The 56,498-nt window shown below is 60.6% G+C and carries 52 protein-coding genes, 3 tRNA genes and 1 pseudogene (1 of these 56 running past the window's edge); 26 read left to right on the top strand and 30 right to left on the bottom strand.

The annotated features are described in order from the left end of the window. The first annotated feature begins 266 nt into the window (after positions 1-266). The 4 genes from GR303_RS17700 (at position 267) to GR303_RS17715 (ending at position 5,326) form a co-directional block, all read left to right on the top strand. Positions 267-2,426 (top strand): TonB-dependent siderophore receptor, encoded by a 2,160-nt coding sequence (locus tag GR303_RS17700; protein ID WP_161724821.1) that lies wholly within the window; start codon positions 267-269, stop codon positions 2,424-2,426. 24 nt (positions 2,427-2,450) lie between these two features. Beyond that, complete coding sequence (locus tag GR303_RS17705; RefSeq protein ID WP_161724818.1) at positions 2,451-3,260, top strand: ATP-binding cassette domain-containing protein; 810 nt, start codon at positions 2,451-2,453, stop codon at positions 3,258-3,260. Positions 3,261-4,357: 1,097 nt separating this feature from the next. After that, positions 4,358-5,008 (top strand): hypothetical protein, encoded by a 651-nt coding sequence (locus tag GR303_RS17710; RefSeq protein WP_161724815.1) that lies wholly within the window; start codon positions 4,358-4,360, stop codon positions 5,006-5,008. Positions 5,009-5,185: 177 nt separating this feature from the next. Further along, positions 5,186-5,326, top strand: coding sequence for a hypothetical protein (locus GR303_RS17715; RefSeq protein WP_161724813.1), 141 nt, complete (start codon positions 5,186-5,188; stop codon positions 5,324-5,326). Positions 5,327-5,338: 12 nt separating this feature from the next. On the opposite strand, the gene GR303_RS17720 is transcribed toward GR303_RS17715, so the two are convergent. The 3 genes from GR303_RS17720 to GR303_RS17730 all read right to left on the bottom strand — a co-directional run bounded on the left by GR303_RS17720 (position 5,339) and on the right by GR303_RS17730 (position 7,216). Next, positions 5,339-5,539: a hypothetical protein gene (locus GR303_RS17720; RefSeq protein WP_161724811.1), complete on the bottom strand. Its 201-nt coding sequence runs from the start codon at positions 5,537-5,539 to the stop codon at positions 5,339-5,341. Positions 5,540-5,568: 29 nt separating this feature from the next. Then, positions 5,569-6,225 carry a hypothetical protein gene (locus GR303_RS17725; RefSeq protein WP_201752122.1) on the bottom strand — a complete coding sequence of 219 codons (657 nt, stop codon included), beginning with the start codon at positions 6,223-6,225 and terminating at the stop codon, positions 5,569-5,571. 445 nt (positions 6,226-6,670) lie between these two features. Continuing rightward, complete coding sequence (locus GR303_RS17730; RefSeq protein WP_161724808.1) at positions 6,671-7,216, bottom strand: recombinase family protein; 546 nt, start codon at positions 7,214-7,216, stop codon at positions 6,671-6,673. Between the two features lie 307 nt (positions 7,217-7,523). Here GR303_RS17730 and GR303_RS17735 point away from each other — a divergent pair, with 307 nt between their 5' ends. Both GR303_RS17735 and GR303_RS17740 read left to right on the top strand, forming a co-directional pair. Further along, a complete protein-coding gene (locus GR303_RS17735) occupies positions 7,524-8,876 on the top strand; it encodes an AAA family ATPase (protein WP_161724805.1) in 1,353 nt (450 codons plus the stop codon). After that, complete coding sequence (locus GR303_RS17740; RefSeq protein WP_161724803.1) at positions 8,876-9,772, top strand: hypothetical protein; 897 nt, start codon at positions 8,876-8,878, stop codon at positions 9,770-9,772. The genes GR303_RS17735 and GR303_RS17740 overlap by 1 nt, the downstream gene beginning before the upstream one ends. Positions 9,773-9,816: 44 nt before the next feature. On the opposite strand, the gene GR303_RS17745 is transcribed toward GR303_RS17740, so the two are convergent. Both GR303_RS17745 and GR303_RS17750 read right to left on the bottom strand, forming a co-directional pair. Then, positions 9,817-11,346, bottom strand: coding sequence for a tyrosine-type recombinase/integrase (locus tag GR303_RS17745; protein WP_161724800.1), 1,530 nt, complete (start codon positions 11,344-11,346; stop codon positions 9,817-9,819). Positions 11,347-11,426: 80 nt separating this feature from the next. Then, positions 11,427-11,501 (bottom strand) — tRNA-Thr (locus GR303_RS17750). Between the two features lie 361 nt (positions 11,502-11,862). On the opposite strand from GR303_RS17750, the gene GR303_RS17755 reads away from it, so the two are divergent. Genes GR303_RS17755 through GR303_RS17770 form a run of 4 tightly spaced genes read left to right on the top strand, consistent with a single transcriptional unit; the run spans position 11,863 to position 18,687 of the window. Beyond that, entirely contained in the window at positions 11,863-13,698 is a 1,836-nt protein-coding gene (locus tag GR303_RS17755) for an N-6 DNA methylase (protein WP_161724797.1), read from the top strand. After that, positions 13,695-15,038, top strand: a complete 1,344-nt coding sequence (locus GR303_RS17760) for a restriction endonuclease subunit S (protein ID WP_161724794.1) — start codon at positions 13,695-13,697, stop codon at positions 15,036-15,038. The genes GR303_RS17755 and GR303_RS17760 overlap by 4 nt, the downstream gene beginning before the upstream one ends. Continuing rightward, positions 15,035-15,574 carry a hypothetical protein gene (locus GR303_RS17765; RefSeq protein ID WP_161724791.1) on the top strand — a complete coding sequence of 180 codons (540 nt, stop codon included), beginning with the start codon at positions 15,035-15,037 and terminating at the stop codon, positions 15,572-15,574. Before GR303_RS17760 ends, GR303_RS17765 begins: the two co-directional genes overlap by 4 nt. Next, positions 15,571-18,687, top strand: coding sequence for a type I restriction endonuclease subunit R (locus GR303_RS17770; RefSeq protein ID WP_161724789.1), 3,117 nt, complete (start codon positions 15,571-15,573; stop codon positions 18,685-18,687). The genes GR303_RS17765 and GR303_RS17770 overlap by 4 nt, the downstream gene beginning before the upstream one ends. 92 nt (positions 18,688-18,779) lie before the next feature. On the opposite strand, the gene GR303_RS17775 is transcribed toward GR303_RS17770, so the two are convergent. Beyond that, positions 18,780-20,330, bottom strand: a complete 1,551-nt coding sequence (locus GR303_RS17775; RefSeq protein WP_161747590.1) for a hypothetical protein — start codon at positions 20,328-20,330, stop codon at positions 18,780-18,782. Between the two features lie 810 nt (positions 20,331-21,140). On the opposite strand from GR303_RS17775, the gene GR303_RS17780 reads away from it, so the two are divergent. Then, positions 21,141-21,872 (top strand): TIGR02391 family protein, encoded by a 732-nt coding sequence (locus GR303_RS17780; protein WP_201752123.1) that lies wholly within the window; start codon positions 21,141-21,143, stop codon positions 21,870-21,872. Between the two features lie 110 nt (positions 21,873-21,982). Here the strand turns inward: GR303_RS17780 and GR303_RS17785 are convergent, their stop codons facing one another. The 4 genes from GR303_RS17785 to hemA form a co-directional block, all read right to left on the bottom strand. Beyond that, entirely contained in the window at positions 21,983-22,687 is a 705-nt protein-coding gene (locus tag GR303_RS17785; RefSeq protein ID WP_161724784.1) for a hypothetical protein, read from the bottom strand. Positions 22,688-22,812: 125 nt separating this feature from the next. Beyond that, positions 22,813-23,805, bottom strand: a complete 993-nt coding sequence (locus GR303_RS17790; protein ID WP_161724782.1) for a tyrosine-type recombinase/integrase — start codon at positions 23,803-23,805, stop codon at positions 22,813-22,815. 104 nt (positions 23,806-23,909) lie between these two features. Next, positions 23,910-23,984, bottom strand: a tRNA-Thr gene (locus GR303_RS17795). Between the two features lie 64 nt (positions 23,985-24,048). Further along, positions 24,049-25,275 (bottom strand): 5-aminolevulinate synthase, encoded by a 1,227-nt coding sequence (gene hemA / locus GR303_RS17800; protein WP_161724830.1) that lies wholly within the window; start codon positions 25,273-25,275, stop codon positions 24,049-24,051. A gap of 153 nt (positions 25,276-25,428) precedes the next feature. On the opposite strand from hemA, the gene GR303_RS24375 reads away from it, so the two are divergent. The 6 genes from GR303_RS24375 (at position 25,429) to GR303_RS17825 (ending at position 29,814) form a co-directional block, all read left to right on the top strand. Next, positions 25,429-25,596, top strand: coding sequence for a hypothetical protein (locus GR303_RS24375; protein WP_201752124.1), 168 nt, complete (start codon positions 25,429-25,431; stop codon positions 25,594-25,596). Positions 25,597-25,658: 62 nt separating this feature from the next. Then, positions 25,659-26,948, top strand: coding sequence for a UDP-N-acetylglucosamine 1-carboxyvinyltransferase (murA, locus tag GR303_RS17805; protein WP_161724780.1), 1,290 nt, complete (start codon positions 25,659-25,661; stop codon positions 26,946-26,948). Positions 26,949-27,079: 131 nt separating this feature from the next. Beyond that, entirely contained in the window at positions 27,080-27,520 is a 441-nt protein-coding gene (locus GR303_RS17810) for a DUF2948 family protein (RefSeq protein ID WP_161724777.1), read from the top strand. Next, positions 27,521-28,813: a histidinol dehydrogenase gene (gene hisD / locus GR303_RS17815; RefSeq protein WP_161724775.1), complete on the top strand. Its 1,293-nt coding sequence runs from the start codon at positions 27,521-27,523 to the stop codon at positions 28,811-28,813. Positions 28,814-28,830: 17 nt separating this feature from the next. Further along, complete coding sequence (locus GR303_RS17820; protein WP_161724772.1) at positions 28,831-29,316, top strand: UPF0262 family protein; 486 nt, start codon at positions 28,831-28,833, stop codon at positions 29,314-29,316. 15 nt (positions 29,317-29,331) lie between these two features. Continuing rightward, on the top strand, positions 29,332-29,814 hold the full coding sequence (locus GR303_RS17825; protein WP_161724769.1) for an arsenate-mycothiol transferase ArsC: 483 nt from the start codon (positions 29,332-29,334) through the stop codon (positions 29,812-29,814). On the opposite strand, the gene GR303_RS17830 is transcribed toward GR303_RS17825, so the two are convergent. The 3 genes from GR303_RS17830 to GR303_RS17840 all read right to left on the bottom strand — a co-directional run bounded on the left by GR303_RS17830 (position 29,779) and on the right by GR303_RS17840 (position 31,534). Continuing rightward, complete coding sequence (locus GR303_RS17830) at positions 29,779-30,102, bottom strand: AzlD family protein (protein ID WP_161724768.1); 324 nt, start codon at positions 30,100-30,102, stop codon at positions 29,779-29,781. The genes GR303_RS17825 and GR303_RS17830 overlap by 36 nt on opposite strands. Next, positions 30,099-30,800: an AzlC family ABC transporter permease gene (locus GR303_RS17835; protein ID WP_161724828.1), complete on the bottom strand. Its 702-nt coding sequence runs from the start codon at positions 30,798-30,800 to the stop codon at positions 30,099-30,101. Before GR303_RS17835 ends, GR303_RS17830 begins: the two co-directional genes overlap by 4 nt. Before the next feature lie 62 nt (positions 30,801-30,862). Continuing rightward, complete coding sequence (locus GR303_RS17840; RefSeq protein ID WP_161724766.1) at positions 30,863-31,534, bottom strand: TerC family protein; 672 nt, start codon at positions 31,532-31,534, stop codon at positions 30,863-30,865. 431 nt (positions 31,535-31,965) lie between these two features. On the opposite strand from GR303_RS17840, the gene GR303_RS17845 reads away from it, so the two are divergent. From GR303_RS17845 to rarD, 5 genes are all read left to right on the top strand, one after another. Further along, positions 31,966-32,634, top strand: coding sequence for a tripartite tricarboxylate transporter TctB family protein (locus GR303_RS17845; RefSeq protein WP_161724763.1), 669 nt, complete (start codon positions 31,966-31,968; stop codon positions 32,632-32,634). Beyond that, positions 32,634-34,250, top strand: a complete 1,617-nt coding sequence (locus tag GR303_RS17850; RefSeq protein WP_246205689.1) for a tripartite tricarboxylate transporter permease — start codon at positions 32,634-32,636, stop codon at positions 34,248-34,250. The genes GR303_RS17845 and GR303_RS17850 overlap by 1 nt, the downstream gene beginning before the upstream one ends. A gap of 62 nt (positions 34,251-34,312) precedes the next feature. Beyond that, a complete protein-coding gene (locus GR303_RS17855) occupies positions 34,313-35,287 on the top strand; it encodes a tripartite tricarboxylate transporter substrate-binding protein (protein WP_161724760.1) in 975 nt (324 codons plus the stop codon). A 121-nt stretch (positions 35,288-35,408) separates the two neighbouring features. After that, positions 35,409-35,485 (top strand) — tRNA-His (locus GR303_RS17860). Positions 35,486-35,766: 281 nt separating this feature from the next. Then, a complete protein-coding gene (gene rarD, locus GR303_RS17865; RefSeq protein ID WP_201752125.1) occupies positions 35,767-36,690 on the top strand; it encodes an EamA family transporter RarD in 924 nt (307 codons plus the stop codon). A 40-nt stretch (positions 36,691-36,730) separates the two neighbouring features. Here rarD and GR303_RS25210 read toward each other — a convergent pair whose 3' ends face one another. The 6 genes from GR303_RS25210 to GR303_RS17895 form a co-directional block, all read right to left on the bottom strand. Continuing rightward, entirely contained in the window at positions 36,731-38,311 is a 1,581-nt protein-coding gene (locus GR303_RS25210) for a polysaccharide lyase family 7 protein (protein ID WP_161724758.1), read from the bottom strand. Positions 38,312-39,102: 791 nt separating this feature from the next. After that, entirely contained in the window at positions 39,103-39,336 is a 234-nt protein-coding gene (locus GR303_RS17875) for a hypothetical protein (RefSeq protein WP_161724755.1), read from the bottom strand. A 158-nt stretch (positions 39,337-39,494) separates the two neighbouring features. Then, entirely contained in the window at positions 39,495-40,298 is an 804-nt protein-coding gene (locus GR303_RS17880; RefSeq protein WP_161724753.1) for a hemerythrin domain-containing protein, read from the bottom strand. Positions 40,299-40,641: 343 nt separating this feature from the next. Continuing rightward, positions 40,642-40,953 carry a hypothetical protein gene (locus GR303_RS17885; RefSeq protein ID WP_161724750.1) on the bottom strand — a complete coding sequence of 104 codons (312 nt, stop codon included), beginning with the start codon at positions 40,951-40,953 and terminating at the stop codon, positions 40,642-40,644. A gap of 178 nt (positions 40,954-41,131) precedes the next feature. Then, complete coding sequence (locus GR303_RS17890) at positions 41,132-41,305, bottom strand: hypothetical protein (RefSeq protein WP_161724747.1); 174 nt, start codon at positions 41,303-41,305, stop codon at positions 41,132-41,134. 3 nt (positions 41,306-41,308) lie between these two features. Beyond that, entirely contained in the window at positions 41,309-41,527 is a 219-nt protein-coding gene (locus GR303_RS17895; RefSeq protein ID WP_161724745.1) for a hypothetical protein, read from the bottom strand. Positions 41,528-41,653: 126 nt separating this feature from the next. Here GR303_RS17895 and GR303_RS17900 point away from each other — a divergent pair, with 126 nt between their 5' ends. Then, positions 41,654-41,881, top strand: coding sequence for a hypothetical protein (locus GR303_RS17900; RefSeq protein WP_161724742.1), 228 nt, complete (start codon positions 41,654-41,656; stop codon positions 41,879-41,881). A gap of 59 nt (positions 41,882-41,940) precedes the next feature. On the opposite strand, the gene GR303_RS17905 is transcribed toward GR303_RS17900, so the two are convergent. From GR303_RS17905 to GR303_RS17920, 4 genes and pseudogenes are all read right to left on the bottom strand, one after another. After that, entirely contained in the window at positions 41,941-42,648 is a 708-nt protein-coding gene (locus tag GR303_RS17905; protein WP_161724740.1) for an outer membrane protein, read from the bottom strand. Between the two features lie 296 nt (positions 42,649-42,944). Next, positions 42,945-43,367 (bottom strand): NUDIX hydrolase, encoded by a 423-nt coding sequence (locus tag GR303_RS17910; RefSeq protein ID WP_161724737.1) that lies wholly within the window; start codon positions 43,365-43,367, stop codon positions 42,945-42,947. Between the two features lie 60 nt (positions 43,368-43,427). Beyond that, complete coding sequence (locus GR303_RS17915; RefSeq protein ID WP_161724735.1) at positions 43,428-43,919, bottom strand: hypothetical protein; 492 nt, start codon at positions 43,917-43,919, stop codon at positions 43,428-43,430. 55 nt (positions 43,920-43,974) lie between these two features. Beyond that, positions 43,975-44,337, bottom strand: a pseudogene (locus GR303_RS17920) (phasin); the annotation flags it as partial. Between the two features lie 201 nt (positions 44,338-44,538). Between GR303_RS17920 and GR303_RS17925 the strand changes: the two are divergent. Continuing rightward, on the top strand, positions 44,539-47,187 hold the full coding sequence (locus tag GR303_RS17925; protein WP_161724730.1) for a PAS domain-containing sensor histidine kinase: 2,649 nt from the start codon (positions 44,539-44,541) through the stop codon (positions 47,185-47,187). A gap of 163 nt (positions 47,188-47,350) precedes the next feature. Then, a complete protein-coding gene (locus tag GR303_RS17930) occupies positions 47,351-50,074 on the top strand; it encodes a bifunctional acetate--CoA ligase family protein/GNAT family N-acetyltransferase (protein ID WP_161724728.1) in 2,724 nt (907 codons plus the stop codon). Positions 50,075-50,243: 169 nt separating this feature from the next. On the opposite strand, the gene bfr is transcribed toward GR303_RS17930, so the two are convergent. The 7 genes from bfr to GR303_RS17965 form a co-directional block, all read right to left on the bottom strand. Then, positions 50,244-50,729 (bottom strand): bacterioferritin, encoded by a 486-nt coding sequence (gene bfr, locus GR303_RS17935; protein WP_161724725.1) that lies wholly within the window; start codon positions 50,727-50,729, stop codon positions 50,244-50,246. Positions 50,730-50,811: 82 nt separating this feature from the next. After that, on the bottom strand, positions 50,812-51,069 hold the full coding sequence (locus GR303_RS17940) for a (2Fe-2S)-binding protein (protein WP_161724722.1): 258 nt from the start codon (positions 51,067-51,069) through the stop codon (positions 50,812-50,814). A gap of 118 nt (positions 51,070-51,187) precedes the next feature. Next, positions 51,188-51,757, bottom strand: coding sequence for a putative glycolipid-binding domain-containing protein (locus GR303_RS17945; protein WP_161724719.1), 570 nt, complete (start codon positions 51,755-51,757; stop codon positions 51,188-51,190). Positions 51,758-51,833: 76 nt separating this feature from the next. Next, positions 51,834-52,505, bottom strand: coding sequence for a LutC/YkgG family protein (locus GR303_RS17950; protein ID WP_161724718.1), 672 nt, complete (start codon positions 52,503-52,505; stop codon positions 51,834-51,836). Beyond that, positions 52,502-53,935: a LutB/LldF family L-lactate oxidation iron-sulfur protein gene (locus tag GR303_RS17955; protein WP_161724716.1), complete on the bottom strand. Its 1,434-nt coding sequence runs from the start codon at positions 53,933-53,935 to the stop codon at positions 52,502-52,504. The genes GR303_RS17950 and GR303_RS17955 overlap by 4 nt, the downstream gene beginning before the upstream one ends. A gap of 9 nt (positions 53,936-53,944) precedes the next feature. Continuing rightward, a complete protein-coding gene (locus GR303_RS17960; protein ID WP_161724713.1) occupies positions 53,945-54,724 on the bottom strand; it encodes a heterodisulfide reductase-related iron-sulfur binding cluster in 780 nt (259 codons plus the stop codon). A 148-nt stretch (positions 54,725-54,872) separates the two neighbouring features. Further along, positions 54,873-55,259: a c-type cytochrome gene (locus GR303_RS17965; protein ID WP_161724710.1), complete on the bottom strand. Its 387-nt coding sequence runs from the start codon at positions 55,257-55,259 to the stop codon at positions 54,873-54,875. Between the two features lie 135 nt (positions 55,260-55,394). On the opposite strand from GR303_RS17965, the gene GR303_RS17970 reads away from it, so the two are divergent. Next, positions 55,395-56,498, top strand: the 5' portion of a protein-coding gene (locus tag GR303_RS17970) for an FAD-linked oxidase C-terminal domain-containing protein (RefSeq protein ID WP_161724707.1). 330 nt of this gene lie beyond the right edge of the window; 1,104 of the gene's 1,434 nt are visible here — the first part of the coding sequence; it begins with the start codon at positions 55,395-55,397; the stop codon falls past the right edge of the window.

Raw genomic sequence — 56,498 nt, forward strand, 5'->3', positions numbered from 1 at the left:
CGTCCTACACGGACATTCTCGACCACTGTTGCGCGGCTTGGAACAAGCTCGTAGACCAACCCTGGACCATCATGTCCATCGGCTTGCGCGACTGGGCCCACAAATGATGATCAACGGGACTTGGTATTAGAGTAGTTTTAAAACATAGATCTTGCTTTGATTATGGGAAGTTAATAGTCAGGGTTCGAACCAGCACATTGGTGTTCTAAGCGACCGGTTGGGCTCCATCAGAGCCGCACGGGCGCCTGTAGCGTTTCGAGGCCCGAATGAACTATCGTCATCTGTTGAGCATCGGAGTGAGCGTCATCTCCCTTGCTGTCGCGGTCACATCCAGCAATCCGTCCTGGGCGCAGACGCAGCAGGCGTCCGGCGAGATCCAACTCGAGACGGTGACAGTGGAAGGGCAGGCTGGAACCGCAACCGGTCCGGTGAGCGGTTATGTTCCCAATCGCACGGCAACGGGCTCGAAGACCAGCACGCCCATCGAGGAAATCCCTCAGTCGATTTCGGTGATCGGCCGTGAAGAGCTCGAGGACCGTCAGGTGCAGAAGGTCGACGAGGCCCTGCGCTATACGGCCGGAGTTTTTGCGCAGCCCTTCGGGCTGGACTCGGACACGGATTGGTTCTTCATTCGCGGCTTCTATGCCGGCCAGACCGGCGTCTTCCTGAACAACCTGCCGCTCTATCAATACGGGTTTGGCGGGTTTTACATCGACCCTTTCATTCTTGAGCGGATCGAGGTGCTCAAGGGGCCGGCTGCGGCTCTGTATGGCGGCTCGTCAATCGGCGGCATCGTCAATCTCGTCAGCAAGCGTCCGACGACGGAGCAGCTTCGCTACATCGAGACGGGCATCAACTCCTGGGGCAATGGCTATGCCGCCTTCGATTTCGGCGGTGTGCTCGACAAGGACAAGATCTGGTCCTACCGCCTCACCGGCAAGGTGTCCGGCGGCGGCTGGGAAACGGAAATCGCCGAAGATTTCCGGGGCGTCATTGCGCCGGCCTTCACATTCCGACCCAATGCGGGCACGGAATTGACCGTTCTTGCGTCCTACCAGCATATGGATCTCATGCATACGGGCGGGTTCCTGCCTTATGTCGGGACGGCCGTGCCCGCACCTTATGGCCGCATCCCCCGTCGGTTCTACTACAACGAGCCCGATGTCGATCTCTATCGCCGCGACCAGGCCATGATCGGCTATGAGTTCGAGCATGCCGTCAACGATGTTTGGATCCTGCGGCAGAATTTCCGCTATGCCCATACGGATTCAGAGGAGCGCGGTCCTTATCCGTTCGGATACCAGGGCGGAGCTCCAGTCGGGCCTGATTTCCCCCTCTTCCGTGTCGGCTTCAACCACCACACCATTGTGAACACGCTCTCCCTCGACAATCAGGCGGAGGCGAAGTTCGGTACGGGACCGCTGGATCACACGCTGCTTCTCGGTCTGGATTACAAGTACTACAACATCGATCATATCCAGGCAGCCGGCGGCGGCACGCCGATCAGTCCGGTCAACCCGATCTACGGCGCTCCACAAGGGCCTACGATTCCCTATCTCGATCAGGACCTGACCATGAACCAGGTCGGGTTTTATGCTCAGGATCAAATCCGCTACGGCGGCTGGATTGCGACCCTGAACGGGCGCTACGACCACGTCTCCACCAAGAGCACCGATAAGGTCAGTGCAGCCAATTTCAGCGACGAAGCCGGTGAGTTCAGCGGCCGCCTGGGATTGGGCTATGAGTTCGCCAACGGGATGACGCCCTACGTCGCCGTATCACGTACCTTCAATCCAGTGATCGGTTCCGACTTCTTCGGCCAGTCATTCGCGCCCGAAACCGGCCAGCAATATGAAGTCGGCCTCAAGTACAGGCCGGCCTTTGTCGATGCCCTGATCACGGTGTCCCTTTTCGATCTCACGCGTCAAAACGTGAACACGTCCGATCCGGAGCACTCATTCTTCGAGGTCCAGCTGGGAGAGGTACGCTCGCGTGGAGTTGAGGTCGAGGCGCAGGCCAACATCACGGCGGGCCTCAAGGCAATTGCCGCTTTCACAGCTTACGACATCGAAATCACTGCAGATTCCAACCCAGCCTTGATCGGAAATCGCCCCAACGTCGTGCCTGAAGTTCTTGCCTCGGGCTGGCTCGACTACACGGTCCAGGACGGATTGTTCAAAGGGCTTGGATTCGGCGCAGGCATCCGCTATGTCGGCTTCTCCTATGCCGACAACGAGAATACCCTGAAGGTGCCTGCCGCCACCGTCTTCGATGCCGGTATCCGCTACACGCGCGACAACTTCACGGTAGCGCTCAACGTCAACAATCTCTTCGACAACGAATATGTCTCGGCCTGCGATACGCAGTACACCTGCAACTACGGCGCCGGTCGCGTGGCGACCCTGAAGGCGAGCTACAAGTGGTAGTGGCCACGGCGGTTCTCGAAGCTCATGTCCACTGCTCCATGCGACGGCCCCGGCACCGAGCCGCCATTGTTCGAGCTGTCTGACGCCAGTTTCTCGGTTTCCGAGCGAACTCTGCTTCAGCCACTAACTCTTGCACTGGGCGGGCGGCGCGTGATCGGGCTCGTCGGCCACAACGGTTCGGGAAAGTCGACCCTCCTCAAGCTTCTGGCCCGACAGCAGCCTGTTTCAGAAGGCCTCGTTTCCTTCGGCGGCAGAGCCTTGTCGGAGTGGAGCGAACGGGCCTTCGCACGGAAGGTTGCTTATCTGCCGCAACAGATCGCGCCGGCGCCTGGCATGCTCGTCAGGGAGCTCGTGGCTTTCGGGCGCTACCCTTGGCATGGGGTGCTTGGGCGCTTCGGCGCAACAGACCGGCAGAAGGTCGAAGAGGCCATGGCACTTGCCGGGGTGGAGCCGTTCGCCGATCGCTTCGTGGATACTTTGTCTGGCGGCGAGCGGCAAAGGGTCTGGCTGGCGATGCTGATAGCGCAGGATACGGAATGTCTCCTGCTCGACGAGCCGATCTCGGCGTTGGATGTGGTCCACCAAGTCGAAGTCCTGGCACTCGTCCGACGGCTCGCGTGGGAGCGGGGCCTTTGCGTCCTGGCCGTGCTCCACGACGTCAACATGGCGGCGCGCTTCTGCGATGAGATCCTGGCTTTGAAGGCCGGCCGCCTGATCGCCCGTGGTACGCCTCACGACATCATGACGCCAGCGTGCCTTCAGTCGATCTATGGCATTGCTATGGAAGTCGTGGCTCACCCGGTCACGGGCCAGCCTGTCAGCTTCGTGCGGTGACGGTCCTTTGCGTCTTGCTTGATCGGAGAGCAGGATCTCGCACTCTCGACACGGGTCGTTCCGAGGCCGCCCTGCATCACTCGGGCAGCGACAACGGACTGGAAGTCCAGCACGGGCCGAATCCGCCTTTCAATAGCGGAATGGTCGTGTTCGGTCCGATTGTTCAAGGAGCGGCTCTGGCGAATCCGGATCGGCTTCAGCTGGAGCGTGGTCAGGTTCTCTAGCCTTGAGGGAGCGCTTCACCTCGCGCTTGCCGACGAAAGGACGCACCCGGTCAGGGATGACTTGCCGAACCCGCAGATGCCGGTTCTGGGATGCCTGCGGGAGGTGTCATCGCGAGGACCATGTGGACCACCCTTGTGTACAAAAAAGGGGCCGGAAACCTGAAGTCCTGCTTAAACTTGGCGCAAACCTCGGGAGAGGGATGGTGCTGCCAGAGAGGATCGAACTCTCTTTGGGCCTCCACCACCCCATTGAAATGTAAGCACTTTGTAGCGTCCGTCCAACGCAATGTGTGAAAGGGCGGTGTGTAAGTCAAGGATGCAACGAAGGCCCGCAGGGTACAGACGGACGCCAAAATCATTTCCGGGCGCGGTCAGGCGTCTGTTGCTCCTTCGCTAAGCGGTCGTGACCTTGCGCCGTAGCCTCCCAAGCAAGGCCAATCATTCCTCGAACATCGGATACAAGAAGCTTGCAATCGAGAAGCAGAAGCGTTCGAGTAACAAGACGATTGACATACAAAATCATTTTGACGGGCAAACGAACCGTTCAGTATAAATGTATATTATTACATACTGAACAATTTTATGAGAAACATCGAAGTTAGAGAAAGATTTACAGCAGCATATAATGAGCTTGTCTACGATGCGTGGACTTTGAGCCGGAATTATGGGAGCCCAACTTACGACGATAAGGTTCGTGAGCGAGGCAAATACGGATCTTGCGGGCAAACCCTGTACGTGCCGCGCCTTGGGCGTGAGGTACGCCACTTCTGCCGCCGTCCAGCCTGTCCATCCTGCTCGACGTTCTGGGGGCGTGCGCTCGGTCGAAAATTAGTTTCCCGATATCCAAACGGTACTCCGAGTGGCGATTTTCGAATGATCACGATGATCCAGTGCGTGACCAGCGACCTGGACGATGCATTCGGGCGGTTCAAATCGTCTCGCAAAGCGTTGAGCAATGCAGTCGGATACCAGTGTAGTCGTGGTCTTGATCGAGCGGGATGGCGGGATTTTGGCCTCGCAGGAGCCCTTGAGATCGACCATTTTCTAGCGGACGATTTCAGCGAGATCGGTTCCCAGAAACAGCAGCAATATCGAGATCTCGGCTACGATCCCAACACGGCGAGGGGATCACAATGGGTCGTTACCGTCCATGGGGTTGTACACCTTGGGAAGCTTGGAGAGGACACCATCAGGACAAGTCTTCGGTCTGTCGCCCCAATCATTCATTTCGAAAACTTATTCGGTTGGCAGGCGCTCGATGAAGCCGCCGAAAGCATTGTTGGATATGCCGGGAAGGTTGCCATCGAAACTTCGTTGATCGACGGCCAGAGCCGCGAATGGCCGATGGAGGCGCTCAAGGAATATCTCTTGGCCGTCAAACGTAATTCGCATGGAAGGCAAGGCTTTCGCGTGTTGGTAAATCCGAAGTCGGACACAAGCTCAAAGAAGAAATCGGCATATTCTCGCGTAATCAAGCATAGCAATGGAAATGATGACGATGCGATGCCAGTAGTAATTCTGTAATGCGGCATGATGCTCCGCATCATGCCACCTGTTATGGCCGTAACGCTTGCTCGCGGGCTCACGCTTATACGGCCATAACAATTTCAGTAAGTAAGTATAATTCTATACTAATAATAGTGAGTTCGAGTTTTTAATATGAGTTATTTTCAAATTACTAAAATCGTTTTGACTCAGGATATGCAAAAGTTCGTTCTGGCCCTGAACCAGAACACCAAGGGTCACATCAAGAAGGCCCAACCCATTGGCCGGGATGTGTGGCTGCTTTACGTGCGCACCATCGACCGCAACGAGGCCGATTACATCCGGCAGGATCTCTAAAACAATTTTAGGTCAGGCCTTCCGTGCGAGCTTAGCACGGAGGCCCTGAACCTTCTGACTGGATTGAGCCTGCTCGTCTCGGATCTCCTGATTGATCCCGGCTTTCCGCTCAGCCTCACGGCGGCTCTTCTCAGGGGACATAGGAGACAAGGGCTTGGTAATACCAGTCTTTGGCTGTGTCGGCTTCCCCTCTACGAGTTCGTAGTAGCGCATGTCATTCCTCGTCGTGCGTAACGAGGTATTTAGCTCGCCTTCTTGGCTGCCTTTTCCGGCTTTGGCTTGATCTTCAATCCCTTGCTTGAGCGGTCGGTATCCTTGGATTCGTCTGTGTCGTCTGCATTGTCATCGTCGAGATCAATATCATCATCGTCTTCGTCATCGAGATCTTCATCATCTTCGATGTCCGTGGCTTTGATTTCAATCATTCTGGCCATGAGTGCATTGTACGACTTGGAATCGACATTGCCCTTTTCGTATTGCTCTTTCACAACCTTGTATGGGTTCAAAATCAGCACATAGCTGATGGGACCGCTCGGCCCATCCTTGATGTCGATGAAGCCGAGGTCATGGAGGATTTTCATGCGGCTGGCCCAGGTGCGCTCGGCCCTCTCCCCAGAGAACCCCGAAAAGAAAGACATCTCGCGCGGTTTCGCGACGACAAACGCATCGTTGAAGGTTCGGCACCAAAGGTCGAGATAGGTTGCTGAAACAGGTTTGCCCTTCGACATGTTGTCCATGATCCGGAGGATGAGGGGCAGGGCGCGTGGAATGTTCAACCAGCCTTCTGAGTTACCATAGCCCCAAAGGCGGCTCTCATTCAGCTTCGGCCAAAGCGAATCCCGCAATGCCGCTTTCTGCCGTGCAACCTTCGAGCGCTGTTTCTTGGACATGGGAGCCATGGTACATTCCATCTCTAAAGCGAAACGGCCCGAGGTTTGGACGCTCGGGCCTACAGATGGCGTGCGCTCCCTTGCCCGGTCGCCGTTGCTCCCGCTTCTTGAGGCATGGATTTCTCAAGGGCGGGAGCCGTCATCTGATGTTCGGAAAGTAGGGCAACTTTTCGTGCCAAGCCAGGAAATAAGTCGCACTGGATGGTACGAGAAAAGGCCATTTTTGGCTTACTCGACGATCAGGTTTGACACATATGTTGTCAACTCGCCGGAAAATCGGAAATGGCTGTTTTGGGGAAAGCTAAGCAATATAAGGCTTTCTTGGCTGTTCGCCTGTGATCGCAGGTCATCTGTTATCCAGTGATCCTTGGGTCATCCCGTGTCATCCGGGGGATAGACAAGGGGGATGAGCCCCTCCCTTTACTTTGAAAAAATGTTCGGACGGCCAGTGGTCTCATGCACTGAGTGCCCGGTGAACCGAGCCCTTGCCGATGCCGAGGCGCTTGGCGATCTCGCCCATCGACAGGCCCTGCACATGGAGCGCCTTGATTTCATCCGTCTTGGCGCGAGCGGTAGGCTTCCGGCCCTTGTATTTGCCTGCGCTCTTGGCCTTGGCGATCCCCTCGCGCTGCCGCTCCAACATCATCTCGCGTTCAAATTGTGCGACGCTCGCCAGCACATTCAGCATGAGCTTGCCGGTGGGCGTGCTGGTATCGACACCCATGGCGACGATACGAAGGGCGACACCCTTCGCGTTGAGCCGATCCAGGATCTCGCCCATGTGATGGACCGAACGGGCTAGACGACAGAGTTTCGTGACCACCAGGGTGTCTCCTTCACGTGCGAACTCTATCGCCGCTTCGAGAGCCTCGCGGGGTCCGATTGAGGAGGTCTGCTCTTCAAATAGTTTTTCGCAGCCCAGTGCTCGGAGATCTCGAAGCTGAGCTTCGAGTCCAGCTTCTTGTTCCAGTGTCGAGGTCCGTGCGTATCCGATCAGCATGGCAGAGGCCGTTTCGTTCCAATGAAGTCTAAGATGTTATAAGCTTTTCCGTTCCATATGTCAAAGACAACTTTATTGGAACGACCAAGCCAACATCGTGGAACGGTCCAGACGGGCAAGGTCTATCGGAACACACATAGATGGAGGCTGGAGCCTTGGAGGATCGTCGCTGTCTCAAGGAGGCGTTAGAGTTGAGGGTGAAGCTGGCTTAGCTATACTCTTTTGCTCCGAAGATCTCTGATGTAGGGTGCCGCCGCCGATTTACCTACACTCATTTCAAAAAGGTATCGGGTTACGGAAGGGGCATATGGAAATCGCGTCTGGCCAATCCACAAGGCAATCGTACCTCCGTTCGATTCAAATCAAACGGCTGTGGGGCTACCGAGACATAAAAGTTCAGTTTAGGCCCGACGTAAACATATTGGTGGGGCGGAATGGATCTGGGAAAACTACCGTTCTCAACATAATTGCCGACATCCTATTGTTGGATTTCGATGCGCTTGCCAAAATTCCATTCGAGAGCATTCGCTTAGTGTTTCGAGATGAAGCGGCAAAGCGTAGCCCTTACTTGCTTGTCACGAGATTGAAGAGTGCCACTGAGAACGTTGATCGTGGGCTAGAAATCAGAGCGTACAACGATATCAAGCTCAAGAAGGCGGTTGCGGAGCAAGTACTCTCATATCAATATAAAACTGCACCTTCTCGTAGAGGGGGATTGTCTGGTATTCTTGGTCTGGCCACTCAGACATTAGAGCCTCTACAGCCACCACTAGCTGCATTTATCAACAATCTTGCCGCAGTTACGTGGATTTCTGTTCATCGGAAGCTGGCCACCCCGTCAAATCAGCTTCAAGCCGCATTCGACAGCGCAGTTGATGAGCGCCTTGAGCAAATCAATATTCGCTTTACTGAATTTGTGAACTCCATTGATAGCGAGCAAGCTCAGCAGACGGCTTCTTTCCAGAAGCAGCTTCTTACGTCTTTGATGCTCACGCTGCCAAGTCCGGACTTAACTCCAAAGAAGCTGAGTAAAATAAACATTACCCGCCTTCGTGGGACAATTGAGCGTGTGTTGAATGACCTCGAACTCACCGCACAGGAAGAGAAGGTGGCGGATGTCTTTGATCGAGCCGCCGCATCCCTGGCTCGTATCAAATCTAATGAAGGTGTCGAACTGAATGATCTTCTTATCGCTTCGTACCTTCTCCAGATGGAAAAAATAGCAGGATCTTGGTCAGAGTATAGTAGAGGAGTAATTGCGCTTCACAGGAAGAAATATGCGATCTCTGCGACATTGGACGAGTTCTTTGATGACAAGGAGTCGTTTATTAGTTCAACTGGAAGGATCTATTTTTTCCGGGGCGAGGATTACGATAACGTTATTACTCCTGATAAGCTGTCATCAGGTGAGAAGCAATTATACATCCTATTAATGGAGACGCTTCTCGCAGCCGGTAAGCCGTCAATTTTCATTGCGGATGAGCCGGAACTCTCATTGCATGTTCTATGGCAAGAAAAGCTCATTGATGCGATGCGAGGGCTCAATAGTGACGCGCAACTGCTTTTTGCTACGCACTCGCCTGACCTTGTTGGAGGCTTCTCAGACTCCGTACAGGATATGGATGTTCAGAGCGAAGAAGCCAGTGTCGAGGCGCGTTGATGCCTGTCTTCACTCGAACCCTAAGCGGCTTCCGAAACTATAAGCTGTTTACAAAGAAAGATGTCACTGCCTTTTGCGAAGGAGGCAGTTCAAGCATCGCACCGGCTGATGCGTTGGCTGGCCGCTCGAATGCTGGCGCGGAGGATATTACATTCTGGGATATCATCACCAGCGTATGTGTTCCTGGTCAGACGTTTCATCTGAAGGCAGTTGGGGACTGCAATGCTGTACATGCGATTGCAGATTGGCTCATTGCGAACAACGTAAAGGCTGCATGCGCCTTTATTGATCGTGATTGGCGTGATTTCGACGGCACTATGAGAGTCGATAATCGGGCTATTTATACGCCTGATTATGCGTGGGAAAACACGGTTGTAAGGCCGGAAGTGATTGCCGAGACAATTCTATCCCTTGGTCACTTACCTCGCTCACACAAAAGGCCCGCAGTGGCCTTCTCAACGAATTATCTTAGGGATCTTCAGCACGCATTGCGCTGGCCGATCTACATGGACATTTCCGGAATTGGCTCGGGAGCATCGTTCGTGGACAAAACGGAACGTTGCGGGGGAGCTATTGACTTGTCCAGTGGGGGCGATCTGAGGGTCGATAGAGCCCAGCTACGTGCGAGATTCAAGCGCCAACGTCATCAGTATCAGCGAAACATAAAGGTCACTATAGGGCAAACCTCATCTCCTCGGCTGATCCCAGGTCACGTGTTGATGGGAGCCGCGATCTGCATCGTGCAAAGCTATTTGAAGAAAGCTGGCGTGAAGGGGCATAGTGGTCCCTCTATCCGGGCTGCATTGCTCCAGCAGTTCAGGCAATCGTTTGGAACCGGACCCTGGCGGCATGAGCGAACTTATTTTCGGCGGGCTCTTGGCCGGATCCCGACTTGATGGGCAACATTTAGGCGAGACGGCTGGATAGGAAAAGCGAGCACCTAACTTGCGACATCATCGTTGCATGGGGTCGCCCTGTAACGCGGAAATCGCTCCAAGGCCTTTGCCATCATCCGGATTGTCGGTGCCTCATATTTGCGAGCGACGCTGCTCGGAGCATGGCCCACTATAGCATCGCTAATGCGCTCCTTAATCCCGGCGTCCAACGCTCGGTTTTTGAAGGTGTGACGCCAGCCGTGATTTGGGTCCACCTTTGGATCTAGGCCGACAGACTTCCGGAGCCACTTCGCCAGCTTCTGGGCACGCTGCTCGGACCCGCCAAAGATCGCATCAGGACTATGGCGTTTTGGGTCGTAGAAGAGGGGACCAGTGCCTACCGCTCGTACCACGTCCAAGAAGCCCTGTTCGATAAGATGCTCGTGGAGAGGGACGGTCCGAGCATTGCCGCTCTTGGTCTGCCCAAAGTGCATCACCCAGGATCCCTGCTCCTGTCGAATGTCTTCCACTTGTAGAGCGGTGATCTCAGAAACCCGCGCCCCTGAGTAGGCGCAGAGCCACGGACACCAGCGCTTCGCACGAGCGAAGGACGGATTTCGTTCGTTGAAGGTTTCTGCGTTCGCAAGGTCAAGGATTGCTTGTACCTCCGCTTCGCGGAAGTGGCGCTCTCTCGACGCGACCTCACGTATCTCATCGAGCCGGATTTTCTCCGCTGGATTCAGCGCGATGAGCTTCTTGCCTTGATGAGTAGTCGCCCACCTAAAAATTGATTTCACCGCCGCCAGATCGTTCCGATTGATGACTTTCGGCTTGATCCCATCTACATCACGGCGATGCTCAGCCCAGGCGTAGATTTGATCGCCTGTGATTGCCTGAATACTCCGTGCGCCACAATAGGTTGCCAGCGAGTTGAAGATTGGCTTGTAGCGCCGGATTGTCGAAGGGGCTCGCTTATCGACTTGGTATGCGCTCCAGCGCTTCCAGAGTTCGTGGACTGTAACCTGAAGCTGCGCTTCAACGCGCGGCTTCGAGTGCAGGGCTGGTTCCGGGCTGGGACTGCTCTGAGATGAGGAGCGAGGTCCGGTGATACCCTGGCCAAGGCCTGGGGAGAGCCTTGCTGCAACCTCATCCATAAGACTCGCAACCCCAGATACAATCCGCGACCGGTTTGCATCTGTGTCCGCTATCCCAAGGTCAGTTAATGCCGCGCTTGCTGATGGCTGGAAGCGGTCTACGGCTACGTTCCATTCCATGGTTAGATTCGGGGCAGGAGCCGCAGGCACTTCCGGCCAGTTTTCGGCTACGAGAGGGGCTGTTTCTGCTCTCTTTTGCTTCCAGAACTCCTTCAGCGCGGCATCCGCTGCTGCATGGCGTTCCTTTGCGATTGGAGGTTCCTTCGTTCGCAATGAGATCTGAATGAACTCGCCGATTCGGACGGACTTCGAACCTTCACCGACCGGAAGCGTCACCATTGTTCCCTTTAGGCGGGCAACAAGGTCTTCTGGTGTGCGCTGGCGAAGGTAAAAGACACCCGTATCGGGGTGCTTCCAAGGTGCGGCCATTCTGAGGATCATGTATGCGTCCCATGTGTGAAAGCGGGACGCTCCTAAGTGCTTACTCTACCTCAACTTCCTGCAATGCAGGGGAGGGGCGATGGTGCTGCCAGAGAGGATCGAACTCTCGACCTCTCCCTTACCAAGGGAGTGCTCTACCACTGAGCTACGGCAGCGTCGCTGATGTTGAGCCGGTTCAGTGCTCAAATGGCAGAGCCCAGAAAACCTTTCAGACCAAGCTGTTACGCGCCTTCTATACTGCTCCGGCGCCGAATGGGCAAGGCCCCAGATTGGGGCGAGGATTTCCGTTGAGAAGGCAGGAGGAGCCCCTCAGTGTGACAGATTGTGACAAGCCGGGGGTGGGTACGGGGGGAAACTGGTTGAGCCCTGTCTAAGAAATGGGCTCTCGGAATTTTTCAGAATTTTTGAACCGGGATCGGCAATCCCTCGGCTGGGACTCTTGGCTTAGCCGCCTCAGGTTGGGTACAAACAAGCTAAGCTTGATTTGATAACGTGACCTGCCGGGGGCTAATCAACGTGAACCACCAGACGCTTTCGTCTTTTATCTGGTCTGTCGCTGACCTTCTGAGGGGTGACTATAAGCAGTCGGAGTACGGCAGGGTGATCCTGCCCTTCACGGTCCTGCGCCGTCTCGATTGTGTCCTAGAGCCGACCAAGGCGGCAGTTCTGGCTGAGTTTGAGGAAAAGTCGAAGTTGGGGCTCAACCCGGAGCCATTCCTCCTCAGGAAGTCGGGTCAGAGCTTCTACAATACCTCCCCCTTAGATATGGCCAAGCTCATGGGGGACCAGGACCATATCCGGGAGAACCTCTTTGCCTACATCCAGGCGTTCTCCCCGGCTGTCCGGGACATTTTTGAGCGGTTCCAGTTCTACACCCAGGTCGAACGGCTGGCTAAAGCCGGGTTACTCTATCAGGTTACCGAGAAGTTTGCTCGGATCGACCTTCACCCGGATCGGGTCAGCAACAGTCAGATGGGCCTCGCCTTTGAGGAGCTGATCCGAAAGTTTGCTGAACTTTCAAACGAGACCGCCGGTGAACACTTCACCCCCCGAGAAGTGATCCGCCTCATGGTCAACCTCCTGTTCGTGGAGGATGACGAGGTGCTGACGAAGCCTGGTGTCGTCCGGACGATTTACGACCCGACTGCCGGGACAGGCGGTATGCTGTCGGTTGCGGGGGAGCATCTGGAAGCTCTCAATCCCCAGGCTCGTCTCACCATGTATGGCCAGGAGTTGAACGATGAGTCCTATGCCATCTGTAAGGCTGACATGCTCATTAAAGGCCAAGACGTAGCCAATATCGTTCCTGGGAACACTCTTTCTGAGGATGGCCATGTCGGCCGCAAGTTCGACTATATGCTCTCTAATCCTCCGTTCGGTGTCGAATGGAAGAAGGTCGAGAAAGAAGTCCGCAAGGAGCATGAGACCCAGGGCTTCAACGGCAGGTTTGGTCCTGGGCTTCCAAGGATTTCGGATGGTTCCCTCCTGTTCCTCATGCATCTCCTATCCAAGATGCGTCCTGCCTCCGAGGGTGGCTGCCGGTTTGGCATCGTCTTGAACGGTTCGCCACTGTTTACGGGCGGGGCTGGAAGTGGTGAGAGCGAAATCCGCCGCTACCTGCTGGAAAACGATCTTGTAGAAGCAATCATCGGCCTTCCGACCGATATGTTCTACAATACTGGGATCGCCACCTATGTTTGGATTGTCTCGAATAGGAAGCCGTCAGAGCGAAAAGGCTATGTTCAGCTTATCGACGCCAGTTCCTTCTGGCAGAAGATGCGGAAGAGTCTAGGCTCTAAGCGTCGGGAGATGAGCGATGACCACATTGCCACCATAACTCGACTCTTCGGCGGTTTTGTCGAAGCTCGCCTTGCAACAATGTTTGATTCGGCCGGGGACGAGGTTGGGCGACATATCCTTGTAGAGGGCGAGCCGGTGCCAACATCCCCAGAGGGGGGAAAGGTAAAAGTTGTACCACTGTCACGCATCTTTCCGAATGAGGCCTTCGGCTTTCGCACCATTACTGTCGAGCGCCCCTTGCGAGACGAGGCAGGTAAGCTAATCCTAGGGCAGAAGGGCAAGCTGAAAGGCAAGCCACAGCCAGACCCAGATCTGCGGGACACTGAGAATGTACCTCTTGCGGACGATCTAGAGGCCTACTTTAAACGTGAAGTGCTGCCTCACGTACCAGATGCGTGGATTGACTACGATAAGACGAAGGTTGGCTACGAGATTCCCTTCAACCGTCACTTCTATGTGTTTGACCCATCGCGCCCTCTTGAGGAAATAGACCGCGACCTGAAGGAAGTTGCCAGCCGCATCAAGGTGATGATTGAGGAGCTAGCTGCATGAGTTTTCCTCAATATAGCACTTATCGTAGTAGTAGACTCGAGTGGTTAGGAAAGGTACCGAGTCATTGGGGAGAAGCTCATCTGAAATGGTTAGCAAGACGGTATGCTGGTGGCACTCCAGATAAGACACGATCCAATTTCTGGACTGACGGCACAATTCCGTGGCTCAATTCTGGCTCTGTCAATCAGGGTGTAATTACGGAGCCGTCTGCTTACATAACCGAGGAGGCTTTGGAAAAGAGCAGCGCTCGTTGGGTCCCCTCCGGTGCACTTGTCATGGCGTTGGCTGGCCAGGGGAAAACCAAAGGCATGGTCGCACAAATGGCCATAACTGCAACCTGCAACCAGTCTATGGCGGCAATCGTGCCCACTCCCGAGATTGCAGCACGATACCTCTTTTGGTGGCTCACAAATAACTATCAAAATATTAGAAACTTGGCTGGTGGGGATCTTCGGGATGGTCTCAACCTTGAGCTACTCGGCGAAATACCCTGCCCAATTCCGAGTCTGGATGAGCAAACCTGCATCGCTACCTTCCTCGACCGAGAAACTGCAAAGATCGACGTGCTAATTGAGGAGCAGCAACAGCTGATCGAGTTGCTTAAAGAGAAGCAGCAAGCCGTCATCTCTCACGCGGTCACTCAAGGTCTCAACCGAGGGGTGCCTACTAAAACTACCGGATTAGAGTGGCCTGATACGATTCCAAAACACTGGGAAATATTGCCGCTAACGCGTTTGGTGCGCCAGTTTGTTGATTACCGTGGGGCTACACCTACAAAGGTTGAGGACGGTGTGCCACTCATTACCGCAACTCAGATCAAAGATGGTCGCATAGACCATTCTCTCGATCCTGTTTTCATTTCCGAAGCGGAGTATCTTAGTCGAATGACACGTGGCTTTCCGGAGCGAGGTGACGTGCTACTCACGACTGAGGCTCCGCTTGGCGAGGTCGCCCAGATTGAGAATGAGCGAGTTGCGCCAGGGCAACGAATGATCTTGATGAAGGTTGAGAGTCGCAAGATTACCAACACGTTCTTGTACACGCACTTTAGATCACTGTTTGGGAAAATGCAGTTGTGGGCTCGGGCAAGTGGCTCCACAGCTAGCGGCATCCGCTCTGATCGCCTGAGAGCGAGCTTGGTCTTGGTTCCGCCAATCGAAGAGCAAGAAGAAATTGTCTCTCATATTGCTAAAGAGACAGCTGGGTTCGGCCAGATTGAAAAAGAAGCGGAAGCAGCTATCGCACTCCTGCGAGAACGTCGCAATGCGCTGATTTCAGCCGCTGTCACAGGCAAAATTGACGTGCGTGGTCTTGCTCCCGCCAAAGCGGAGGCTGCATGAGTATTGACCAACTAATCGCTAAGATCCCGTCGATGTCGGACGCCGAGCGTCGTTCCATGCGTGACAACGCCTCTCGAAAGATAGAGAGCAGCAATGCCGAGCAGAGGAGCCAAGCTCAGCATCTGCTCGACGCCCTGTCTGCACATGAGGCGCAGGAAGCCTTAGAGTTGATGGATTACGCCCTGGGCCTCTCAAAGTCTCAGCGTATTGTTGAGGCGTTTCGCGCCCGTCCAATGACTGACACTGACCGGCAAGTTATTCAGACGCTTCTCGATAATCCCGGAGCAACGTCGAAGACACTCAGCGAGGCTCTACGCTGGGGAGGACAAAGCTGGCATCTGCACTTTGGTAAGATGTGCGAAGCTAGAAAGGAATATCTCTGGCCTGCACCATATGCAGAACACCGGGACGCAAATTTCTACTCGGGTATCCTTGCGGACTACAATGAGGAAACCAGCGGCTTTACGATGAAGGCCGAGGCTATTGAAGCCTTTTCAGGGATGGGTCTGCGCCCAAAAAGGACCAGCCAATCATGAACCTCCACAAGGAGATTAGCTTTGAGAGCGAAATCTGCGCTCATCTCGCGGCGAATGGCTGGCTCCACGCTGCGGATGACGCGGCTCTCTACGACCGTGCCCGAGCCCTCTACCCGTCAGACCTTATCTCCTGGGTCCAGACTACTCAGCTAAAGGCATGGGACGCCCTTGTTAAAAACCACGGAGCAGCTGCCGAGGGTGTTCTCCTCGACCGTCTCAGAAAGCAGCTGGACGACCGAGGCACCTTAGACGTTCTTCGGCATGGGCTCGAGCTTCTCGGGCTGCGTCAGCCTCTCTCGCTTGCCCAGTTTAAGCCAGCGATGACGATGAACCCGGAGATTATCGCTCGCTACCAGGCCAATAGGCTCCGGGTGGTTAGGCAGGTTCGCTATTCTCAACACAATGAGAACTCCATCGACTTGGTGTTGTTTCTCAATGGCATCCCCGTGGCTACGGCGGAGTTGAAAACGGATTTCACCCAGAGTGTCGCTGACGCCATAGACCAGTATCGGTTTGATCGTGACCCTAAGCCCAAAGGGAAGCCTGCTGAGCCACTTCTGAAATTCCCAGGTGGAGCCCTGGTCCATTTCGCTGTGAGCAATAGCGAAGTCCATATGACCACCCGGCTTGTGAGCTCAAAGACCACCTTCCTCCCATTCAACAAGGGGGACAATGGAGGAAAGGGCAATCCCCCCAATCCCAATGGTCACCGTACCAGCTATCTCTGGGAAGAGGTATGGCAGCGGGAAAGCTGGCTGGAAATCCTCGGGAGATACCTTGTCGCTCGCAAGGATTCCAAGAAGCAGATTACCAGCTTCATTTTCCCCCGGTATCACCAGCTCGATGCTACCCGGAAGCTCGTCGCCCAGGTGCTGAAGGAGGGGGCAGGGGGCAAGTTTCTTATCCAGCACTCGGCAGGATCGGGGAAAACCAACTCGATTGCATGGTCCGCTCACTTCCTGGCGGACCTTCATGATGCTGCGGACCAAAAGCTATTTTCGACTGTCATCGTGGTCTCCGACCGGAACGTGATCGACACTCAGCTCCAAGAGGCACTATTCGACTTCCAGCGGACAACGGGCGTTGTCGCGACAATCAAGAACGAGGGATCGAGCAAGAGCGGTCAACTCGCCCAAGCCCTGAGTGAGGGCAAGAAGATCATCGTTTGCACGATCCAGACCTTCCCATTCGCCTTGGAAGCCGTGAGAGAGCAAGCCGCCACTCAAGGCAAGCGGTTTGCCGTCATTGCTGACGAAGCCCATAGCTCGCAGACCGGTGAAGCTGCCGCCAAACTGAAGCAGGTTCTCTCCCCGGAGGAGCTGGCTGAACTTAACGAAGGGGGGGAAGTCAGCACTGAGGACATTCTCGCCGCTCAGATGGCTGCAAGGGCGAATGAGAAGGGGATCACCTACGTCGCCTTTACAGCCACTCCTAAGGGTAAGACGCTTCAGCTCTTTGGGCGGCTTCCAAAGCCGAATGAGCCCGTTGGTTCCGACAATTTCCCTGGCCCGTTCCACGTCTACTCGATGCGGCAGGCAATCGAGGAAGGCTTCATTCTCGATGTGCTGAAGAACTACACGCCCTACCGACTGGCGTTCCGTCTCGCCAATGGAGGGCATGAGTGGGACGAGAAGGAGGTTGAGCGCGATGTCGCCCTCAAGGGTATCATGCAGTGGGTCCGTCTCCACCCGTACAACATCAGCCAAAAGGTCCAGATCGTCGTCGAGCATTTCCGTGAGAACGTAGCTCCTCTGCTCGATGGCAAGGCGAAGGCGATGATAGTGCTTGCGAGCCGCAAGGAGGCTGTCCGATGGAAGCTCGCTATCGACAAGTACATTCGGGACAGGAACTATAAGCTCGGGACTCTGGTGGCCTTCTCGGGAGAAGTGAACGATCCCGAGTCAGGGGAGGAGCCCTTCAGCGAGAGTAGCAAGGTGCTGAACCCCAATCTCAAGGGACGAGATATTCGTGAGGCCTTTGCTGGGGAGGAGTATCAGCTCCTGCTGGTCGCGAACAAGTTTCAGACCGGGTTCGACCAGCCGCTACTCTGCGGAATGTACGTGGACCGGAGGCTTGCCGGAATACAGGCAGTGCAGACTTTATCCCGGCTTAACCGGGCCTATCCCGGCAAGGACACCACCTACGTCCTCGACTTCGTGAACAGCTCCGAGGAGATTCTTGAGGCATTTAGGACGTACTACGACACAGCAGAGCTTCAGGCCGTTACAGACCCCAATCTCGTCTACGATCTTCGCTCAAAGCTCGATGCTTCGGGTTACTACGACAGCTTTGAGGTGGATCGGGTGGTCGAGGTCGAGTTGGACGACAAAGCCAAGCAGGGAGACCTGATCGCGGCCTTAGAGCCTGTCGCTGATCGACTTCTGAAGCAGTTTAAAGAGGCACAGAGGCGGCTTGCAGCCGCTAGAGCAAAAGGAGACGATAAGACTGCAAAGGATGCTCAAGACACGATCAATGCTCTGATCCTGTTTAAAAGCGATATGGGAGCTTTTCAGCGGCTCTACAGCTTCCTCTCCCAGATATTCGATTACGGCAATACCGACATAGAGAAGCGGCTTATCTTCTTCAGGCGGCTTGTTCCGCTTTTGGATTTCGGACGAGAGAGGGAAGGCGTGGACGTTTCCAAGCTCGTCCTGACGCACCATAGCCTCAAGAGTCAGGGCAAGAGAGACCTGCCCGTTGAGGACGGAGACAAGCCGAAGATTGCTCCCCCTACCGAGACGGGATCGGGCTCAGTTCAGGAGAAGGAGAAAGCTCGCCTCAACGAGATTATTGCGAAGGTCAACGACCTGTTTGAGGGAGACCTAACCGAGGACGACAAGCTGGTCTACGTGAACAATGTGCTGAAGGGAAAGCTGCTTGAGTCCGAGGAGCTGATGGTTCAGGCGAGCAATAACACAAAGGCTCAGTTCGCTAGCTCTCCAACGCTGTCTAAGGAAATCCTTAACGCCGTGATGGACGCCCTTTCGGCCCATACAGCTATGAGCAAGCAAGCCCTGGACTCGGATCGGGTCAGAGAGGGTCTTAAGGATGTGCTGTTGGGACCAGGACAGCTGTACGAAGCTTTGAGAGAGCGAGCGGCTGAGCAGGTTTAATAACTTGATTTAAGACTCCTAAAAATACCTGGACAAACAGACGGAGCCCCTCTCGATTGCTGCACTTGAGCGACCGAGAGGGGCAATGGCTATTAGGCTTCCTGCCGTTCCAATTGTTTGATTGCCTCTACAAACGAAACCCTTTTGGGAGGTAGGGTAGTGGCTGGAGAAAGCCCTTGCGGTCTCATTGGAAGGGTGGCCTCACCACTGCTGAAAACGTCCCGAAGAGAGAGCCCACGAATCTTAGCTCCGGGCACCGTCAGTACACTTGGCTGAGACGCTGACTGAACCTCCTGGCTGTCCTCCTGCGAAGCCTGTGTAAGGCTCTGGCTTTCAGTCTCTGGGTGACGTTCAGAGGAGAACCCCCCCTTGTTTGGCCAGCTCTTCAAAGGCGCTGACATCGCTCTGGCATAGCCATGCTCTGCCTTGCGTTCGATCATCTCCGCCACACTTGAGCTATCCAGCCACTCCAAGAAGAGACCACGCATACGTGCCGAAGGAATGAAAACGGTGATTGGCTTCCAGTCTCTTATCTGGCTTCGCCAAATCCACTGGATCATTTCGGACAGAGCGTAGAGTTCCTCGTTGACGGTGATTCCGCGGTCCTCAAAGTAACCCTTGATCATCGGATGGTAGAAGACATTGCAGAGGTAGGCGAGAGACTTCTTGTGCCTGAAGTCGTTAGTGGCTTTAGCATTGTTCGGTATCCAGCACTCCTTCTTAGAGTACCGTGTGCCTTTGAGTGCCTTCCCTGCCTTCTTGAACGTGGTCCAGGCGTTGTCGTTCGCCGGGGTCCGGGCATGTTTCTTGAACCAATTTTCTGTCGCAGCTTTGAGCTTGGCCAAATCCTCAGATTTGCGCTTATCAAACCAGCTTGATGAGAGTGGGTTCTCTCGACCCTTCGGCTGCCCCAACTGGTTAGCTGACCCATTATAGACCGTGATCAACTCCTTCAGTTTTTGCTTAGTCTCGGTCTCATCTGAGTTCTCAGCCCAGGAGACAAGCTTTCCATCAACGAGTGTCTTCATATCAAAATCTACACTCTCAGCTCTGAGATACGCAGACATCGGTGATCCGTGGAACATGTAGGTCAGGACATAGACCTGATCGAAACACTTGAGGAACTCGATTGGAAACTCCCAGATCAGAGCCTTCCCCCGGTAGAGGACGAGATTGCCGTTGTCACAAAGATCCCTGATGTTATCGAACTCTCCTTTGTAGACACCATGCTCACGATGGTTCCACCGTAACCGGTTCGTTCCAGGCTCCAGATAGACCAGACGCTCATTGAAGAGCAGTTCGCGATCGCAGTTCGACAGGCCGTCAAACATGCTCACGCAGTCCAGCACCTCATCGATGATAAGGGCGTATTTCTGCCTCCTGAGTTTCTCGTAAATCTCTCGGTTTAGCAGCGAGAACAGAGCATGTGTGGTGCAGATATTGGCTCCCTCGTCCAGCAAGGTGGACAGGTGATGGAGTTTTCTTCCTTCGACTGGTTGAGGGTTCCTGAAGTTCAAATCGGGACAGGCTTTGGTGATCCGATCAACCTCAGACAGAAGGGGAGCAACATAGAGAAACCGAGATGGCTCATGAGACGGATCAGTAAAGGACTGACCTAGAGACTCAGCATGACGCTGGTTCATGTGCTGAATCATGTACGAGGTTTTGCCTGATCCCATGATGGAGTCGATGATAGTAATCGTCATTGGTCACCTAATAAGAAGATTAAGCTTCTGTTTGACACAAGCTTAATGGAGACCGGCCACTCCGAGTGATCGGTCTGTTGGTTGGTTTGGGTTAGTGGTTGAGAGGGGTGGTTGAAGAGGGCGTTAAACCTTCTCTTCTACCCTCTTCCTTATAAGAGTGGGCCAAAAAACCCTTGTGGCAACAATGGCTTATTTGCCCTTGGTCCAAGTTTTGTGGAGGTGAAACTGGACCAGTAACCCACCATGAGACTGAACCTCAATCTGGTGGGGAAGATTGCGTCAGAAGGCTACGATTGACGGAGCCTGGACTGATGCAGTCTCTGTGTAATGGTGTACGTTTTGTCCCAAGAGCTTTGGGGGCTTCCGTAGCACCTTCGACGCAAGGTCAGCTTCTCAGTGAAAAGCGTCCGTTGGTCTCTCGGCGAGCCTCTGCTTATGGGAGGTGTTTTTGACCGACTGGGCGCTCTGCTAATGGGAGTGGTTTTTATTCGACCAAGCGCTCTTCTAATGGGGCCCTTTTTTGGGGTCTTTCGGTCTTTCTAATGGGCAACGTTTTTGGTCCTCCACTATTTGCTAATGGGGAGGGTTTTTAAACTGGGTCGAAGTGGGGCTCCTGAGTTCCGCCTAAAGCTCAGGATCGCATCTACAGGGCTCAGAACGGGCTCCGCTTGATAAAGCTACTTCCACTTACAGAGCACCATATGTGCAAAATGGCTGTGCTGTTGTGGGTAATCGGAGTGAATTGGGGTGAGAGAACTGGATCAGATACCGACTGAGGTATTGTTGGCCCTTGAGCCTGAAGAACTCGGCGCGAAAATCTTATTCAATCTCCGGTCGCGCTTTGGGCACAACATGTTTCACTCGAACAATCTCGCAAGTGAGTTGCCTACAGAGTATCAGGCACCAGAGGTACAACTCGCAATCTCTGAGGCATGGGCTTGGCTGACTGCACAGGGCTTTGTTGTTCCGGAGCCTGGAACGAACGGTCAACGTGGTTGGTCACGACTGAGCCGACGTGCAAAGAAATTTGAGGATGAGGCAGCGGTTCAAAGCTACGGCGTCGCAACGCAAGTGGCGAAAGCGAATCTGCACCCGGCTATCTCAAAGAAAGTGTGGATGGCTTTTATTCGGGGAGAGTTGGATGTGGCTGTGTTCCAAGCCATGAAGGCTGTTGAGGTTGCTGTGCGCGAGGCTTCCGGGCTTTCAGGGAAGCAGGTCGGTGTAGCCCTTATGAGAGAGGCATTTCATCCAGAGCGTGGTCCGCTGACGGATGATAGCGTGGAGTTCGCGGAGCGAGAAGCGAGGATGAGTTTGTTTGCTGGAGCAATCGGGTCTTACAAGAACCCTCACTCACATAGGAACGTGCCGCTAGACGATCCCAACGAAGCTTTCGATATAATCATGCTCGCCAACCATCTCCTAAGGATTGTGGAATACCGCCGGAAATTGTCAGCAACGATGAAGGACAGCTCAGAGTAGGCTAATGAGGAGGGTAAACCGCTGATCCTCACCCTAGCAACATCGGAACCTTTACCCCAGCTATCCTTTGAATAGAGTCTAACGCTCGACGCTAATGTCCTGGTGTCGAGTTACAGCTTCATCCCATTCTGGATGCAGCGCTGGAGTATCGCGAAAGCCTCTCGCGTCCCTTTAATGAAAAAATCAGCAAGTGTTTTCCCGTCTTCCGCGTTCAGTACCTCAAGGTGATTTGCATCGAAAAGTCGGCTAATAACTTGCGTGTTGATTGCGGTGCTTTTCCTCCATCTCTCCACAAAGGCTTCAAGGTCTGTTCTGGAGGACGGATTTGAGAACCATTCTACGTCATGTTTATAGTACGGCGTTAGAAAGATATTCTCCGACGTGACTTCTTTCTCGAAGGTAAGTTCATAGGACTTACCATCTGCCTTTAGGATGAGACGATTGCCATAGCCGTTGTTAAGCTTGGACCAAGAGTATTTCCCGAAGATGGCATCTAAGTATCCTCGCCTCTTCCTTAGGGTGAGATGCATAAATGGTTCTTCATTCACCAGTTCCGCACTGATGATCAGTCCATAATCATCTTTCCAGTTTTCCATTTTGCAGGAGGCTGGATTCTCAATCCTTCCTGCGCCGTACATGGCATAGGGGATGCTGCTGGCTATGTTGTTGCGAACAGTCCAATCATTGATTTTGTATGTGTCCGCAAATGCTGTGCCTGAGATGATAGTGAACAGTGCTGAGAGGATGATCGAACGCATGACGACGAGATAGGACCCGATTGCGAAGAATGGGTTGATGGACGAATATTCCCACATGGTGGCGTTAGATCCGTTACGAGGTTTGTCCCGGTGTTTCGATTTTCCCCGCGACAGATGGGATGGAATGGCTTGGATTAGTCTGAGAGACTGAGTTCCAATCCCTCAGACGTTGCTTCTCGTTCTTAGATTACAGCTCTGGCCAGCTTCTCGGCGACCTTCTCTGGCCTCAAGTGGGTATAGCGGCTCAACATCCGTGGATCGCGGTGACCGCTAATCAGAGCCACCTCAGGGACGGTCAGCCCATATTCAAAGAACCGGGACACAGCCTCATGGCGAAGGTCATGCAGCCGCAAGTCCTCTAGGCCAGCCCTCTTCCTCAGCCTTCCCCATGCAAGGCGCACCGCATTGGGCGTGAGAGGGAAGACCCGCTCATCCTTCCTATTCAATGAAGCTAGTATCTCTACCGCTTTGGGCGTGAGCGGTATTGTCCGAGGATGACCGTTCTTGGTTTTGAGGATGCGGATGGTAGAAGCACTCAGATCCACATCCTTCCATCGGATTGACAGAAGCTCACCCCGGCGCATCCCTGTCTCAATAGCGAGCGCAATCAATGGGCGGAGGTATGAGGCCGAGGGTGTTGTCATGGCTTTAAGCAACTCCTCGCCTTCGTCCTCCTGTAATCGGCGATCACGTGCCTTAGAGTCGGGCGGCAGCTTGATGCTTTTCAATGGATTGTCTCTGAGCGGGATACTCCATTCGCCCTTGGCAATCTCAAAACAGTGCCGAAGGATGACAAACTCCCGCCTGACGGTTGCGCCCTTCACAACCGAAAGCCGCTCGTCACGGTAGGCAGTGAAGTGGGCTGATGTGAGCTTGGCCAAAGATACTTGGGCGAGGTTATGCCGAAGGAAAGCCCTAAGGACGGCAGCTTCATTCTTGGCGCTGCGTTTGCGTGGCACAACCTCATCAAGATAGCGGCGAATAAGATCACCCACCGTGGATTGGGTTAGCACGCTCGCCTTAGGGACAAGATCGCCTCGATCAGCCTGTAGTTCGATTTGCCGTGCCCAGGCTTGGGCGTCTGCCTTGTGAAGGAAGGAGCGGCTTAGGGGAGGACTGCCCTTGCGCCTGACTTGAACCTGCCATTTGGTGCCGCGTTTGCGGATCGTTGCCATCGCTCGTGACCTTTGCTGTGACCAAATCGTGACAGCAGTGGTCTGAGGAGGTTTTCAGGAGGTTCGGCATATTAGCTAAGACATTGAAGTCAAAGCTAAATCGATGGTGCTGCCAGAGAGGATCGAACTCTCGACCTCTCCCTTACCAAGGGAGTGCTCTACCACTGAGCTACGGCAGCGTGCCAACGGGGAGGGCCGCTTACTGCCACAGGGCAGCCCTCCATGCAAGCTCGAAAATGATCTTTATTCGGCGGCCTGAACTTTCGGCTCCAGGGGGAGCCGGAGCGCGGTCCAGACCTCCACCAGGGCGGCGGCCAGGGCGTCGATATGGGCGTTCGAGTGGAACGGGCCGGGGGTGATGCGCAGGCGCTCCGTGCCGCGGGGCACGGTGGGGTAGTTGATCGGCTGGATGTAGATGCCGTGCTTCTCCAAGAGCCGGTCCGAGGCCGCCTTGCAAGCTTCCGCATCGCCCACCATCACCGGAACGATGTGGGTAGGCGTGTCGAGGACCGGCAGGCCGGCCGAGGTCAGGACGGCCTTGGTTCGAGCCACCTGGCGTTGCTGCTGCTGGCGCTCGGTGGAGGAGGCCTTGAGGTGCCGGATCGAGGCGGTGGCGGCCGCCGCGACCGCCGGTGGCAGGGCGGTGGTGAAGATGAAGCCCGGCGCATAGCTACGGATGGAGTCCATCACGGCCTTCGTGCCGGTGAGATAGCCACCCATCACCCCGAAGGCCTTGGCCAGAGTGCCCTCGATCACGTCGATCCGGTGCATGGCGCCCTCGCGCTCGGCGATGCCGGCGCCGCGGGGACCGTACATGCCCACCGCATGGACCTCGTCGATATAGGTCATGGCGCCGTAGCGCTCGGCAAGGTCGCAGATGGCGTGGATCGGCGCGATGTCGCCGTCCATGGAATAGACGCTCTCGAACACGATCAGCTTGGGCCGGTCGCCGGCGGCCCGGAGCAGCTCCTCCAGGTGCTCGAGGTCGTTGTGGCGGAAGATCGCCTTCTCGCAGCCCGACTGGCGGACGCCCTCGATCATGGAGTTGTGGTTGAGGGCGTCCGAGAGGATCAGGCAGTTCGGGATCAGCTTGGCAAGGGTCGAGATGCCGGTCTGATTCGAGACGTATCCGGAGGTGAAGACGAGCGCCGCCTCCTTCCCGTGCAGGTCGGCGAGCTCCGCCTCCAGGGCCACGATGGGGTTGCTGTTGCCCGAGATGTTGCGGGTGCCCCCGGCGCCGGTGCCGAGGCGCCAGGCGGTCTCCACCATGGCGCGGGTCACGTCCCGGTTCTGGCCCATGCCGAGATAATCGTTCGAGCACCAGACGGTGATGGGGCGCGGGCCTTCCGGGGAGTGCCAAATCGCCTGGGGATAACGGCCGGCCAGCCGCTCGATATCGGCGAAGACGCGGTAGCGGCGCTCCGCCTGGAGGCGGTCGAGGGCAGACGTGAAGAAGCTCTGATAATCCATCATCTCACCGGGTGGGCAATGCAATGCCCGGGGATAGTGAACCCATTATGCCAGATCACATTGATCCGGGTCAAAGTCCGGGCTGTCATATTGCGGTTGAGAGCCGCCTGCGAAGCCTTTATTGAAGGAAGGCGACGATGGGTCGCGTGAACCATGGCTGACGTGAAATCGCAGGACAAGGCCGACCGGCTCAAGGCGGCCCTGAAGGAGAACCTGAAGCGGCGCAAGGCCCAGGCACGGGGACGGCAGGCTTTGAAGCCGTCGGGAACCGAAAGCGGGAGCTTGAGCGTTTCGGCAGAGCGCGACAAGGCGTCCGACTAGCCTGAAGAGCCGGACGCGCGCATAGCGCATGGTTCAGACAGACAAGCAGCAAGGGAATTTCGATGGATCGCATTCGCATCCGGGGCGGGGCGCCTCTCAACGGTCTGATTCCGATCTCGGGCGCCAAGAATGCGGCCCTGCCTCTGATGATCGCGAGCCTCCTGACGGAGGAGACGCTGGAGCTTGGCAACGTGCCGCGGCTCGCCGACATCTCCTCCCTCCTGCGGATCATGAGCAATTTCGGGGTGGATCACTCCATCGCCGGCCGCCGACCGGGCCAGACCACCGAGACCGGGCAGACGATCCGCCTCACGGCCAAGAACGTCATCGATACCACGGCCCCCTATGAGCTGGTCTCGACCATGCGGGCGAGCTTCTGGGTCATCGCTCCCCTGGTCGCCCGCTTCGGCCACGCCCGGGTCTCGATGCCGGGGGGCTGCGCCATCGGCACCCGGCCGGTGGACCTGCTCATCATGGCCCTCGCCAAGCTCGGCGCCGCCATCGAGATCGAGGCCGGCTATGTGGTCGCGACAGCACCCAAGGGCCTGCGGGGCGCCGAGATCGACTTCCCAAAGGTGACGGTGGGCGGCACCCACGTGGCTCTCATGGCGGCGACCCTTGCCGAAGGAACCACCGTGATCCGCAACGCCGCCCGGGAGCCCGAGGTGGTGGATCTGGCCCAATGCCTCGTCAAGATGGGCGCCAGGATCCAGGGCGCCGGCACCTCCGAGATCGTGGTCGAGGGCGTCTCCCGCCTCCACGGCACCTCCCATGACGTGATGCCCGACCGCATCGAGACCGGCACCTACGCCATGGCGGTGGCCATGACCGGGGGCGACCTCGTGCTCGACAACACGAAGCCCGAATATCTCCAGGCCGCTCTCGACGTGCTGGGCCAGGCGGGAGCCGAGGTGACCTCAACCATTGGGGGCATCCGCATCCGCCGCAACGGCAACGGCATCCAGCCGGTGGACATCACCACGGATCCCTTCCCGGGCTTCCCCACCGATCTTCAGGCCCAGTTCATGGCCCTCATGACCCGGGCGAGCGGCACCTCCCGGATCCGCGAGACGATCTTCGAAAACCGCTTCATGCACGTGCAGGAGCTCGCCCGCCTCGGCGCCCGGATCCGCCTCGACGGCGACAGCGCCTATGTGGAGGGGGTCCCGACCCTGAAGGGGGCTCCCGTCATGGCCACGGATCTGCGGGCCTCCGTGTCCCTGGTCATCGCGGGCCTCGTTGCCGAAGGCGAGACCACCATCAACCGGGTCTATCACCTGGACCGCGGATTCGAGGCGCTCGAGGCCAAGCTCGCCCGGTGCGGCGCCCAGATCGAGCGCGTGAGGGGCTAGAAGGGTTCGGGGCCGGCTCACCGCCGGCCCTTTTCTTGTCCAGGTCCGAAGGACAGGCCGGGCCGAAAGGTTGCGCTGGGCCATGGGGCTCTCTACCTAAACCTCAAAGTTCAACAACAGGTTGGTGGGCCATGGACCTTCTGAAGCTTGTCGCGTTCGATCCGGAAGACCTTGCCGTCATCTCCGCCCATCTGCAGGATTCGCTCCTGCAGGTCGGCGACGTCGTCTATTTGCCCAAGGAGCGGCGCTTCGCCATCCAGGTCCGCCGGTTCGACTGGGAAGCAGCAAGCCCCCAGCGACGCCTGACCTGCATGCATTTCGAGCATGTTACCGGCGTGCGCGTGCGCGGCATCGACCAAGCCAACAAGGATGCGGTTCTTAACCTTCTCGCCATTGCCTTCGAGGAGAAGGATGCTCCGTCGGGCACCGCCACCTTGATCTTTGCCGAGGGTGGAGCCATCCAGGTGGACCTGGAGTGCATCGAAATGCAGATGAAGGACATCGGCCCGGTCTGGGCCGCCGAAAGCCGCCCGTCGCACGAGGACCAGCTGCAAGCGGCGGAGCGCCCGTAAATGGCGCAGAGGCTCGATGCGCGGGATCCTTCGTTCCCGCAGGCTTTCGCCGCCCTGCTCGCCGCCAAGCGCGAGATCTCGGAGGATGTGGACCAGGCGGTCCGCGTCATCATCGAGGACGTGGTGGCACGGGGCGACGAGGCGCTGATCGACTTCACCTATCGCTTCGACGGGCTGGCGCTCCAACCCGAGACCCTGCGCATCTCCGAGCAGGAGATCGATGCAGCCGAAGCCCAGTGCCCGCGGGAGGCGCTCGAGGCCCTGGCGCTGGCGAAGGAGCGCATCGAGACCTACCACCGGGCGCAGCGCCCGCAGGATTACACCACCACGGATCCGGTGGGCGTCACGCTCGGCTGGCGCTGGACGGCGCTCGAGTCCGTCGGGCTCTACGTGCCCGGCGGCCTGGCCAGCTATCCTTCCTCCGTGCTGATGAACGCCGTGCCGGCGAAGGTGGCGGGCGTGCCGCGCGTCGCCATGGTGGTGCCGACTCCGCGGGGCGAGACGAACCCCCTGGTGCTTGCCGCTGCGCGCCTGGCCGGCGTCGACGAGGTCTTCCGCATCGGCGGCGCCCAGGCCGTGGCGGCCCTGGCCTACGGGACCGAGTCGGTGCGGCCCGTCGCCAAGATCGTGGGCCCCGGCAACGCCTATGTGGCCGCCGCCAAGCGCCGGGTCTTCGGCCAGGTCGGCATCGACATGATCGCGGGCCCGTCCGAGGTTCTCATCCTGGCGGACGCCCATGGCAATCCGGACTGGATCGCGGCGGATCTCCTCGCCCAGGCCGAGCACGATCCGGCCGCCCAGTCGATTCTCGTCACGGACAGCCCCGCCCTGGCCGATGCGGTCGAGAAGGCCGTCGAGCGCCAGCTCCGGACCCTGCCGAAGGCCGGGATCGCCGGCGCCAGCTGGCGCGACTACGGAGCCATCATCCTGATCGACCGGCTGGAGAACGCCATTCCACTGGTCGATCGCCTGGCGCCCGAGCATCTCGAGATCGAGACGGAGAATGCGGAGGAACTGGCGGCCAAGGTCCGCAATGCGGGCTCCATCTTCCTCGGCAGCCATACGCCGGAAGCCATCGGCGACTACGTGGGCGGCCCGAACCACGTGCTTCCCACGGCCCGCTCGGCCCGGTTCTCGTCCGGCCTCGGCGTACTTGACTTCATGAAGCGAACCTCGATCCTGAAGTGCGACCCGGGCGCCCTGCGCGCGCTGGGGCCCGCAGCGATGGCGCTCGGGCGCTCTGAGGGACTGGAGGGGCATGCGAGGTCGATTGCGATCCGCTTGAACCTTTGACGGCAAGCGGAGGGGGGATGGCGAGCGAAGCGAAGGAGCGGGCCCGGCTGGTGGCGGTCACCCTCGACGAGGCCTCCATCGGCCGCGGCAATCCCGACCAGGAGCACGAGCGGGCCATAGCCATCTACGACATCCTGGAGGAAAACACCTTTGCCCTGCCGAACTACGACGGCGGGCCCTATGGCTTACGCATCTCTCTGATCGAGAAGAAACTCTGCTTCGAGGTGACCACGCAAGACGGCGCCCACCTCGTTTCCCATCATCTCTCCCTCACGCCGTTCCGTAAGGCGATTCGCGATTACGAGATGATCTGCGACAGCTATTACCAGGCGATCCGCACCGCCTCGCCCGCGCAGATCGAGGCTATCGACATGGGACGGCGCGGGCTGCACAACGAGGCGGCCGAGCTCCTGATGCAGCGGCTGGACGGCAAGCTCATCCTCGATTTCGATACGGCGCGGCGCATCTTCACCCTGATCTTCGCGCTCCACTGGCGGGGCTGACGCTTGGAGGAGCGTTTGGACGAGCCCCGCGCGAAACGGATCCATTCGGTTCTGTTCGTCTGCGCAATGAATTCCGTTCGCTCTCCCATGGCCGAGGCGATTGCGCGGCACTATTTCGGCAAGTCGATCTACGTGCAGTCCGCAGGCGTCCGCAAAGGGGAGATGGACGGGTTCACTGCCTCGATCCTGTCGGAGATCGGCATCGACGCCTCCAAGCACAAGCCGCGCACCCTCAAGGAGCTCGAGGAGTGGGAGGGGCTCAACTTCGATCTCATCATCACCCTCTCGCCGGAGGCGCACCATGCGGCGCTGGAGCTGACGCGCACCATCGCCGCGGACGTGGAATACTGGCCGACGCCGGATCCCACGATCACGCAGGGCTCGCGCGAGCAGGTGCTGGATGCCTACCGCAACATCCGTGACGGACTGATGTACCGCATCCGCCTGCGGCTCAGGCAGGGCTCATCCAAGAGCCCGAATGACGGCGAGGGTGCCTAGGCCCGCCAGAAGGCCGATCACGTCGATCCGTGTTACCGCCATGGCGATGATGGCCGCGGCCAGGGCGGCGATGGCGGGCAGGCCGTTGTCCATCACCACCGGCAGGATCGTGGCCAGGATGATCGAGCCGGGAAGGGCGCGCAGCCCTCGCTCGATGCGCGGCGTGATGCGCACCCGGCTCATCACCACGACTCCGGCGATGCGGCACAGGAACGTCACGAGCACCATGCCGGCGATGGCGAGAACCGATCCCCAGGGGCTCGCGATGATGGTGCCGGCGGCGGTCATTCGATCAGCATCCCGGCCGCGACTCCGGCCAAGGCGCCCGCGATGATGAAGAGATAGCCCGGCACGAGGGCGTGAACAACGAGGGAAACGAGGCCAGCCACGAGCCAGGGCAGGGCGGGCTTGGCTCCCTTCCACAGGGGCACGAGCATCACGCCGAAGAACACCGGCATCACCAGGTCGAGGCCAAAGCGCCTCGGCTCCGGCACGAGGGCGCCGGCGAAGTAGCCCGTGAACGTCGCCACGAGCCAGACCAGCCACAGGATGAGCCCGCAGCCCAGGAGCACGCCCACGTCCCGGCCGCCCTCGTTATGGTAGCGCGTGCCCACGAGCCAGCCCGCCTCGGTGATGAGGAAGAGGTTGAGGGCCGAGCGGGCAAGGGGCTCGTCCCTGAGCCAGGGCTGGAGCGTGGCGCCGAGCAGGATCATGCGGGCGTTCACGACAGCGGTGACGGTCATGATCGTGAGGATCGTTCCAGGCGTCCAGACCTTCTGCCAGATCTCGATGCCGACCATCTGGGAGGCGCCCGCATAGACGAAGGCCGACAGGCCCAGGGTCTCGCCGAGCGACAGTCCCTTCTGGGCTGCGGCGGTGCCGAAGGCGAGGGCGAACATGATGAAGCCCGGGAAGGCGGGGAGGGCGGCGCGGGCGCCCTGCCGGAGGCCTGAAGAGGAAAAATAAGGGCGGGGAGCGGGAGGCATGAGCGTCACGCTCTCTGCCCTCCCGCATCCCCGCCGTCAATCGGAGATTGGCGGCCTGCCTCTTACGAGGCGGCGCCGTTCACCAGGGGATAGACCTCGACGAAGCCCTCGTAGATCATCTTGAGCGCCACATAGAAGATGATCGCAAGGCCGAGATAGGCGATCCAGCGATGGCGCTGGAGCAGGCGGGCGATATAGGAGGCCGCAACGCCCATGAGGGCGATCGACAGGAGAAGGCCAAAGGCGAGGATGTAGGGATGCTCGCGCGCCGCGCCGGCCACGGCAAGCACGTTGTCGAGGGACATGGACACGTCGGCGATGATGATCTGCCAGGCGGCCTGAGCGAAGGTCTTGCGGGGAACTCCACCGGCAACGGTGCCGTCTTGGTCGATGTCCCGGCCCTCGAGAGCCTCCTCGGCCGCATGCTGCTCTTCCTCATGGCCGGCCCTCAGCTCGCGCCACATCTTCCAGCACACCCACAGCAGGAGAATGCCGCCGGCGAGCAGGAGCCCGACGATTTGAAGGAGCTGCGTGGTCAGGAGGGCGAACACGATGCGCAGGGCCGTGGCGGCCAGGACGCCGAGCAGGATCGCCTTGTTGCGCTGTTCCTTGGGGAGGCCGGCGGCGGCCAAGCCGATGACGATGGCGTTGTCGCCGGCAAGCGCCAGATCGATGCCGATCACCATCAGGAAGGCAACGACCTCGGGTCCGAAATACTGCGAAAGATCAAACATGCATTGCCTCGTTTGTCGGTTGAAGGGCAGCGCATGCAAAACGCTCAAAGAGACGCATCTGGCATTGTCCCGATCCGGCTTCTGGCGGGTCCGGGGCCGAAATGCAGGCAAAACCGTCTTTTTGAACGAATCCAGGCCGCCCTGGTCTTCATCCAGTCCGACATCGCCGCTTCCTTTCGAAGCGACCAGAGGGGCCCGGCCTGGCAATGGAGGTCCATCTAGAGAACAGGGCGTTCGGGATCAAGTCATATCCTGACGACCTCGAGGTTCAGCCCGGCGGTCCGGCGGGTCCTCATCCTCTCGTTCACGGCAGGGGGGCTGTTGAGAAGCGTTGTCCTTCAGGAAACAGCCGCTTGATCGAAACGACGGCCTTGGGCCATATCGATGATGGAAAACCCTGGGCGCACTGGGCGTCCGCCGGGAGGTCGTCCATGTCCATTGTTCACGAGGGCTCCGGCCCCCCACGGCCCCGCGGTCCGATCCGCGCCCCGCAAAGTCTTGCCGGAGGCCTGGTTCTCCTCGCCTTGTCAGCCCTGGCCTTGTGGCTGACGCGGGACCTCGATCAGGGCACGCTCAATGCCATGGGGCCGGCCATGCTGCCGCGCTGGCTGGCCATCGGCGTCGGCCTGTCGGGTTTGGCGCTCCTCGCCTTCGCCTTCATCAAGGATGGCGATCCCCTGGAACGTTGGAGCCTGCGCGGCCCGGTCTTCGTCATCGGCGCCATCCTGGCCTTTGCCGTGACCATCCGCGGCTACGCCTTCGGCCCCCTGGTCATCCCGGGATTGGGGCTGCTGGTCTCCGGTCCGCTCGCCATCCTCATCGGCGGCTTCGCCACCCCCGAGGCGCGCCTGCGGGACCTCGTCATCCTGAGCCTGAGCCTCACCCCCTTCTGCATGGTGCTCTTCGGCGATCTCCTGAACCTGCCGATCCCGGTCTTCCCACAGGCCCTTGCAGGCCTTTTCCCCGCCGACTGGTCGCAGAAGGCGGTGCTGCGGGCCTGCGCCGCCATCATGGCCGTGGCGGGGCTGGCCGTTTTCCTGGCAACCCGAGGCCGCAGCCGCAAGCCGGTCGACGTGACCGACCATAGCGGGAGGATCTGATGGGCGATCTCGTCTCCAATCTCTCCCTCGGCTTCGGGGTCGCCCTGACCCCGGTCAACCTGGCCTTGGCCTTCCTGGGCTGCCTCGTCGGTACGCTCATCGGCGTGCTGCCGGGCGTGGGCCCGATCGCCACCATCGCCATGCTTCTGCCGATCACCTTCGGGCTCGATCCCGTGGGCGCGCTCATCATGCTGGCCGGCATCTATTACGGCGCCCAGTACGGCGGCTCGACCACCGCGATCCTGGTCAACATCCCCGGAGAGGCCACCTCCGTGGTCACGGCGCTCGACGGCCACCAGATGGCCCGCCAGGGCCGCGCCGGCGTGGCGCTCGGCATCGCGGCCATCGGCTCGTTCTTCGCCGGCACGGTGGCAACGCTCGTGATCGCGGCGCTCGGCGCGCCGCTCACCGGCCTGGCGCTGATCTTCGGCCCGACGGAATACTTCTCGCTCATGGTCATGGGCCTCGTCTTCGCCGTGGTGCTGGCGCGAGGCTCCATCCTGAAGGCCATCGCCATGATCCTCGTAGGCGTGCTGCTCTCCACGGTGGGCACGGATCTTGAGACCGGCGAGGAGCGCATGACCTTCGGCCTGCCGTTCCTGGCCGACGGCATCGACTTCGCGGTGCTGGCGATGGGGATCTTCGGCATCGCCGAGATCATGCGCAACCTCGATCATACCGAGCACCGGGACGTGGTGCGCCAGGCCATCGGCCGTCTGCTGCCCAACATGGACGATTTCAAGCAGGCCTACAAGCCGGTGCTGCGCGGCACCTTCATCGGATCGCTCCTCGGCATCCTGCCGGGCAACGGGGCGGTGCTTGGGCCCTTTGCCGCCTATACGCTGGAGAAGAAACTCGCCAAGGACCCCCAGCGCTTCGGGCGGGGCGCCATCGAAGGCGTGGCGGGGCCCGAGAGCGCCAACAATGCCGGAGCCCAGACCTCGTTCATTCCGCTCCTGACGCTGGGCATTCCGCCGAATGCGGTGATGGCGCTGATGGTGGGCGCCATGACCATCCACGGCATCATCCCCGGGCCGCAGGTGATGACCAAGAGCCCGACCCTCTTCTGGGGCATGATCGCCTCCATGTGGATAGGCAACCTGATGCTGCTCATCATCAACCTGCCGCTGGTGGGCATGTGGGTGCGGCTCCTGAAGGTGCCGTACCGCCTGATGTTCCCAGCGATCCTGATGTTCTGCTGCATCGGCATCTACTCGATCAACTCGCTGCCGACCGACGTGATGTTCATCGGCCTGTTCGGGCTGATGGGCTACATGCTGATCAAGTTCGGCTTCGAGCCGGCGCCGTTGCTGCTCGGTTTCGTGCTCGGAAGGCTCATGGAGGAAAACCTCAGGCGAGCCCTCATCATCTCGCGCGGCGATCTGTGGACCTTCATCACCAAGACGATTCCGATGCGGATGAGCGAGTTCTGGGGGAGCATCTTCAACGGGACCCTCTGCCGGCCGGCAACGCCGGCGATGGGCGGGCAGGAGAGCCCCGGCTTCGTCTGCGGCTATCCGCTGAGCGCCACGCTTCTCGCGATTGCCGCCTTCGTTCTAATCCTGGCCCTTCTGCCGTCCATCCGAAAGGGGAGGGACGAGGTGTTCACCGAGTAGCTTGCCTTCGGAGCCGAGTTGCCCAAGTGTAAGGCCACAACTTTCCTATGGGAGGAACATTGATGAAGAAGATCGTTCTGGCCTTGGCAGCCGCGGCCGGTTTGGCGGCCACCGGCGCTCAGGCCCAAGGCTATCCGACCCGGCCGATCACCATGATCGTCCCCTTCGCGGCCGGCGGTCCCACCGACGTGATCGCCCGCATCGTGTCCGACCACATGAGCCGCACCCTCGGTCAGCAGATCGTGATCGAGAACGTGGCGGGTGCCGGCGGCACCACGGGCATCACGCGCGGAGCCCAGGCTCAGCCCGACGGCTACACGATCATGATGGGCCACATGGGCACCCACGGCGCGGCGCCGGCTCTGTATCCGAACCTGAAATACGATCCGGCCAAGGATTTCGCGCCCATCGGCCTGGCTGCGGGCACGCCCATCGTGATCGTGGCCAAGAAGGAGTTCCCGGCCAACGACCTCAAGGGCTTCCTCGATTACCTGGCGAAGAACGGCGACAAGGTGAACATGGCCCATGCGGGCGTGGGCTCCGTCTCCCACTCGACGGGCATCTTCTTCAACTCCGTGGTCAAGGCGAAGCCCACCATGGTGGCCTATCGCGGCACGGGCCCGGCCCTCAACGATCTCATGGCCAACACGGTCGACTTCATGACCGACCAGATCGTCAACGTGGCGCCCCAGATCCAGGGCGGCAACATCAAGGCCTTCGCCATCGCCACCCCGCAGCGCTCCCCCGTGCTGCCCAACGTCCCCACCACGAAGGAGGCCGGCCTCGAGGGTTATGAGGTCAGTGCCTGGAATGCGGTCTTCGCGCCCAAGGGCACCCCGGCGGACGTGGTCAAGAAGCTCAGCGATGCTCTGGCGAAATCCCTCGACGACGAGACCACCAAGAAGCGCCTGCTCGAACTCGGCGGCGTGATCCCGAGCGCGACGGAGCGTACTCCCGAAGCCCTGCAGAAGCTCGTCGAGAGCGAGGTGGCCCGCTGGACCCCGGTTCTCCAGGCTGCCGGAGCCAAGGCGGAATAAGACCGGCAGGCTTGAGCATTGGAGGCGGCGGGCCAAAAGCCCGCCGCTGCCATTTCGGGCTCCCGAACCCCGAAACAGGTCTTGAAATTGCTCGTCCGGGCGATTACACCCTGCCTCACGTGCAGCCGTAGCTCAGTTGGTTAGAGCACCAGATTGTGGATCTGGGGGTCCCCCGTTCGAGCCGGGGCGGCTGTACCACTCCCCACACCGGAGCCGTTTCGTGAGCCCTCGCAGGTTCGATGCCTGCTGTCTTGAGCTCGCGGATGATCCCTCCAAAGGCGTTGCCGATCTGCAAGCCCCTGTTTCTGAAACGCCGGGCGCTTCCAGCCTTAAACCTCTGTGCATTCTGTCTTCCGCATGCGGCGGAGCTGGCAGCGGCGGGCTATCACGTGCCCGGGAAACGCAGTAGGACGGGCTCGGCAGGGGAGCCATGAGAATGGATTCTCCTGCGAGAGCAGCGTGCGAAGTCAGGAAGCGTGATGGGATCGGAACCCCTGGGAGCTGAGGAGCGTCGGGCGCGGATCGGCGTCCTTTATGCCCTGGCCGCGTTCTTCATGTGGGGCTTGGCGGTTCCGCTGCATTTCAAGCTGCTCTCCCCCGTGCCGGCGCCCCAAATTCTCGCGCACCGCATCGTGTGGGCGAGCCTCTTTGCCCTGGGGCTCATCGTCCTCTTCCGTCAGGGCCGGCAGCTGCTCGAAGCCGTGACTTCCGGCCGTCGTCTCCTGCTCCTGTGCGTCTCAGCTGGTCTCATCGCCATCAACTGGCTCATCTACATCTGGGCCGTGAATGCGGGGCATCTCGTCCAGACGAGCCTCGGCTACTTCATCAACCCGCTCCTCAACGTGGTGCTGGGCGTGCTCTTCCTGCGGGAGCGGCTTCATCCGGCCCAGATCGCCGCCTGCCTGATCGCCGGGTTGGGTGTTCTCGTCCTGGGATTCTCCGCGGGCGAGATGCCGTGGGTGGCGCTCGCGCTCGCCTGCAGCTTCGGGTGCTACGGGCTCGTCAGGAAAATCGTGCCGGTTGCGCCTCTTGTCGGCTTCTGCATCGAGTCGCTGCTGCTCACGCCTCTCGCCCTCGGCTATCTTGCCGTCACCTTTTCCGATGGAAGTGCGGCGGCCTTCAAGGGACGGACGGAACTCGATGTGCTCCTCATTCTTACCGGCTTCAGCACGGCGGCTCCGCTGATCTGGTTTGCGGCTGCAGCGCAGCGTCTGAAGCTCTCCACCATCGGCCTGCTTCAATACTTGGCGCCGTCCGGGCAGCTGGCGCTCGGCGTCCTCTTTTATGGGGAGCCTTTCGGCTGGATCGACGCGGTGGCCTTCGGCCTGATCTGGGCCGCGCTTGCCATCTACACCGCCAGTGCGCTGAGGCATGCCGGAGACAAGAAAGCGGCCCCGGACTGACCGGGGCCGCTGTTGCTCAGCCTGAGAGGCTTAAGCTGCTTTAGATGACGATGAAGTCGGCAGCCGTCAGCTTGGCGAGGTTCTGGATCACCGCGAACTTCACTGCGGCAGCCGAGCCCGTGCCGTCGGCATCGTAGGACAGAGCGCCCGTCTTGTCGTTGTAGATGATGCGGTCGCTCGAATCCAAGGCCTTCTCGCCGATCACGAAGCTGCTCGAGGAGAGGGTGCCCCACTTCAGCTTGGTGAACACCGTATCATTCAGGCGTATCGAGTCATCGGCCGCGTTGAAGTCGACGATCACGTCCACATTGCTGCTGGTCGGATTGGTATCGAAGGTGAAGGCGTCCTTGCCCGTGCCGCCGAGGAGCAGGTCGCTGCCTGCCTTGCCCCAGAGCTTGTCGTCGCCGGCGCCGGCATCGATGCGATCATTGCCGGAGGTGCCGGTGAGGCTGTTGGCGCTGCTGGTGCCGCTGATCGTGGTCGCGGTCGTCGGCACGGTCGGCAGCGGGGTCGGAAGCGGAGTCGGGGTCGAGGTGTCCGCCGCGTCGGCGACCTTGAGGGTCACGGTGCCGGTGTCGGTATCCCCGTCCGCATCCTTGGCGGTGTAGGTGAAGCTGTCCGAACCGAAGAAGTCGGCCTTCGGCGTGTAGACGAAGGAGCCATCGGTCTTGAGCGTCACTTTGCCACCCTGAGTGGTGCTGAAGGTGCCGGCAACCGCCACCTTGCCACCGTCGGCAGCCGTGTCGTTGGCAAGAACGCCCTGGGCGACGCCCACCGTGAGCACGGTGTCTTCGGTCGTCGCATAGGAATCGTCCGCAGCCGTGACAGGATCGTCGGTCGGGGTCGGGGTCGGCGTCGGGTTGGTCGGCGTGGTCGGGTTCGTCGGCGTAGTGACCGTGCCGTTGTGGTTGAAGCTCAGGGCGTAGAACGAGGTCTGGCCGTATCCGGAGCCATTGGTCTCGTTCGCGCCCAGGTAGGCGCCGGCCTTGAAGTAGAAGGCGTCGGACTGCCAGACGCTGTTGATCTTGGAGACGGACTTGTAGATCTGGCCGTCGGCGTAGACCGTCACCTCGAGATTGTCGCCCTTGGCGTTGATCGTGTAGGAGAAGCGCTCGTCGAGCGACACGCTCGGCTGCTGGCCCGAGGCGTTGACGAAGTAGAACTTCTGCTCGGTGTTGTTGGAGCCGGCCTGGTCGTTGGCGAAGTAGAGCTTGCCGTTCTCCCAGTACAGACGCACCAGCTCGTCGTCCTTGCCGTGGATCTGGCCGACGATGATCCGGCCGCCCACGCCCTCGCGGTTCGGAGCGGCATCGACCTCGAGAGTCGCGCTCATGAAGCCGCCGGTCTGGAGGTTCCAGGCCGCGTTGGCGGTGCCATTCATCTCGCGCAGCTCGGAGCGGGCATAGGAGGAGCCGCTGGTGGTGGCGCCCTCCGCGGGAGCGACGAAAGTCATCGCGCCGTCGGGACCGGTGAAGAAATACTTGGAATGTTGATAGCCGCTGAGGTTTTTAACTTCCATGGCGGTTCCGCTGAAGCCGCCATTCGAATCGACCGGGAGGGTGATCTTCCAATTGGACAGGTCGAAGTTGCCGCTGGGCGCGACAGAAGGATTCAAAGCCATGATTTATGCCCCAAAATTGAGCGAGCCTCGTTTATCGAAGCTTCGAGTAAGAATTCTGCAGTTCTTGAAGGAACTTGCTTGGACTAAGCAGGAATGGAACGCTGGGTACGCAAGGACACTGAAAGATGGGTGATTAAAACGCTTACAATACTGCAGGACTTGAGATGATTATCTCGCTTTCCGCTGATGGCGTTCTGATTTCTGAATGAGGCAACATCGTGGCGGAGCAATTATTTTTTCATCGGAACTGCAGGCTCCCCTCCAAGCGGATAGTTCTCGCCTGATGGGGCTCAGGCTGATTCAAGAAGAGTTTTCAACTCCTTCAAGCTGTTTTCTCATCCGTGTCAGTCATGGCTCGCATAAAGAAAGAGCGCCGCAGAATTCGGCGCTCAAGGAAGGCCGCGATTGCGACCGGAGAGGGAGGACCGTGCCAGCCCTTGGCACGGGAGAAAGGCTGCGCCTCAAAGATGAACAGACAGTTACGGAATCTGCCGGAGGGTTATGGCTCCAGGCCGCCTCGGGCGGCGTAGGGCGATGTCAGGCTGACAGGATACCAAGCGGCGATGGACGAATCGGCTGCGGCCGGCCTTCGCCCGCATGGTGGTGGGTGAGGCTGCGGTCAGTGCAGAATGAGCAGCCAGCTTACCAAAGCCAGGGGGGCTACGATGCCCAGCATGAAGGAAAATGCGTCATGGACCATGGCATGCCTCCGGTCTGTTGACGCAAGGTAACCTTCCCATGCCGGGCGGTCCGTGCGCCGCGGCACCTTCAGGCGCGCCGGAGGCAGGCGGTCAGGACGTTTTGTCGGAGGAGGCTTCGGTTCGCGAGGGGGACGCTGTCTCGTCCGCAGCCGTGCCGCGACTCTTTCTCTTCTTTCCCAGCCACTTGTACAGCATCCAGCCGAGGCCGGAGCTGAGCGCGGCGATCACGACGAGACCGGAGCTCGGATAGTCCCGAAAATTGACGCGGCTCGCCTTGTCGAGCTCTTCCAATCCGTCTTCGGGCTGTTCATCGGTCTCGGGCATGAAACGCGCCTCGCTGCAGATGCCCCAGTTATAGGCCTCTCGCCCGGACTGTCCATCGAGCGCAGGATGCCAAGGCCGTCAAGTCCAAGTGGCCGCACCGGCAGAGCCGGTGCGGCTCAGGCATCATCCTGATGCCGAGACGCAGCGCTGATCCGCGATCAGCGCTGCTGCAACCGCGCGTTCTCCTGGGTGCGATGCCAGGTCGCCTTCTCGGCAAGCTGCATCGCAAGACTGGCGAGGCGGAAGCCGTTGTTGAGAGTCTGCTCCAGATTGTCCTGCAGAAGGGAAACCTGGGTGCGGGCGAGATCCTGCGGGGAGCGGCACTGCGCAAGCCTGCTCCATCCGTCCAGATTGGTCTCGAGACGCTTCTGGCTCATACGCAGGCACTCCCAGGAGAGATCCTGCACGCCCACCGCCACCGTATGGACGCTGTCCGTGCTCATGCGCATCGCGTCGTCGACAGCATCAGTGCTGGCCCGCATGGCGGAATTCTGGGGCACGGGGGAGGCGGGCGCGGCCTGCTTCATGGTCTCGATGTTCGAGATCTCATCCTCGACCTGCTCGGCAACCGCCTGTGCCTCCTCGTCGCTGAGAACCTGGAGCACGGCGGGAAGAAGCTCCTTCCGATCATCGCGGATGTGCCGCTGGAAGGCGCGCCTCAGCTCGGCCACCTTGTCGAGAAACGCACTGCCGTTCTTGGGCATGCCTTCAAGTTCTTCGAGGAGCGCGGCCGTCTCGTTGTTGTCATTCGTGGCGGCCTGCAGCAGATCGATCATTCCATGCCGCTGCAGAATGGGAAAAAGGTGCTGCTCCTGAAGGCTGGCCAAGAGCGCCAGTTCGTCCTTCAATTCCGAAAGCAGGCGCTCGCGCGTCTTGGCGGCGCCGTCCGAAGTGGCGAGGAGCCTGTCGAAAAGATCGTTGGCTCTGTCGGGCGGAGTTTGGCTGAAATGTCTCGCTGGCATTGTTTCATCTCGCAATATTTGAGGTTTCGCTGACGCATTTACGCTTGGTTTCTAGCGACAGGTGAAGGAATGCCCTGCCGCCTTATGAGTTCCGATGGTCTTGAGGCGATCCTAGAGGCTTAGCGCATTGAACAGGAAAACCATGACGCCCACGCGACACAGCACTTGAGGATACCGGTTCTCAGCGTCCCCATTGTAGGACGATCGGATTGAGGCCTCGAGCAGTCTCGACGGGGCCACGGCGGGTTGCCGGGTGGAGAGGCTGCAGCGGACGGCGTCCGAGCGGATCACGCCGCAAGTCGATGGAGCGCTTCTGCCCTGTTGTCTTCTCCGGAAGCGGGTTTCAGCGGGATGCAGTCATTCCGGCAGCCTCCGGAACAGGGCTCTTCGTCAGGGTCATCCTGCTGCTGTCGCGCTCGCACGATACCGTGACGAACCCGTCCGAGGCATTGACGCGCACAGTGACCGCATCGTCCGTGCTGACGAGCTTGACAGGCTCTTCGCCCATCTCCTCGGTGATCTCGCCGATGATGGACAGACACTCACCGAACGGCATGGATGCGATGCGGGTATCGGCGGATTGAGCCATGACGGACGAGCCTGCGGCAAGAACGCCCAAGGTGCCGGTCAGGATGGTCGCCAGGAGGGAGCGCATTGACTGATTCTCCAACTCTCGGAAGATCATCACGCCCGAGACCTGTCCGCTGTGCCACATCGCACAGGGAAGGAACGTGCCCCGACGCAGGCCGTTCCTCGCCGTCGATGTCGCAGGAGAGTGATGCCGCCGAGACCGCTCCTCTTAACCCGTTGATGTTAGCGGAATCTGAAGATCCTCAGCCGCTCGATTCCTTCTGGCTTCCCGAGATCTGACGGCCGCGCCTTTCCGCCTGTTCCAAAGCCTCCGCCAGCAGGCGCCGTCCTTGCAGAAGGCTCTGTTCATCGGGTGCGGACAGGCTCAGCACGGCAAGAATCCTGTCTGCTTCCATCTCGTGGCGCGCATCGGGCATGGCTCAACCTCCGTTCAAGCTCTGCCGGTGCAACTGCCAAGCGTTGCGCGCGGTTCCGAAGGCTTGCAGCCAAGCGCCGGTCTCAAAACCGCCCACCTTGATCGCGACAAGATGCAGCCACGGCAAGCCTTGCCATTCGGAGAAAAATGTAATACAATTACATCGATCACCAAAGCATAGTTGTAGCACCAGAGGCGCGGCGAGTTCATTCGCTGCCGCCATGCGTTTCATTCTCCTTACTTTGCTGTCCGCGGGGCGATGATCCTGGCTGGCAGAACCTATCAGTGCCCGTTTTCACCCATTGCGCGTTCAGACATGATTCATCGCAAGCTTGGCAGGGATGGTCCCATGACAGCCAGCGGACCAGACCCCTTGAAAGACGCTCTCGATCTCCAGGAGCGGGTGCGGGTGTTGAGAGCTCTTCTCGAGCTGCAGCGCTGGCAGGTCGAGGTGCTGAACAAACGGCTCCATCCGCCGACACCGGCAGGAATCGCGGCTCGGCGGCTTCTCGCCATCAAGCACGCCGAGATGAAGAGGCCGGATCTCAAGATTCCGAAGGGCGTCAACGATCCTTGAGTCAATGAAAAAGGCCCGGTGATCTCACCGGGCCTTCGACTTTCGATAAGGATTGGACGCTAGTTGAACTTGTAGTTCACGCCGGCGCGCAGGACGCCGAACTCCGCATCGCGATCCACGTTCACGCGGCCACCGAAATTGTAGTTGTCCTTGGTGTCCACATCCACATACAGACCCTCGACCTTGGCGGTGAAATTGTTGGTGATGGCATATTCCACGCCGCCGCCCAGGGTCCAGCCCCAGTTGATCTCGTTGCCCGTATGGTGGCCGAGAACCGGATCGTAGCCGCGGTTGCCGCCGATGTCGCCGTAGGCGAAGCCGGCGGTGCCGTAGACGAGTGCGCGGTCGAAAGCCACGCCGGCACGGGCACGGAGGGTGCCGAAGAAGCCGTCGGAATCGCCCGGGTAGTAGGTCGTCCCGTAGGAAGCGCCCTTGTTGCCGACGGCGGCGTATTGGAGATCCGTCTCGGCGCCGGCCACGAACATGCCGAACTGGTAATTGTAGCCAACCTGCGCACCGCCGACGAAGCCGCCACTGCGCTTGCCGGAGACCGTGCCGAAGGCCGGATCGTAATAGCGGCTGCTGCCCACGTTCCAGCCGTAGCCTGCGTTCAGACCGCCGTAGAAGCCCGTCCAGGTGAAGACCGGCATCGCATTATAGGCAGGGGCTGGGGAGTAGCGGGACGGAAGATCGGCCGCATGGGCGTTCGAGGCCGCAAGGGCGAGAGCCGCTGTGGCAGCGAGCAGTCCAAGAGCAGAGTTACGCATAACTGTATTCCGTGCTTGATTGGCAGAAGTCGCTAGGCATTTGTTGCCTGTCGCGCTCACTCATAAAAGATTGTGAGAGAATGTTTCAATATCCTCGCGTGCCAGCGATGCGACTATGATTGACGCATTATAAACATTTACTTTTCATCAACCATATCGGCCGGGTTCGTCTTGAGATCAGGCGCCGATTATGTGCAGATCGGATCATGAAGTTCGGCCGGTCAGGCCTCAAAGCCAGAGACGAAACTTGGCCTCGCCCGTGACCCGGAGCGAGGCCTTTTTCGTGGCTCGGATCGTCAGGATTCGAGAGCGTGAGCACGCCTGGCGACGGCATCCACATCGACGCTCATGGGAAGCGCGCCCGGGTCAAGATCCGCCAGGGCAAACCAGCGGGCATCGAGCGCGTCGTCGCCCGCCACAGGCTCGCCCGATACCCAGCGGCATCGCACTGCGATCAGGACATAGTGCTGCAGCATTTCGCCGGAGGCGTCCTTCTCAAGGATGTCGAGGGTGGTGATGACATCTCCGGCCTCGGCGAGCACGCCGGTCTCTTCGAGAAGCTCCCGAACGGCCGCGGCCTTCACTGTCTCTCCGAAGTCGATCTTGCCGCCCGGAAAGCCCCACAGCCCCGCATCGGGTGGGTTGGCCCGCCGCACCAGCAGGGTCCGATCATCGTGGATGACAACGGCGATAACCGCCGGAACGGGAATGCGGCGCATGAAAAAAGGCCCGGCCTATGGCGGCCGAGCCTTAGCGCATGATGATGCGTTTCGGTAGTGTCAGCGGCCCTGCGTCTGGAATGCCGACTGCAGGGGCTCGAGGCTCCGGGTGAACCAGAGCGCCGTCGTCTCGGCAATGTCCTTCCACTGGGCGGAGGCCGTCTCGTAGGCCACGCGGGTTGCGTGGCTGTGCGCCTTGATGGCCTCCGGCAGCGGGGAGGGGTTCAGCGCCGAGCGCCACAGGTCCACGGCAACGTCGCTCTGCACGGTGAGGGCATCGATGATCTTGCCGTTCACCTCGAGAGCGCCCTTGGCCGAAGCGGCGACGGTTTCGCCCATCGCCTTGCGGAGGGCGTCGCTCTGCTTGCGGGCGGAGGCGAAGAGGGCCGCAGCCTCGACCGGCTTTGCAGGAGCCTCGGCCTGTGAAGCCGGCTTCGTCTGGGTGACCGTCTCGGCCGCTTCTGCAACAGAGGCGGCGGCCATCTCGACAAGATCGGCTTTCTGAGTGCTCTTGCCCGGACCCTTGGCCCGCGTCTTCTTCGTTTCCGTCATGGTGACGTCCTCGCAGGTTTCTTAGAAAAGAAGACTCTTACTTCTTGGAGCCCGGCTGCTTCATGGCCGATTGCGCCATGGAGCCGAACTCCTTCATCTGAGACTGCATCGCCTCGAACTGCGTGCGGACGAACTCAGCCTGGATCTGCATGGCTTCCTGCATGTCCTTCGCACGCACCATGCGCTGGGCCAGGTCGAAGGCCGCAGCGAGGTTCTGCTCGGCATAGGTGAAGGTCTTGCGGGCGGCGTCGCGGGCGCTCGCCTGGACCGTGTTCGCCGAACCCTCGAAGGTGTCGGCCGTCTTCTGGGCGGCGCTCATGAAGCCGTCGATGGCCTTGCGGGCCTGCTCGACGCTCTTCTCGGCGAAGTCGCGCATTTCGGCGGGGATCTCGTAAGTGGGGGTCTGGTTGTTGGCCATAGCTTGCTCCTCATCATTGGTGTTTGTGCAGTGCAATATCACATTGTGCAGCGCAAAATCAACTCCCTTGAAGCGGTGCCTATTAAGGTTACCTCAAAGTAAATGGATTCAAGTGTTCCGCCTTGCATGCTTGGCCGCCGGGATTAGTCTACAACCCTCTCAACCGATGAGACTGCGACTGGTCGAGGCACAAGGCCGTTCATGACGGAAGCTCCCAATCCCTTCGAGGCGCTGGTGGCGCGGCTCGCCGCCGAGCCGGAGCTTGGCCTTCTGGCCAGGCCCGGAACGGGCGTGCTCGTTTGGGACGAGGAGGGAGAGAGGCTGCTCTGGACCTCCCCCGCCGCCCGGGAGCTGGGACAGGCTCTTACCGGAGCGGATGCCCGGATCGCGGCGGATGTCCGCGCCCGCGACCGCCTTAGGGCCCTTGCCGGCGGCATGGCCCCGAGACAGGGGGCAAGGCTGGAACGCCTCAGACTGGATCCGGCCAGGCCTTGGCTGCCCGTGGCTTGTCTCTGCCGCCTCGACTCCCTCGACGATGGCCGCACGGTTCTGGTCACCGCCCTCACAAGTCCTGTGCCGAAAGTGGCCGCGCGCTCCCGCACGGCTGACCAGGCGGTCGGGCGATCCGCTCAGATCCGGACGGCGATCGATGGCAACTCCGAAGACGAGACCGGGCAGGGCAGGGCATCGGGCCCAATTCGCTTCATCTGGCACACGGATGCTCAGACGCGTTTCACTCATGTGTCACCTGATCTGGCCAGGGCTGTCGGCACCGAGGCTGGGGATATCGTCGGGCGGACCTGGGAGGAGGTGACCCGCTCTGTGGCCGAGGATCCTGATGGCGCCGTGGCGGACCTCTTCGCGCGTCGCGAGACCTGGAGCGCGCGCACGGTGTTCTGGTCTGTCGACGGGTCAAGCCTGCAGGTTCCGGTCGATTGGGCCGGCATGCCGGTCTTTGGAGACGAACGTCACCTGATCGGCTTCCGGGGCTTCGGTCTCGTTCGGATGGATGCGGCTCGGGAGCGGGAGCAGATCGCCGGCGACCTCCTTGCCCAGAGCCTGGCCAAGGACGAGACCCTGCCCTTCCGGCCCCCCGAAGAAGCATTGCCGGAGCAGCCGGACACGGCCAGCACGCGTTCGGAGGAAGAGAGCTGGTTTGCCAGCCTGCGCGACCAGGTAGCCGAGGCGCTCTCGAACCCCAGTCCACCCGAGCAGCAGCCGAGCGAGCCGTCCAGGCCTGCCGAGAAGCCTGCATCGACCCTGTCCACGGCCGAGCGCAACGCCTTCCGCGAGATTGCCAAGGCCTTGGGCGCCCGCCTGGACGACAGCGAGCCTTCGTCCGAAGGCCCCTCCGCCACGGCGGAGCCTGTGCCCGCAGAGGCCAATACGCCTAACCCTGCCACTCCACCCACTCCCGGTGACCACATCCTCGACCGGCTGCCGATCGGCATCCTGGTTCACCGGGGCGAGCGCGTCCTGTTCGCCAACCGCTTCCTTCTCGACCTGACCGGCTACGAGGGCGCGGAGCAGGTCCAGGACGAGGGCGGGCTGGTGCACCTGTTCCGAGGCTCTCCGGCCCTGGGCGGGTCGGGAGACGAGGATTCCGCCCTTGCCCTGACGACCCGCACGAACGAGAACCTCGCCGTCAGCGTGCGCTCCTCGACCGTCGACTGGGAAGGCGAGGAGGCGGGCCTCATGGTCATCCGCCGGGTGTCCAGGGCGGAGGCGCCCCAGGACGGCCGCATCCAGGAACTGGAGGCAATTCTCGACACGGCCACGGATGGGGTGATCGTGCTCAACGAGACCGGGCGCATCATCTCGCTCAACCGCTCGGCCGAGGCGCTCTTCGGCTATGACGAGCGGGCGGTGGCGGGCGACGCCATCACGGTCCTGCTCGCGCCAGAGAGCCACATGGTCGCCCTCGATTACCTGGAGAGCCTGCGCTCGCCGGGCGTGGCGAGCCTGCTCAACGACGGGCGCGAGGTGGTGGGCCGCGAGCGGCAGGGCGGCGCGATCCCGCTCTTCATGACCATGGGCCGCTTGGGCGACGGGCCGGACCGCCGGTTCTGCGCGGTGCTGCGCGACATCACCGTGTTCAAGAAGGCGGAGGGCGAGCTGATCGGCGCCAAGCATGCCGCTGAGGAGGCGAGCGCCCAGAAATCCGATCTCCTCGCCAAGATCAGTCACGAGATCCGCACGCCGCTGAATGCCATCCTCGGCTTTGCCGAGGTGATGCTGGAGGAGCGCTTCGGACCCATCGGCAACGAGAAATACAAGGAATACCTCAAGGACGTTCACGCCTCGGGCTCGCATGTGATCAGCCTGGTGAACGATCTCCTGGACCTCGCCAAGATCGAGGCAGGCCGGCTCGAGCTGTCGTTCACGGGCGTGAGCCTCAACGATCTCGTGGCCTCCTGCGTCACCCTCCTGCAGCCGCAGGCGGCGCGGGACCGCATCGTCATGCGCATGAGCTTCGCCCCCAAGCTGCCCCCGGTGGTGGCGGACGAGCGCTCCGTGCGCCAGATCGTGCTCAACCTCGTCTCCAACGCGATCAAGTTCACCGATGCGGGTGGGCAGGTGATCGTCTCCACCGCCATGACCGACAGGGGCGAGGTGGCCTTCCGGGTTCGGGACACCGGCATCGGCATGACGCCCGAGGAGGTAGAGGCCGCCCTCGAGCCCTTCCGCCAGCTCGCCACCGCCCGCAGGAGAGGCGGCACCGGCCTCGGCCTTCCGCTCACCAAGGCCCTTGTCGAGGCGAACCGGGGCGCGCTGCAGATCTCGAGCCGGCCCAGCGAAGGCACCCTGGTCGAGGTGATCTTCCCGCCCACGCGGGTTCTGGCGGAATAGTCCGGGGATCCTGGCCGCTTCCGGGGCAGCATCAGGTATGGAGGGCCGAAGGAGCGCCGGCCTGCGATAGATCAATCACATCGGCGCGTCTTGCGGTTAGAGGCAGGCGCAATAGGTTCTGAGAGCCGATCTGGCCTTAACGTCCCGAGACGAAGGATCGCCGATGTCCACCTATCGCCTCGACAAGCTGCTCGCCCCGCGCTCCATCGCAGTCGTCGGTGCAAGCCCGCGTCCCGGGTCCCTCGGGCTGACCTTCCTGCGCAATCTCATCGCAGGAGGCTTCGAAGGCGACATCTTCCCGGTCAATCCGCACCACGTCGAGATCGAGGGCCTCGCCTGCTTTTCTTCCCTGTCCGACGTTCCGGAGGTGCCTGACCTGATCGTCGTCGCGGTGCCGCCCGAGCGGGTGCTCGGCGTCATCGAGGAGGCCGGGAGCGTGGGCGTGAGCGTCGCCATCATCGCAACGGCCGGCCTGGGCTACGGCGAAGGATCCTTGAGCGAGAAGGTGAGGCTCGCGGCTCGCGCGCAAGGATTGCGCATCGTCGGTCCCAACTGCATCGGCGTGCTCGCGCCCAGGGCCAAGATGAATGCAAGCTTCGCCGCGCACAGCGCCAAGCCGGGTGACCTGGCGCTCGTGTCCCAGTCGGGTGCGGTGGCGGCAGGCCTCGTCGAATGGGCGGCGCAGAGGAATGTGGGCTTCTCGGCCATCGTGTCCCTCGGCGACAAGATCGACGTGGATTTCAGCGATTGCCTGGACTTCTTCTCCGCCGACAGCGGCACGCGGGCGATCCTGCTCTACATCGAGTCCATCGGCAACGCGAAGAAGTTCATGTCCGCGGCCCGCGCTGCGGCGCGCGTGAAGCCGGTGGTGGTCATCAAGGCCGGCCGCCATGCGCAGGGCGCGAAGGCCGCCGCGACCCACACGGGCGCGCTGGCGGGATCGGATGCGGTCTATGACGCCGCCTTCCGCCGCGCCGGCCTGCTGCGCGTGCTCGACCTCGACCAGCTCTTCGCCGCCGCGGAGACGCTGGGGCGGCAGAAGCCGTTTCCCGGAAACCGCCTTGCAGTGCTCACCAATGGCGGCGGTGTCGGCGTGCTCGCCGTGGATCGCTTGATCGATCTTGGCGGGACGCTCGCGACCCTGTCGGAAACGACGCGCAATTCGCTCAACGCCCTGCTGCCGGAGACATGGTCCCGTGCGAACCCGATCGACATCATCGGCGATGCCAATCCCGAGCGCTATGCAGGAGCCCTGGAGGCGCTGCTCGCCGACCCGGAGAACGATGCCGTCCTCATCCTCAACGTGCCGACGGCCGTGGCGAGTGCCACGGATGTGGCGAAAGCCGTCGTCGACGTGGTGAAGCGCGACAGGGCCAGGGGCTATCGCCAGAAGCCGGTCTTCGCCGCCTGGATCGGCGAGGATCCGGAATCGGCCCGCCTCTTCGAGGAAGCGCGCATTCCGCACTTCACCACCGAAGCCGATGCGGTGCGGGGCTTCATGCAGCTCGTGCGCTACCGTGAGGCGCAGACCCAGCTGATGGAGACGCCCGACGACCTGCCCAAGGATTTCGAGCCCGACACGAAGGCTGCGCGCGCCATCGTCGAGCACGTGCTGGCGCAGAACCGGCGCTGGCTCGATCCGCTCGAGGTCGATGCCCTGCTGAAAGCCTATGATATTCCCTCCGCGCCGGTGATGCTGGCGACGACGCCGGACGAGGCTGCGGAGGCAGCACGGCCGACCATCGCGGCGGGCGGCACCGTCGCGGTCAAGGTGCTCTCGCCCGACATCGTGCACAAGTCCGACATCGGCGGCGTGCAGCTCGACCTCACGACCGAGGAGGCGGTGCGCCGGGCCGCCGCCGACATCTTCGAGCGCGCCGCGCGCCTGAAGCCGGGGGCGCAAGTGACCGGCGTGACCGTTCAGCCGATGGTGCGCCGGGCCAAGGCCCGCGAGCTTATCGTCGGCCTCGCCGACGATCCCGCCTTTGGCCCCGTCGTGCTCTTCGGCCGCGGCGGCACGGCCGTGGAGGTGATCAACGACAAGGCGCTGGCCCTGCCGCCCCTCGACCTCAACCTGGCGCACGATCTCATCGCCCGCACCCGCGTCTCGCGCCGTCTCAAGGCCTACCGGGACGTGCCCGCAGCGGACGAGGGGGCGATCGCCCTGACCCTGGTGAAGCTGGCGCAGATGGCGGCCGACCTGCCCGAGATCCGCGAGCTCGACATCAATCCGCTGCTCGCCGACCACACCGGCGTCATCGCCGTCGATGCCCGCGTGGCAGTGGCCCCCGAGCTGCGCAAGGGCAGCGGGCATCCGCGCTTTGCCGTGCGCCCCTATCCGAAGGAGTGGGAGCGCACGCTCGGTCTGCGCAACGGGCGCAGAGCCTTCGTGCGGCCCGTGCGGCCGGAGGACGAGGACGAGTTCCGTCGCTTCTTCGAGAAGATCACCCCGGAGGACCTGCGCCTACGCTTCTTCGCGCCGGTGCGCGACTTCAGCCACACCTTCCTCGCCCGCCTGACGCAGCTCGACTATGCGCGTGCCATCGCCTTCGTGGCCTTCGACGATGAGACGGGCGAGATGATGGGCGCCGTTCGCCTCCATGCGGATGCGAACCATGAGACGGGCGAATACGGCATCCTGCTTCGCTCGGATCTCAAGGGGCTCGGCCTCGGCTGGGAGCTGATGCGCCTCATGATCGAATGGGCGAAGGCTGAAGGATTGCGCGAGGTCGAGGGACAGGTGCTGCGCGAGAATTCCACCATGCTCGACATGTGCCGCAGCCTCGGCTTCTCCATCCGGATCGATCCGGACGATCCGGAGCTGCGCCTCGTCACCCTGCCGATCGCATCGATCGAGGAGCCGGGCAAGCTTGCGAAATCGACCTGAATGCAAAAAGGCCCGCCGTGGGCAGGCCTTCAGTTTCTCTACGATCCTCATCCTGAGGAGGACCGTCAGGTCCGTCTCGAAGGATGGGGCGCCTCCAGTGCTCTCTGGAAACTCCTTCGAGACGGCGCTCCGCGCCTCCTCAGGATGAGGTTGGTTTTATAAGTGATCGTCAGTGGTCGTCTTCGAGACCGCCGATGTGCTTCTGGGCGTAGAGTTCGAGGCCGATCTGCTCGACGAGGTTGAGCTGGGTCTCGAGGAAGTCGATATGGCCTTCCTCGTCTGCCATCAGCTCCTCGAACAGGTTCTTGGACACCCGGTCGCCGATGCTGTCGCAATAGGCGGCTGCCTCGCCGTAGAGGTTGCGGGCCTCGTATTCCGCGGCGAGGTCGGATTCGAGGATTTCCTGAATGTTCTGGCCGATACGCAGGGGATCGAGCACCTGCAGGTTGGCGAAGCCTTCGAGGAAGATGATGCGCTCGATGAAGCGATCCGCGTGATGCATCTCCTCGATGGATTCCTTGCGCCAGGTCTTCGCAAGCTCCTTGTAGCCCCAGTCGTCCAGGAGCCGGTAGTGCAGCCAGTACTGGTTGACCGCCGTCAGCTCGCTGCGCAGGCCGCGATTGAGATACTCGATTACCTTGGGATCACCCTTCATCCTAACCCTCTCGTCCATACGGCGCCGGATGCGCCAAACGACTCTTTAGAGGATTTGTGAACTAGGGTGGAAGCCTATTTGTTCAAAGAGTGGGTTCGGCGGCCGCTTTTTCGAGGGCGGTGGGACAGCAGCCGCGCCGGCAGGCGGCGACGGGCTCCACGCCAGCCTCGGCGAGAGCCTTGTCCATGATGGCGCGGATCGTCCGTGCGCAGCGCCCGCAATCGGGGCTGCAGCCGAGGCAGCGATAGACCTGCGCCGGGGTGCGGGGACAGTCCGGCCCCGGCTTGAGGCAGGCCTTCACATCGCCGTCGGAGAGGATGTTGCAGGAGCAGACGATCATTTGTTGTTCTAGTTTAGAATGACTAAAAACTACATGCGATTTCAAAGACTTAGCCCAGACAGTGGCAAAGCGCCAGCACTATCTCCTGTGCCGAGATGTCACGGTTGAGCGAGAATGGTCAGCCCAGGCGCTTGAACAAGCCCGGGTAATCTCTCACGAAGCCATCCTCATCCACGGGGAGGTCTGCGGTGAACCCGTCCTCCAGACTCTCGAACCGATAGAGGGAACCGGCCTCGAGCGCCGTGTAGCGCTGGCCGGCTGCCGAGACGATCAGATCAGGCAGCGAGATGTAGCAGAGGCGGATCTGCATGCTCTCTCCGGTGTCGAGATCGAGGCGCCGGATGGGGAGGGTATTCGTGAGCGGGGTCGCCTGAATGTCGACGTCGATGCAGCCCTGGAGGTCTGGCCGGTCCTTGCCGCTCTCCCGCCAGTGCCCTCGACCATCGCTCTCCAGGTGCAGCGCGTGACCGGAGGTGGTTCTCAACTGAACCTCCCTTGTGTGCCACAGGGCATCCAGCTTGAGACGGTAGGACAGGCCGAACTGGGTCTCATCCTCCTGGGCGATCACCACGCCGGAGATGTCGAGCCCGCCATCGGCTGGGCGGATGTCCACATGCTCCAGCCCCGCCTCGTAGCCGTCCCAGGCCGACCAGCGGATGGTGCGGAAGATCAGTGTCGGAATGGACATTCCGAAGCTCCAAGCGTTACGGCTGCCTTTCGTGAGATTATGGCCCAGCCGGAAAGCTTGTCGAATCAGGAGTGAGTCAGTCCCGCACCACCACCACATGCAGGCGCCGCGGTCCGTGGGCGCCGAGCAGCAGGGTCTGCTCGATGTCGCCGGAGCGGGACGGGCCGGTGATGAAGTTCACCGTGCGCGGCATGGAGCCCTTGCCATAGGCGAAGCGGATCCTGTTCCAGACGGATTCGTAGTCGCCCGCGATGTCCTTGGCCGAAACGACGATGATGTGGTTGTCGGGCAGGAAGTTCAGGGTGGATGGGTTCTCAGGACCTGAGACCATGGCAAGCGTGCCGGATTCGGCGATGCCGCCGAAGGCATGGCTCACCGCGTTCAGATCGCGGCCCTCGCTCGGTCCATGCGCGATCTCGAGCGCCGTGTCCGCCCAGGGCATGGCCTTGAGTCGCGGATCGTCGCCCATGCGGAGCGTCGCGGGCAGATTGTGGTTGCGCAGGAACAGCGCGATGGATTGCGGCACCTCAGCGGCGGAGGCGACTTCCGTCACCGTCGCCAGCGAAGTCTCGACCATGGTTTTGAACAGCGCGATCCTCTCCTCGCCCGAGACCTGTCCGCGCTTGGGGATCACGCCCCTTGGCGAACGCTCGAGGCGGTCGGCCACGATCTGCTGCCGGATGGTTTCGCTGCCCTTCACGCCGAGCGAGCGGCGGATGTTGGCGAAGATGTCGTCGCGGGAGCTCATGCGGAGGCTCCCTTGCGCTCTCGCTTCCAGCGCTGCTGGAACGTTTCGCCCTGAGGGGCAGGGAAATCGCGCACCTTCGTCCAGCCCTTCGCCATCGGCAGCCAGGCGAAGCGCCCGTGCCGGCGACCGGCGAGGGCCAGGGCACCCATGGCCGCGCGGGTTGCAAGACGATAAAGGGCCGGGCGCTTGGCGAAGAAGCCCCAGAGTTTTAGGCCCGAGCGCACGGTCGCGGGCGTCAGGTGCCGTTCGAACTCCCGCTCGCGCCAGTGGCGCATGAGCTTCGGCAGCGGGATGCGCACGGGGCACACGCTCTCGCAGCGCCCGCAGAAGGTGGAGGCGTTGGGCAGGTGGCCCGCCTTGTCGACGCCGATCAGCGACGGCGTGAGAACGGCCCCCATAGGGCCGGGGTAGACCCAGCCATAGGCGTGCCCGCCCACCGCATGATAGACCGGGCAATGGTTCATGCAGGCGCCGCAGCGGATGCAGCGCAGCATCTCCTCGAAGGCCGTGCCGAGCATGGAGGAGCGGCCGTTGTCGAGAATGACCACGTGGTAGTTCTCCGGCCCATCCGCATCGGCGCTGCGGCGTGGGCCGGTGGAGAAGGTGGTGTAGACCGAGAGCTCCTGGCCCGTGGCCGAGCGGGCGAGCACGCGCAGCAACTGGCTCACATCCTCCAGCGTCGGCACGAGCTTCTCGATGGAGGCCAGCACGATATGCGTCTTCGGCAGGATCTGGGTGAGGTCGCCGTTGCCCTCGTTGGTGACGATGATCGAGGTGCCGGTCTCGGCCACGAGGAAGTTGGCGCCGGTGATGCCCACATCCGCTGCGAGGAAGCGCTCGCGCAGCACGGCGCGCGCCTCGGTCAGGAGCTGCACGGGCTCGGAGAGGTCGCGCTTGGCGTCGAGATGCGTATGGACGCGCCGGAAATCCTCCTCCACCTGCGTTGCATTGAGGTGGACGGCGGGCGCGATGATGTGGCTCGGCAGCTCGTTGCGCAGCTGGATGATGTACTCGCCGAGATCGGTCTCGACGGGCGTGATGCCGTTCGCTTCCAGGTGGTGGTTGATCCCGATCTCCTCGGAGATCATGGACTTGCCCTTGGTCACTGTCTTCGCGCCGGCCTCGCGGCAGATGCTCAAGATGATCTCGCGGGCTTCCGCCGCGTCGCGGGCGAAATGCACATGCCCGCCCGACGATCTCACCTTCTCTTCGTAGGCTTCGAGGTAGAGGTCGAGATGCTCAAGCGTATGGTTCTTGATGTCGCGTGCCGAGTCCCGCAGCGCCTCGAATTCCGGCAGCTTGTCGGCGGCCATCTGGCGCTTGTCGATGAAGCCCTGCTTCACGTTGCCGAGCGCCCTCTGCAGCTGCGCGTCGTTCAGCGCCCGTGTGGCGTTCTGCTTGAACTGGGGGGAGGTGGACTGAACGGTCATGGCGGGCCTCTACTTCGCGGCCGGGTTGCGGGCGACGCCGATCGCCGGCTCGTCGGTCATGCCGGCCAGGACCTCCGCCACGTGGCGCACCTGGACGGGGCTGCCGTCGCGGCTGAGCTTGCCCGCCATGTTCATGAGGCAGCCGAGATCGCCTGCGAGCAGGGTGGGGGCCTGGGATGCCTCCACGTTCCTGGCCTTGGCCTCGACGATGGCGCCGGAAATGTCGCTGTATTTCACCGCGAAGGTGCCGCCGAAGCCGCAGCAGACGTCGCTGTCCTTCATCTCGACGAGGGTGAGGCCCTCGACGCTTGCCAGTAGCCTGCGCGGCTGAGCCTTCACGCCGAGCTCCCGGAGGCCCGAGCAGGAATCGTGGTAGGTCACGGCCCCGGCGAAGGAGGCATCGACCTTCGTGACGCCGAGCACGTCCACCAGGAAGCTCGTCAGCTCATGGGTTTTGGCCGCCAGGGCATCGGCCTTGGCGCGCCAGTTCGGATCCTCTTCGAAGAGCTCTGGGTAATGCGCCTTGATCATGCCCGCGCAGGAGCCGGAGGGCGCGACCACGTAATCGTAGCCCTGGAAGGCCTCGATCGCCTGCATCGCAAGGTCGCGGGTCGTGCCTCGGTCGCCCGAGTTGTAGGCCGGCTGTCCGCAGCAGGTCTGGACGGGCGCGTCGACGATGCAGCCGGCTTCCTCCAGGAGCTTCACGGCTGCGAAGCCCACGGAGGGGCGCATCAGATCGACGAGGCAGGTGACGAAGAGGCCGACACGGGGCTTGGAGGGAACGGGCACTGCTGAAGAGCTTTCCGGTGGTTTGACCCTATCACCATCATTCCTGATCGGGTCGGGTCAAGAGGATGTTCTGTCCCGGGCTGGAGCGGCCTGGGCCCGCGAAGAGCCGCCCCGGATGACCGGAGCGGCTGTCGGGGACAGCGGGCGCCTACTGAACCTTCTTGCCCGAGGCGTCGAACTGCTTGAGGTACGCGACGAGGTCATTGATGCGCTGCTCGTCCTTCAGGCCCGCATAAACCATCTTGGTGCCGGGAATCTTGGCCCGCGGGTCCTTGATGTAATCCCGGAACGTGGCCTCGTCCCAGGTCAGGCCCGAGTTCTTGTTGGCCGGAGAGTAGTTGTAGCCTTCAACCATTCCTGCCTTGCGCCCGAAGAGGCCGTTCAGGACCGGGCCGACGGCGTTCTTGGCAGTCTCGCCGACCTGATGGCAGGCCCTGCATTGGGCAAACACCTTCTCGCCATTGGCCGCGTCCTGGGCCTGGGCAGATCCGAGCCCGGCGAGCAGCAGGGCGGCGGGTAGTACGAAGGAACGCATCAAAAACTCCTTTGCTGGACACCTGTCGCATCCTAGAGAGATTCTACATTATGTGGACGACGCCCTCGGGAAAAGGCGCCTTATGGCCAAGGTAGCCATGCCTCGGGTGCAGCCCACGACCCTGCAGGAGGGGCCATGACCATTGCATTTCCGAAACCGGACGAGGCGGTTCTGGCGCGCCGGAGGGAGATCATCGAGGGGCTGGGGCGCCTTGTCGCGTCGGAGGCCCTGATCGTCTCCGAGGACGAGCGCCGGGCCTTTGAGACCGACGGGCTTACCGCCTATCGCCAGATGCCGCTGGCCGTCGTCCTGCCCTCCACGACGCAGGAGGTCTCGAGCATTCTGCGTTTCTGTCATCAGCAGGGGGTGAAGGTGGTGCCGCGCGGGGCGGGTACGTCCCTGTGCGGCGGCGCGATCCCGCAGGAGGACGCCATCGTGCTGGGCGTCGCCAAGATGAACCGGGTGCTCGACATCAGCTTCGAGAATCGCACGGCCCGGGTGCAGGCGGGCATCACGAATCTCGCCATCAGCCAGGCGGTGGCGCACGAGGGCTTCTTCTATGCCCCCGACCCGTCGAGCCAGCTCGCCTGCACGATCGCGGGCAATATCGCCATGAATTCCGGCGGCGCCCATTGCCTGAAATACGGCGTGACCACCAACAACCTGATGGGCGTCACCATGGTGCTCCTCGACGGCACGGTGGTGGAGATCGGCGGCGAGCATCTCGACAGCCCTGGCTACGACCTTCTCGGTCTGATCTGCGGCTCGGAAGGCCAACTCGGCGTCGTCACGGAGGCCGTGGTGCGGATCCTGCGCGCGGCGGAAGGCGCGCGCCCCGCGCTCTTCGGCTTCGAGAAGGCGGAGGATGCGGGCGCCTGCGTCGCGGCGATCATCGGCGCCGGCATCATCCCGGTGGCGCTCGAATACATGGACAAGCCCGCCATCCAGATCTGCGAGGCCTTCGCCCATGCGGGCTACCCGCTCGACGTGGAGGCCATGCTGATCGTGGAGGTCGAGGGCTCGGATGCGGAGATCGACGACATGCTCCGCCGCATCGTCGCCATCGCGGAACCGTTCAAGCCCAAGACCATGAAGGTCTCGCAGTCGGAGGCCGAGAGCGCGGCGATCTGGAAGGGCCGCAAATCCGCCTTCGGTGCGACGGGACGCGTGGCCGACTATATCTGTATGGACGGCACCATCCCGACCGGGCAGCTGCCTTACGTGCTCCGTCGCATCGAC

Origin of the sequence: Microvirga arsenatis, assembly GCF_009910705.1 — a bacterium.
Lineage (GTDB): Bacteria > Pseudomonadota > Alphaproteobacteria > Rhizobiales > Beijerinckiaceae > Microvirga > Microvirga arsenatis.

Bases quoted from the DNA above. Each gene is read 5' to 3' on its own strand.
- GR303_RS24375 (WP_201752124.1), top strand. From the start codon at position 25,429: ATGGCTGACGTGAAATCGCAGGACAAGGCCGACCGGCTCAAGGCGGCC.
- bfr (WP_161724725.1), bottom strand. From the start codon at position 50,729: ATGAAGGGTGATCCCAAGGTAATCGAGTATCTCAATCGCGGCCTGCGC.
- GR303_RS17735 (WP_161724805.1), top strand. From the start codon at position 7,524: ATGGAAATCGCGTCTGGCCAATCCACAAGGCAATCGTACCTCCGTTCG.
- GR303_RS17820 (WP_161724772.1), top strand. From the start codon at position 28,831: ATGGCGAGCGAAGCGAAGGAGCGGGCCCGGCTGGTGGCGGTCACCCTC.
- GR303_RS17900 (WP_161724742.1), top strand. From the start codon at position 41,654: ATGACAGCCAGCGGACCAGACCCCTTGAAAGACGCTCTCGATCTCCAG.
- GR303_RS17905 (WP_161724740.1), bottom strand. From the start codon at position 42,648: ATGCGTAACTCTGCTCTTGGACTGCTCGCTGCCACAGCGGCTCTCGCC.
- GR303_RS17875 (WP_161724755.1), bottom strand. From the start codon at position 39,336: ATGCCCGAGACCGATGAACAGCCCGAAGACGGATTGGAAGAGCTCGAC.
- GR303_RS17845 (WP_161724763.1), top strand. From the start codon at position 31,966: ATGTCCATTGTTCACGAGGGCTCCGGCCCCCCACGGCCCCGCGGTCCG.
- GR303_RS17885 (WP_161724750.1), bottom strand. From the start codon at position 40,953: ATGCGCTCCCTCCTGGCGACCATCCTGACCGGCACCTTGGGCGTTCTT.
- GR303_RS17700 (WP_161724821.1), top strand. From the start codon at position 267: ATGAACTATCGTCATCTGTTGAGCATCGGAGTGAGCGTCATCTCCCTT.
- GR303_RS17840 (WP_161724766.1), bottom strand. From the start codon at position 31,534: ATGTTTGATCTTTCGCAGTATTTCGGACCCGAGGTCGTTGCCTTCCTG.
- GR303_RS17880 (WP_161724753.1), bottom strand. From the start codon at position 40,298: ATGCCAGCGAGACATTTCAGCCAAACTCCGCCCGACAGAGCCAACGAT.
- GR303_RS17850 (WP_246205689.1), top strand. From the start codon at position 32,634: ATGGGCGATCTCGTCTCCAATCTCTCCCTCGGCTTCGGGGTCGCCCTG.
- GR303_RS17835 (WP_161724828.1), bottom strand. From the start codon at position 30,800: ATGCCTCCCGCTCCCCGCCCTTATTTTTCCTCTTCAGGCCTCCGGCAG.
- GR303_RS17930 (WP_161724728.1), top strand. From the start codon at position 47,351: ATGTCCACCTATCGCCTCGACAAGCTGCTCGCCCCGCGCTCCATCGCA.
- GR303_RS17730 (WP_161724808.1), bottom strand. From the start codon at position 7,216: ATGCTGATCGGATACGCACGGACCTCGACACTGGAACAAGAAGCTGGA.
- GR303_RS17915 (WP_161724735.1), bottom strand. From the start codon at position 43,919: ATGACGGAAACGAAGAAGACGCGGGCCAAGGGTCCGGGCAAGAGCACT.
- GR303_RS17950 (WP_161724718.1), bottom strand. From the start codon at position 52,505: ATGAGCTCCCGCGACGACATCTTCGCCAACATCCGCCGCTCGCTCGGC.
- GR303_RS17705 (WP_161724818.1), top strand. From the start codon at position 2,451: ATGTCCACTGCTCCATGCGACGGCCCCGGCACCGAGCCGCCATTGTTC.
- GR303_RS17925 (WP_161724730.1), top strand. From the start codon at position 44,539: ATGACGGAAGCTCCCAATCCCTTCGAGGCGCTGGTGGCGCGGCTCGCC.
- GR303_RS17775 (WP_161747590.1), bottom strand. From the start codon at position 20,330: ATGAACCAGCGTCATGCTGAGTCTCTAGGTCAGTCCTTTACTGATCCG.
- GR303_RS17710 (WP_161724815.1), top strand. From the start codon at position 4,358: ATGATCACGATGATCCAGTGCGTGACCAGCGACCTGGACGATGCATTC.
- GR303_RS17785 (WP_161724784.1), bottom strand. From the start codon at position 22,687: ATGTGGGAATATTCGTCCATCAACCCATTCTTCGCAATCGGGTCCTAT.
- GR303_RS17895 (WP_161724745.1), bottom strand. From the start codon at position 41,527: ATGGCGGCAGCGAATGAACTCGCCGCGCCTCTGGTGCTACAACTATGC.
- GR303_RS17910 (WP_161724737.1), bottom strand. From the start codon at position 43,367: ATGCGCCGCATTCCCGTTCCGGCGGTTATCGCCGTTGTCATCCACGAT.
- murA (WP_161724780.1), top strand. From the start codon at position 25,659: ATGGATCGCATTCGCATCCGGGGCGGGGCGCCTCTCAACGGTCTGATT.
- GR303_RS17770 (WP_161724789.1), top strand. From the start codon at position 15,571: ATGAACCTCCACAAGGAGATTAGCTTTGAGAGCGAAATCTGCGCTCAT.
- GR303_RS17765 (WP_161724791.1), top strand. From the start codon at position 15,035: ATGAGTATTGACCAACTAATCGCTAAGATCCCGTCGATGTCGGACGCC.
- GR303_RS17855 (WP_161724760.1), top strand. From the start codon at position 34,313: ATGAAGAAGATCGTTCTGGCCTTGGCAGCCGCGGCCGGTTTGGCGGCC.
- GR303_RS17725 (WP_201752122.1), bottom strand. From the start codon at position 6,225: ATGGCTCCCATGTCCAAGAAACAGCGCTCGAAGGTTGCACGGCAGAAA.
- GR303_RS17740 (WP_161724803.1), top strand. From the start codon at position 8,876: ATGCCTGTCTTCACTCGAACCCTAAGCGGCTTCCGAAACTATAAGCTG.
- GR303_RS17890 (WP_161724747.1), bottom strand. From the start codon at position 41,305: ATGCCCGATGCGCGCCACGAGATGGAAGCAGACAGGATTCTTGCCGTG.
- GR303_RS17945 (WP_161724719.1), bottom strand. From the start codon at position 51,757: ATGTCCATTCCGACACTGATCTTCCGCACCATCCGCTGGTCGGCCTGG.
- GR303_RS17790 (WP_161724782.1), bottom strand. From the start codon at position 23,805: ATGGCAACGATCCGCAAACGCGGCACCAAATGGCAGGTTCAAGTCAGG.
- hisD (WP_161724775.1), top strand. From the start codon at position 27,521: ATGGCGCAGAGGCTCGATGCGCGGGATCCTTCGTTCCCGCAGGCTTTC.
- GR303_RS25210 (WP_161724758.1), bottom strand. From the start codon at position 38,311: ATGGCTTTGAATCCTTCTGTCGCGCCCAGCGGCAACTTCGACCTGTCC.
- GR303_RS17965 (WP_161724710.1), bottom strand. From the start codon at position 55,259: ATGCGTTCCTTCGTACTACCCGCCGCCCTGCTGCTCGCCGGGCTCGGA.
- GR303_RS17720 (WP_161724811.1), bottom strand. From the start codon at position 5,539: ATGCGCTACTACGAACTCGTAGAGGGGAAGCCGACACAGCCAAAGACT.
- GR303_RS17940 (WP_161724722.1), bottom strand. From the start codon at position 51,069: ATGATCGTCTGCTCCTGCAACATCCTCTCCGACGGCGATGTGAAGGCC.
- hemA (WP_161724830.1), bottom strand. From the start codon at position 25,275: ATGGATTATCAGAGCTTCTTCACGTCTGCCCTCGACCGCCTCCAGGCG.
- rarD (WP_201752125.1), top strand. From the start codon at position 35,767: ATGGGATCGGAACCCCTGGGAGCTGAGGAGCGTCGGGCGCGGATCGGC.
- GR303_RS17810 (WP_161724777.1), top strand. From the start codon at position 27,080: ATGGACCTTCTGAAGCTTGTCGCGTTCGATCCGGAAGACCTTGCCGTC.
- GR303_RS17955 (WP_161724716.1), bottom strand. From the start codon at position 53,935: ATGACCGTTCAGTCCACCTCCCCCCAGTTCAAGCAGAACGCCACACGG.
- GR303_RS17830 (WP_161724768.1), bottom strand. From the start codon at position 30,102: ATGACCGCCGCCGGCACCATCATCGCGAGCCCCTGGGGATCGGTTCTC.
- GR303_RS17745 (WP_161724800.1), bottom strand. From the start codon at position 11,346: ATGATCCTCAGAATGGCCGCACCTTGGAAGCACCCCGATACGGGTGTC.
- GR303_RS17715 (WP_161724813.1), top strand. From the start codon at position 5,186: ATGCAAAAGTTCGTTCTGGCCCTGAACCAGAACACCAAGGGTCACATC.
- GR303_RS17760 (WP_161724794.1), top strand. From the start codon at position 13,695: ATGAGTTTTCCTCAATATAGCACTTATCGTAGTAGTAGACTCGAGTGG.